The organism is Photobacterium panuliri, from assembly GCF_059920555.1.
Window position 1 is genome coordinate 1,955,051 of sequence record NZ_CP197192.1, and the last position, 57,671, is coordinate 2,012,721.

Annotated in this window: 52 protein-coding genes, 1 tRNA gene and 1 pseudogene (1 of these 54 cut by a window edge); 28 read left to right on the top strand and 26 right to left on the bottom strand. The window is 45.4% G+C overall.

All coding sequences use genetic code 11. The features are described from left to right. The first annotated feature begins 328 nt into the window (after positions 1–328). The 3 genes from ACSF8X_RS09065 to ACSF8X_RS09075 are packed head-to-tail and all read left to right on the top strand — an operon-like array spanning position 329 to position 6,378. A complete protein-coding gene (locus tag ACSF8X_RS09065) occupies positions 329–1,723 on the top strand; it encodes a hypothetical protein (protein ID WP_500849718.1) in 1,395 nt (464 codons plus the stop codon). Next, positions 1,716–3,722: a hypothetical protein gene (locus ACSF8X_RS09070; protein ID WP_500849719.1), complete on the top strand. Its 2,007-nt coding sequence runs from the start codon at positions 1,716–1,718 to the stop codon at positions 3,720–3,722. The genes ACSF8X_RS09065 and ACSF8X_RS09070 overlap by 8 nt, the downstream gene beginning before the upstream one ends. Then, positions 3,709–6,378 carry a DEAD/DEAH box helicase gene (locus ACSF8X_RS09075; RefSeq protein ID WP_500849720.1) on the top strand — a complete coding sequence of 890 codons (2,670 nt, stop codon included), beginning with the start codon at positions 3,709–3,711 and terminating at the stop codon, positions 6,376–6,378. The genes ACSF8X_RS09070 and ACSF8X_RS09075 overlap by 14 nt, the downstream gene beginning before the upstream one ends. A 233-nt stretch (positions 6,379–6,611) precedes the next feature. Here ACSF8X_RS09075 and ACSF8X_RS09080 read toward each other — a convergent pair whose 3' ends face one another. Beyond that, the gene (locus tag ACSF8X_RS09080; RefSeq protein WP_500849721.1) at positions 6,612–8,018 is read right to left on the bottom strand and encodes an ankyrin repeat domain-containing protein; all 1,407 of its coding nucleotides are present in this window, start codon (positions 8,016–8,018) and stop codon (positions 6,612–6,614) included. 370 nt (positions 8,019–8,388) lie between these two features. Here ACSF8X_RS09080 and ACSF8X_RS09085 point away from each other — a divergent pair, with 370 nt between their 5' ends. After that, on the top strand, positions 8,389–9,984 hold the full coding sequence (locus tag ACSF8X_RS09085; protein WP_047878018.1) for an ABC-F family ATPase: 1,596 nt from the start codon (positions 8,389–8,391) through the stop codon (positions 9,982–9,984). A gap of 81 nt (positions 9,985–10,065) precedes the next feature. After that, the gene (locus ACSF8X_RS09090) at positions 10,066–10,521 is read left to right on the top strand and encodes a YaiI/YqxD family protein (RefSeq protein ID WP_047878019.1); all 456 of its coding nucleotides are present in this window, start codon (positions 10,066–10,068) and stop codon (positions 10,519–10,521) included. A gap of 48 nt (positions 10,522–10,569) precedes the next feature. Here ACSF8X_RS09090 and prfH read toward each other — a convergent pair whose 3' ends face one another. The 3 genes from prfH to ACSF8X_RS09105 all read right to left on the bottom strand — a co-directional run bounded on the left by prfH (position 10,570) and on the right by ACSF8X_RS09105 (position 14,291). Beyond that, on the bottom strand, positions 10,570–11,202 hold the full coding sequence (prfH, locus tag ACSF8X_RS09095; RefSeq protein WP_500849722.1) for a peptide chain release factor H: 633 nt from the start codon (positions 11,200–11,202) through the stop codon (positions 10,570–10,572). Then, a complete protein-coding gene (locus tag ACSF8X_RS09100) occupies positions 11,199–12,374 on the bottom strand; it encodes an RNA ligase RtcB family protein (RefSeq protein WP_500849723.1) in 1,176 nt (391 codons plus the stop codon). The genes prfH and ACSF8X_RS09100 overlap by 4 nt, the downstream gene beginning before the upstream one ends. 378 nt (positions 12,375–12,752) lie before the next feature. Then, entirely contained in the window at positions 12,753–14,291 is a 1,539-nt protein-coding gene (locus tag ACSF8X_RS09105) for a hypothetical protein (RefSeq protein ID WP_500849724.1), read from the bottom strand. A gap of 280 nt (positions 14,292–14,571) precedes the next feature. Here ACSF8X_RS09105 and ACSF8X_RS09110 point away from each other — a divergent pair, with 280 nt between their 5' ends. Next, entirely contained in the window at positions 14,572–14,952 is a 381-nt protein-coding gene (locus ACSF8X_RS09110; RefSeq protein ID WP_047878023.1) for a YgiW/YdeI family stress tolerance OB fold protein, read from the top strand. Between the two features lie 145 nt (positions 14,953–15,097). On the opposite strand, the gene ACSF8X_RS09115 is transcribed toward ACSF8X_RS09110, so the two are convergent. The 3 genes from ACSF8X_RS09115 to ACSF8X_RS09125 all read right to left on the bottom strand — a co-directional run bounded on the left by ACSF8X_RS09115 (position 15,098) and on the right by ACSF8X_RS09125 (position 17,612). Then, on the bottom strand, positions 15,098–16,168 hold the full coding sequence (locus ACSF8X_RS09115; protein ID WP_500849725.1) for a ParB/Srx family N-terminal domain-containing protein: 1,071 nt from the start codon (positions 16,166–16,168) through the stop codon (positions 15,098–15,100). A 158-nt stretch (positions 16,169–16,326) separates the two neighbouring features. Continuing rightward, on the bottom strand, positions 16,327–17,004 hold the full coding sequence (locus ACSF8X_RS09120; RefSeq protein WP_500849726.1) for a DUF3334 family protein: 678 nt from the start codon (positions 17,002–17,004) through the stop codon (positions 16,327–16,329). 242 nt (positions 17,005–17,246) lie between these two features. Beyond that, complete coding sequence (locus ACSF8X_RS09125) at positions 17,247–17,612, bottom strand: glutathione S-transferase N-terminal domain-containing protein (RefSeq protein WP_500849727.1); 366 nt, start codon at positions 17,610–17,612, stop codon at positions 17,247–17,249. Between the two features lie 372 nt (positions 17,613–17,984). Here ACSF8X_RS09125 and ACSF8X_RS09130 point away from each other — a divergent pair, with 372 nt between their 5' ends. The 7 genes from ACSF8X_RS09130 (at position 17,985) to ACSF8X_RS09160 (ending at position 25,493) form a co-directional block, all read left to right on the top strand. Further along, the gene (locus ACSF8X_RS09130) at positions 17,985–19,016 is read left to right on the top strand and encodes a response regulator (protein WP_500849728.1); all 1,032 of its coding nucleotides are present in this window, start codon (positions 17,985–17,987) and stop codon (positions 19,014–19,016) included. Further along, positions 19,013–19,999, top strand: coding sequence for a GGDEF domain-containing protein (locus tag ACSF8X_RS09135; protein ID WP_500849729.1), 987 nt, complete (start codon positions 19,013–19,015; stop codon positions 19,997–19,999). Before ACSF8X_RS09130 ends, ACSF8X_RS09135 begins: the two co-directional genes overlap by 4 nt. 214 nt (positions 20,000–20,213) lie before the next feature. Continuing rightward, on the top strand, positions 20,214–20,561 hold the full coding sequence (locus ACSF8X_RS09140) for a DUF3802 family protein (RefSeq protein ID WP_047878028.1): 348 nt from the start codon (positions 20,214–20,216) through the stop codon (positions 20,559–20,561). Between the two features lie 196 nt (positions 20,562–20,757). Beyond that, on the top strand, positions 20,758–21,477 hold the full coding sequence (locus tag ACSF8X_RS09145; protein WP_500849730.1) for a tRNA-uridine aminocarboxypropyltransferase: 720 nt from the start codon (positions 20,758–20,760) through the stop codon (positions 21,475–21,477). A gap of 238 nt (positions 21,478–21,715) precedes the next feature. Then, positions 21,716–22,624 (top strand): N-acetylglucosamine kinase, encoded by a 909-nt coding sequence (gene nagK, locus ACSF8X_RS09150; RefSeq protein ID WP_500849731.1) that lies wholly within the window; start codon positions 21,716–21,718, stop codon positions 22,622–22,624. A gap of 169 nt (positions 22,625–22,793) precedes the next feature. After that, entirely contained in the window at positions 22,794–24,041 is a 1,248-nt protein-coding gene (locus tag ACSF8X_RS09155; protein WP_047878030.1) for a DEAD/DEAH box helicase, read from the top strand. A 144-nt stretch (positions 24,042–24,185) separates the two neighbouring features. Further along, positions 24,186–25,493, top strand: coding sequence for a GGDEF domain-containing protein (locus ACSF8X_RS09160; RefSeq protein ID WP_500849732.1), 1,308 nt, complete (start codon positions 24,186–24,188; stop codon positions 25,491–25,493). Between the two features lie 60 nt (positions 25,494–25,553). On the opposite strand, the gene ACSF8X_RS09165 is transcribed toward ACSF8X_RS09160, so the two are convergent. From ACSF8X_RS09165 to ACSF8X_RS09180, 4 genes are all read right to left on the bottom strand, one after another. After that, positions 25,554–26,924 (bottom strand): SLC13 family permease, encoded by a 1,371-nt coding sequence (locus ACSF8X_RS09165; protein WP_500849733.1) that lies wholly within the window; start codon positions 26,922–26,924, stop codon positions 25,554–25,556. 261 nt (positions 26,925–27,185) lie between these two features. Further along, the gene (locus ACSF8X_RS09170; RefSeq protein ID WP_500851170.1) at positions 27,186–27,869 is read right to left on the bottom strand and encodes a SanA/YdcF family protein; all 684 of its coding nucleotides are present in this window, start codon (positions 27,867–27,869) and stop codon (positions 27,186–27,188) included. Positions 27,870–28,029: 160 nt separating this feature from the next. Then, positions 28,030–28,106, bottom strand: a tRNA-Pro gene (locus ACSF8X_RS09175). Positions 28,107–28,358: 252 nt separating this feature from the next. Next, positions 28,359–29,390, bottom strand: coding sequence for a ribonuclease T2 family protein (locus tag ACSF8X_RS09180; protein ID WP_053062395.1), 1,032 nt, complete (start codon positions 29,388–29,390; stop codon positions 28,359–28,361). A gap of 436 nt (positions 29,391–29,826) precedes the next feature. Here ACSF8X_RS09180 and ACSF8X_RS09185 point away from each other — a divergent pair, with 436 nt between their 5' ends. From ACSF8X_RS09185 to ACSF8X_RS09195, 3 genes are all read left to right on the top strand, one after another. After that, positions 29,827–30,165: a hypothetical protein gene (locus ACSF8X_RS09185; protein WP_047878033.1), complete on the top strand. Its 339-nt coding sequence runs from the start codon at positions 29,827–29,829 to the stop codon at positions 30,163–30,165. 531 nt (positions 30,166–30,696) lie between these two features. Further along, positions 30,697–31,551: an ABC transporter ATP-binding protein gene (locus tag ACSF8X_RS09190; RefSeq protein ID WP_500849734.1), complete on the top strand. Its 855-nt coding sequence runs from the start codon at positions 30,697–30,699 to the stop codon at positions 31,549–31,551. Next, on the top strand, positions 31,548–32,393 hold the full coding sequence (locus ACSF8X_RS09195; RefSeq protein WP_500849735.1) for an ABC transporter: 846 nt from the start codon (positions 31,548–31,550) through the stop codon (positions 32,391–32,393). Before ACSF8X_RS09190 ends, ACSF8X_RS09195 begins: the two co-directional genes overlap by 4 nt. An 83-nt stretch (positions 32,394–32,476) precedes the next feature. Here ACSF8X_RS09195 and ACSF8X_RS09200 read toward each other — a convergent pair whose 3' ends face one another. From ACSF8X_RS09200 to ACSF8X_RS09220, 5 genes are all read right to left on the bottom strand, one after another. After that, on the bottom strand, positions 32,477–32,680 hold the full coding sequence (locus tag ACSF8X_RS09200) for a hypothetical protein (protein WP_047878036.1): 204 nt from the start codon (positions 32,678–32,680) through the stop codon (positions 32,477–32,479). A gap of 97 nt (positions 32,681–32,777) precedes the next feature. Continuing rightward, positions 32,778–35,606 carry an Hsp70 family protein gene (locus tag ACSF8X_RS09205; RefSeq protein ID WP_500849736.1) on the bottom strand — a complete coding sequence of 943 codons (2,829 nt, stop codon included), beginning with the start codon at positions 35,604–35,606 and terminating at the stop codon, positions 32,778–32,780. 155 nt (positions 35,607–35,761) lie between these two features. Continuing rightward, on the bottom strand, positions 35,762–37,597 hold the full coding sequence (locus ACSF8X_RS09210; RefSeq protein ID WP_500849737.1) for an Hsp70 family protein: 1,836 nt from the start codon (positions 37,595–37,597) through the stop codon (positions 35,762–35,764). After that, positions 37,597–38,241, bottom strand: a complete 645-nt coding sequence (locus ACSF8X_RS09215) for a DUF2760 domain-containing protein (protein ID WP_157037792.1) — start codon at positions 38,239–38,241, stop codon at positions 37,597–37,599. Before ACSF8X_RS09215 ends, ACSF8X_RS09210 begins: the two co-directional genes overlap by 1 nt. Before the next feature lie 430 nt (positions 38,242–38,671). Beyond that, a complete protein-coding gene (locus ACSF8X_RS09220; RefSeq protein ID WP_500849738.1) occupies positions 38,672–38,896 on the bottom strand; it encodes a helix-turn-helix domain-containing protein in 225 nt (74 codons plus the stop codon). A gap of 207 nt (positions 38,897–39,103) precedes the next feature. Between ACSF8X_RS09220 and napA the strand changes: the two genes are divergently transcribed. The 5 genes from napA (at position 39,104) to lpxL (ending at position 45,124) form a co-directional block, all read left to right on the top strand. Next, positions 39,104–41,596 carry a nitrate reductase catalytic subunit NapA gene (gene napA, locus ACSF8X_RS09225; RefSeq protein ID WP_500849739.1) on the top strand — a complete coding sequence of 831 codons (2,493 nt, stop codon included), beginning with the start codon at positions 39,104–39,106 and terminating at the stop codon, positions 41,594–41,596. 15 nt (positions 41,597–41,611) lie between these two features. Beyond that, entirely contained in the window at positions 41,612–42,079 is a 468-nt protein-coding gene (locus ACSF8X_RS09230) for a nitrate reductase cytochrome c-type subunit (RefSeq protein WP_500849740.1), read from the top strand. 12 nt (positions 42,080–42,091) lie between these two features. Further along, positions 42,092–42,673 carry a NapC/NirT family cytochrome c gene (locus tag ACSF8X_RS09235; protein WP_047878043.1) on the top strand — a complete coding sequence of 194 codons (582 nt, stop codon included), beginning with the start codon at positions 42,092–42,094 and terminating at the stop codon, positions 42,671–42,673. Between the two features lie 291 nt (positions 42,674–42,964). Next, positions 42,965–43,927 (top strand): LpxL/LpxP family Kdo(2)-lipid IV(A) lauroyl/palmitoleoyl acyltransferase, encoded by a 963-nt coding sequence (locus ACSF8X_RS09240; RefSeq protein ID WP_500849741.1) that lies wholly within the window; start codon positions 42,965–42,967, stop codon positions 43,925–43,927. Positions 43,928–44,194: 267 nt separating this feature from the next. Continuing rightward, on the top strand, positions 44,195–45,124 hold the full coding sequence (lpxL, locus tag ACSF8X_RS09245) for an LpxL/LpxP family Kdo(2)-lipid IV(A) lauroyl/palmitoleoyl acyltransferase (protein ID WP_500849742.1): 930 nt from the start codon (positions 44,195–44,197) through the stop codon (positions 45,122–45,124). A 62-nt stretch (positions 45,125–45,186) separates the two neighbouring features. Here lpxL and ACSF8X_RS09250 read toward each other — a convergent pair whose 3' ends face one another. Then, a complete protein-coding gene (locus tag ACSF8X_RS09250; protein ID WP_500849743.1) occupies positions 45,187–46,044 on the bottom strand; it encodes a pirin family protein in 858 nt (285 codons plus the stop codon). Positions 46,045–46,419: 375 nt separating this feature from the next. On the opposite strand from ACSF8X_RS09250, the gene ACSF8X_RS09255 reads away from it, so the two are divergent. Continuing rightward, a complete protein-coding gene (locus tag ACSF8X_RS09255; protein WP_500849744.1) occupies positions 46,420–46,758 on the top strand; it encodes a ribonuclease E inhibitor RraB in 339 nt (112 codons plus the stop codon). Positions 46,759–46,787: 29 nt separating this feature from the next. Here the strand turns inward: ACSF8X_RS09255 and ACSF8X_RS09260 are convergent. Continuing rightward, positions 46,788–46,925: pseudogene (locus ACSF8X_RS09260) on the bottom strand (IS110 family transposase); the annotation flags it as partial. A gap of 81 nt (positions 46,926–47,006) precedes the next feature. Here ACSF8X_RS09260 and ACSF8X_RS09265 point away from each other — a divergent pair. Next, positions 47,007–47,309, top strand: a complete 303-nt coding sequence (locus ACSF8X_RS09265; protein ID WP_500849745.1) for a DUF2004 domain-containing protein — start codon at positions 47,007–47,009, stop codon at positions 47,307–47,309. 169 nt (positions 47,310–47,478) lie between these two features. Further along, the gene (locus tag ACSF8X_RS09270) at positions 47,479–47,802 is read left to right on the top strand and encodes a hypothetical protein (protein WP_500849747.1); all 324 of its coding nucleotides are present in this window, start codon (positions 47,479–47,481) and stop codon (positions 47,800–47,802) included. Between the two features lie 208 nt (positions 47,803–48,010). Here ACSF8X_RS09270 and ACSF8X_RS09275 read toward each other — a convergent pair whose 3' ends face one another. After that, positions 48,011–48,181, bottom strand: coding sequence for a hypothetical protein (locus ACSF8X_RS09275; RefSeq protein WP_500849748.1), 171 nt, complete (start codon positions 48,179–48,181; stop codon positions 48,011–48,013). 95 nt (positions 48,182–48,276) lie between these two features. On the opposite strand from ACSF8X_RS09275, the gene ACSF8X_RS09280 reads away from it, so the two are divergent. From ACSF8X_RS09280 to ACSF8X_RS09290, 3 genes are all read left to right on the top strand, one after another. Further along, positions 48,277–48,564: a hypothetical protein gene (locus ACSF8X_RS09280; RefSeq protein WP_047878049.1), complete on the top strand. Its 288-nt coding sequence runs from the start codon at positions 48,277–48,279 to the stop codon at positions 48,562–48,564. 201 nt (positions 48,565–48,765) lie between these two features. Then, positions 48,766–49,197 carry a GNAT family N-acetyltransferase gene (locus ACSF8X_RS09285; protein WP_047878050.1) on the top strand — a complete coding sequence of 144 codons (432 nt, stop codon included), beginning with the start codon at positions 48,766–48,768 and terminating at the stop codon, positions 49,195–49,197. Between the two features lie 208 nt (positions 49,198–49,405). Next, entirely contained in the window at positions 49,406–50,065 is a 660-nt protein-coding gene (locus ACSF8X_RS09290) for a CatB-related O-acetyltransferase (protein ID WP_500849749.1), read from the top strand. A 156-nt stretch (positions 50,066–50,221) separates the two neighbouring features. Here ACSF8X_RS09290 and ACSF8X_RS09295 read toward each other — a convergent pair whose 3' ends face one another. The 6 genes from ACSF8X_RS09295 to ACSF8X_RS09320 all read right to left on the bottom strand — a co-directional run bounded on the left by ACSF8X_RS09295 (position 50,222) and on the right by ACSF8X_RS09320 (position 55,638). Continuing rightward, positions 50,222–50,560: a hypothetical protein gene (locus tag ACSF8X_RS09295; RefSeq protein ID WP_047878051.1), complete on the bottom strand. Its 339-nt coding sequence runs from the start codon at positions 50,558–50,560 to the stop codon at positions 50,222–50,224. 199 nt (positions 50,561–50,759) lie between these two features. Then, a complete protein-coding gene (locus ACSF8X_RS09300; RefSeq protein ID WP_500849750.1) occupies positions 50,760–51,326 on the bottom strand; it encodes a sugar O-acetyltransferase in 567 nt (188 codons plus the stop codon). 110 nt (positions 51,327–51,436) lie between these two features. Continuing rightward, positions 51,437–52,102, bottom strand: a complete 666-nt coding sequence (locus ACSF8X_RS09305) for a DNA-J related domain-containing protein (protein ID WP_500849751.1) — start codon at positions 52,100–52,102, stop codon at positions 51,437–51,439. A 51-nt stretch (positions 52,103–52,153) separates the two neighbouring features. Further along, positions 52,154–53,446 (bottom strand): serine/threonine transporter, encoded by a 1,293-nt coding sequence (locus tag ACSF8X_RS09310; protein ID WP_047878054.1) that lies wholly within the window; start codon positions 53,444–53,446, stop codon positions 52,154–52,156. 589 nt (positions 53,447–54,035) lie between these two features. Further along, complete coding sequence (locus ACSF8X_RS09315) at positions 54,036–54,518, bottom strand: YajQ family cyclic di-GMP-binding protein (protein WP_047878055.1); 483 nt, start codon at positions 54,516–54,518, stop codon at positions 54,036–54,038. Positions 54,519–54,576: 58 nt separating this feature from the next. After that, positions 54,577–55,638: a 3-deoxy-7-phosphoheptulonate synthase gene (locus tag ACSF8X_RS09320; protein WP_047878056.1), complete on the bottom strand. Its 1,062-nt coding sequence runs from the start codon at positions 55,636–55,638 to the stop codon at positions 54,577–54,579. Positions 55,639–56,191: 553 nt separating this feature from the next. On the opposite strand from ACSF8X_RS09320, the gene ACSF8X_RS09325 reads away from it, so the two are divergent. Further along, entirely contained in the window at positions 56,192–57,019 is an 828-nt protein-coding gene (locus tag ACSF8X_RS09325; protein WP_500849752.1) for a putative PEP-binding protein, read from the top strand. Between the two features lie 111 nt (positions 57,020–57,130). Here ACSF8X_RS09325 and ACSF8X_RS09330 read toward each other — a convergent pair whose 3' ends face one another. Continuing rightward, positions 57,131–57,671, bottom strand: the 3' portion of a protein-coding gene (locus ACSF8X_RS09330; protein WP_500849753.1) for an acyltransferase. 485 nt of this gene lie beyond the right edge of the window; only the last 541 of its 1,026 coding nucleotides appear in the window; its start codon lies off the right edge, out of view; it ends in the stop codon at positions 57,131–57,133.

A 57,671-nucleotide genomic window follows, 5' to 3' on the forward strand; every position in this document is an offset into this window, starting at 1 on the left:
ATACAGTGATATTATTAATTGTGAATTTAAAGCAGTGATCAAATGTTAACCAATCTAACGTTTAATATTATGTGATTATTAACGTTACAAAGTAAAGATAATGTTCAGATGCCGAACTAGGTATCTTCATGTTAATGCTATATTGTGATTATGGTGATAATTTTATTGCATATGGGGCAGTATTGACAGAAACTATGCTAAGTAAAATTTAAATGCCAGATCATTTTTCGATAGTGAGTAAATCTATCCACTTCTCTATCATAGCGTAGTGCCTTAAATGGAAATGCTATTTCTGTGTTTATGAATCATCCAATATAAAGTTAGCTAAATGTTTATAAAACAATTTTTCACTGAGTTCGACGATACACTCACACAATCCTTGAATATTGACCCATTAGGTATGACGATGATTTGGTCTCGTTTAGGTCAGGATATCTTTCATAATCGTGTGAGCTCTATTTCTAATGATGTGCGAAATTACACGCTAAACCTTTTACATCACTACGTGATTAAGCGGGTGGTAGAAGCTCAAACGGATCTCAGTCGCAGTTTACAGGCGGTCTATGGTCATACCGATACATTAGCGTTTAAACAAGCATGTTTGATCTATCTAGAGAACCTGTTTGTTTTTTCTATGCTTGAGGCTGAAGAGCAGCAGCAAGTTAGCGTGCAAACCCAAGGAATATTAGGCACTTCAAAAGCACGATTACTCATTAGCTCAGGTACGCTAACCAAACCGTTGAAATTTACCAGAGAACAGTCAGGCCAATTGTTAGTAAGACAACTGACTTTGGGGGTGAGCGGCCGTTATAAAACGCCTTTCACGGAAATGCTGTTTTTTGATAAAGAGTACCGTTACCATCAGTCTCAAAGCGCAGTTCTTTGGGAAAAAGCCACGAACTTCTTTGAACAAAACGAAGAGCTTAATGGCTTGGCAAATGCATTGTTTGAACATTTACAGGAAGTGATCAAACAAGATGCTAAGGTGCCAGAAATATTGTGGCAAGACGTTTCCAAGTCTATCAAACAAGCTTATGCACAGCAGTTTGCGACACCGGCCGTTGTAGGTAAACAAAGTAAAGCGTTTTGGTTAAACGTTACCGAGCTTGACCAAAATGCGGCAGGTTCACTGTATGAAATCATTAATACTCGGACGGATGAAACAGGGTCTGCGCAGCCGTTCTTTGAACAAGCGATTGAAAATGAAAATAACGCGTTTGAAAAACAAAAGTTGGTTGATATCTGCCACGTTGAGCCATTGCTTGCTGAATGCGAGCTGTTGTTTAGCGTATTAATGAGCCAACGCGTACAGACAGAAGAGGAAGTGTATCAGCGGTATCTAGGGTTAGAGCGTAACGTCAATTCGATTATTCACCTTGCACGTGATCTGCAACACAATATTGACATTAAGTCCAAGTTTTCTGGCGTCGCCAAAAAGCGTTATGAAGCGCTACTTGCATTGGCACAACTCGATAATACGGATTCACAAGCCAATATGACGTTACTGGTGGACGCATTACTGAAATACCATCGTGCGATCATGAATCAACGAGGCCAAAGCCCTTGGGTTGAGCGTGATAGCCAAGGTGATTATCGCTGTCATATTAAATTACGGACGCTTCCAACAGCAGCACAAAGGCCATACAAAACATGGTTCAATCGTTATTATCTCGATCAGTTTAGCCAGCTTATTCGTGGTCTAGAGGGAAAATCCAATGACTAAATCATTTAAACTGGCTGAAGAGCTCGCGAAACAGCTGCAATCGTTAGGCCATATCAAACATGCTTGGTTCACGACATTCAATCTCAATATGGATTTTTTTGAGCGGCACGTTTTGTCGACGCTATTGCAGATGGATAAACCACGTAGTCGCATTGACTTTGAGCTAATGCAGCAAAAGTTAAATGGCGGTATCAAAGAAGGGCGTAAAGGCAACGCAAATATTATCGCCAGCATGGATGTCAAAGTGTTCGCCGATCAGCGTATGTATGATGCGAGTGATCTAAAACGCACCGCGATTGAAGTGTATGGTGTGAACCCAGCTTTACTGGATGGTGGGCGCAAGAAAGTATTGAATAACAGTACACTCTTTCATCCTAAAGTCATCTTTCTTCAAGATGAAGATGGGCAGGCCATACTGGGAGCTGGTAGCGCTAACCTGACACTCAGTGGTTGGTCAACGAATCAAGAAGTCTTCACCTTTCAGCGTGTTGAGTGCCAGTACCAAGTAGAAGCCATTCGAGCTTTTTTTAAGCCTTTGTTTGAAGTCAATCAAGTTGAAACAAAGATCAGCTTTCCACGCAACTTGCGTTCTGAAATTACTCCCTCAGACTGGTGTTTTGTTCATACGTTCATCAAAAATAGCAGTGATGGAAAGCATAAGACGCTGTTAAGTCATTTATTGGGGCATTCAGATGAGGCAGCACGAGACTTAGTGGTTTGGTCTCCCTATTTTCCATCGGATTTGGCGGGTTTCATTCAACGTCTAAAAAGTGTCGCATTACCCCATCAACTGAAACTGCATCTTGTGCCTGATTTGGTTGAAAATCAGCGCATGCGAACACAGTGGTCAGAAGATTTATTACCGTTGTTTTCTGATGAATCTATGCGTTTTTATCGTAGTCCGATAGCAAAAGACGAAAGAAGTGAGTTGTGCCATGCCAAGGTCTGGATGACAAACGATAAGCTTGCTATTGGTTCTTGGAACTTTACAACACCGGGCTCAAATCTCGATTTAGACAGTAAAGGGGCTGGGCAGGTGAATATTGAAGCGGGCATCATTCTGGCCAACCAGCAGCCTTTACAGACTGTACTGACACAGTTACTTAGTATCACCGAAGATAACTTCATGCAGAGTAAAGAGTTAAGTCAGCATGTACTTGAAGTGGCCGAGCTGATGCCGGTGGAAACTCGAGTCGTATTTGATTGGCAAACGCTGACTTATCACATCGAACTTCTCAAAATAGACGACGACTTAGCATGGCAAAGTGTGGAGTTACACCTTCCAGATCTTGACGAGCCGTTGTATGTAGTAAAAACGGCGAGCGAAACTGTCTACGCAACAACACATAAGTTATCTCAAGAGCCACAAGCGTTGTTGGTGAACCATGCTTATGAGTTGGTTTTAACGAATGGCTTGCGTTATAGAGGCTTTATTGTTGAGCACAACAGTATGATGCGTCGTGTTGAAGAGTTTGAGTCTCTGGACGACATCTTTAATAGCCTCATTGAAGGGCGTTCATTAGAGAGCAACCCAAATGCATCGTTGCGTAGCGCAATACTCGGTAACGATCATGATTGGTTGGACGAACAAGAGGCGGGCTCGCTATCCGAACCACAGCCATCACCAACGTTAAGTTATTTTAGGATGTTTCAGGCAATGGACAGCTTTGAGCAACGTATTCAAACACTGAAGTCGGATCGCATGATTGAGCAATACGCTTTTGTTGTTCCTGGCTGTTTGGTTGAGATGGGGTTAAAAATACGCCATGAACTGACAGAAAATGCCAATGTATTTAACTGGTATATGAAGCAAGAGTTTAATCTTCTGGTCGATCAAGTGAAGAAAAATGCCAATGATCCCGACCTAAAAGCACGTTTAAGTGATTTGCGTTTCAAAAGCAACGATAGTGTGATTCGCGCGAAAGAGCTGCAAAACAGTATTGGTAGTGGCCAATATCGTAGCCTTATCAAAGGTAAGTGTAATTATGTTTCTATCTGATTGGGCGACAATAACGCCAGAAGCCGTGTCACAGCAGATGAGCTTTGACGAAGGTAATAAAGAGTGGCGCTACCAAGCAGGCCTAAGCACCTCAATGGCCGCGAAGCAAGCGGAAGGTGTTGCCTATCTTTGTCGTTTGCTGCAACAGCATCACCTTGCTCTGCTGGCGGATGAGGTTGGTATGGGCAAAACCTTTCAAGCGATAGGGGTGATCCGTTTACTGCAACAGCTGAAACCCGATGCAAAAATATTGGTGATTGCACCCAATAGAAATATTTGCTCTCAATGGAAAGGGGAATTTGGTGCGTTTGAGAAAGATCATTGGCATGGTGAGTCGCGTAAGCCATTGGAGGTAGCAGAGCCTGAGTCCAAATTAGAAGCCATGATTGAACGTGTTGGTAAGGGAGATCACCATGTGTACTTCACAACTATTCATGCCTTGAGTGGATTAACGAAAGAATCTGACGGTACAGATAAGGCTGGATTAGCGCGTGAAAAAGCACTTGAGCTAAAGGCGCGTGTTATGAATTACCTTGATCACAAAGGGTTCGACCTTTTAGTGGTCGATGAAGCGCACTACTTACGCACGCGTGAAGGTGGCTCTCAAAAAGTGGCTGCAGCGAAAGCTTTTTTCGGCGAAGGCGAGTGCCCATTAGCAAAACGCGTATTACTGATGACAGCCACGCCGACGCATTCATCCGTAAATGATGTCGCGAATATATTGCGTTATTTTGCTGCGGAAGATGACTTGATAAATAGCGTGACACAGAATGATTTTGATGCGGCTCATTTACTCTCGAAGTATGGTTTACGACGTCTGCGCCTCTTACAAGGACAAAATGGGGTGCATTATGCCAAGCAGCATTATCGTAAAGAGATTGCTCATCCTGTTTCGTTTGCGGAAAACCAAAATGCAGAACTGTTTTTTGGGCTCTATCAGCGCCAGTTGGTGAAACAGTTTCAAGCAAAAGCATCTAACCGACAGTTTCTTTACGGTTATCTTGAAGGATTTGAGTCCTTTGGTGAGCATGATCGACAAGCGATTAAACAGGATGCTGAACAGCAAACAAATGAACATGGAAAAGACGCATTTAGCAAAGCGCCTGATACCGAGCTTCTGCATCAATTGAGCCAAGAGTATTACGGCTGTTTCAATGAGTTCCCTGAACATCCGAAGTACAAAGCGCTGGTGGATAGCTTCGTGCCTAAAAAATTTACGCCACACTGCCTCGATGATATCAAACATTTGGTTTTTGTGCGCCGTATCCCCTCAGTACGAGAACTGACAAAGCGAGTGAATACTCGATACGATAACGTGTTGGGTCATCAAATAGCGCAAGCCCTTGAGCTTAATGAAAGCGAATTAAAAGTGTGGCAGCAAAGTCACTGGAGTCGCGTTTGGTTAAACCGTTATTTTAACCATGCCGAAGAGTTTGAAGAGCCTTTGCCAGAAGATGATGAAGATACGAGTGAGCTAAGTGCCGATGACAATCAACTGCGTTCGCGTATCACCGAGTTGTTTGTGGTGAAGAAGCGTGATCTTAACGCGTTGGAAGATACGCGAAACACCGAATGTACCAATGTCGGCTTGCGTTTTCGTAAGCCTGAAAGTATTTTTTCGCTCTTTTTAGAACCCTCATTGGATTATGAAAAAGAAGCGTACGGCTATCATTTTGAGCAACAAAGTGGTGATCGTAAACGTGCGACGTATTCAACGGCCGCGATGTATCAAAGAGCGCAGCGACATCAGTTGAATAACGTTGCTGTTAATGAAGAGACACAAATTAGCGAAAATCTGCCAACCATTTGGCAGCACCTGTTTGAACAGTTGAGTGATACTGAGAAAGTGCGGTTCCGTAAATGGAACGCTGCAACAAAAGAGAACTTTGCTAACTATTTCAAGGCGGGTGTTTTGTTTGCAAGTCCCGTGATGGTGGAACTGTTCTGTTGGTTCTATCAATTTGATAAAAACAATCGTTTATACAAAAGCGGTGAGAGCGCGCATACACGTTACATAGACTTTATTCAACATACAGCGCCAAAGTTATCAGAGTCTATGTTGTTGTGGTATTTCAAAGCCGCACTAGAAACCTTTGAAGATGTGTGTAAAAAGATCGCTCGTGTGGGCCTTGATGAATACGATAACGACTGGCGAGCCCTCAAAGGGCATACATCACCAGCAGCGTTTGCAAGCGGTGAGACCTCAAACCGAGATAGCCTACAGTTGAGCTTTAATTCGCCGTTTTATCCTAATGTTTTGGTGGCAACGTCTGTTTTTCAAGAAGGTGTCAACTTGCATCTGCAGTGTAATCAGGTTCATCACTACGGTATAGCTGGGAATCCTGGCGATCATGAACAACGTGTTGGGAGACTAGACCGGCTATTTAGCAAGGTTAACCGGCAGTTTAAAAACGGTCCACAAGGTGAGTTGAGGATAAGTTTTCCCTATTTGGAACACTCATTTGATGAAGATCAGCTGGCCTCTTTTTTGGAACGAAAGGCTCGTGCTGAAAGTAAACTAGATAAATGTTTACTGGATGATCATGATGCGCACGTAGGAACAGGAAAATCACAGCATTGGCAGCGTTATTTAAAACAACCTGAGTCAGGAGATGAGTCTAGAGTAGCGGATCCTTATCCAGCTAGATTCAAGTAAGTAAATGCTTTATTTTAGCAGTTTGAGTTTTTATGAAATTGAAGCATCACTATTTCTATCAGAAGCTTAGATCTGTTACATTCGTCAATCTTGCAAAAGTTCTTATTGAATTATTTTGCTTATATGAATGGATAATCAGGGTGTTTAGTTAGTATCAACCCTGATTATCGTTTTGTACAACCATTACAAAAGTAAGATTAAATTTTCCTATTTACCTTACCATCGGTAAATAATTAAGTATTTGGGGCTGCTGTATTGGCATTATTAGTATTATTATGGATCACTCGTAGGCTTTCTTCTAACCATATATTCATCGATTCTCTGTTATATTTTGTCACGACTTTATTTAAAACAGCATGTAAGTTTTCGCCGTTATAGTTTTTTTGATACCAATTAATATCATTTCTTCGCTCGAATAGTAATCTTGATTGTTCTTCAAATGTGTCGTCATCATGATATTTGAAGAAATTCATTATTGCCGTGTTTCCTTCTCTATCTTGCAGATTTAAATTAAGCTCTTTACGTGTTAGTAATAATTTAACCAGTCCAACATTATTACTGCCAAGAGCGAAATGGAGTGGTGTCCGGCCTTCTGTGGAAATATTTACATCTGCACCATGTTGAATTATCGTCATTGCCAATTTTGTGCGTAAGGCATTATTGGATTCTACATCTGCACCATGATAACGATTGTTAATATCTGCTAAAATAGTGAGCAATGTGTATTGATCATCGGATAGAAAGTTTGGATCTGCGCCAAGAACAAAAGATTTTAATAAATAATTATTGAGAAGTTCAAAATAACTTAGGTCTGAATTAAAACCTATTTCTAAAAAAATACCATGTAGTTCCCAATTTTCGTTGTTATTATAAGGGTAGATGAGATTGCGGTTTTTAGCTTCAATCATCTCCTTTATTTCTTTCATGGTATTTAAACGTTGATGAGGTTCATTGCTGCAATTACAAGGGTTGATATGTACACTGTCAATTGCCTCATTTATTGATTGAAGTATCGTGACATGTTCACCATCTTGCCAGTTAAAGATAATGTTATCTCTTTTTAATAGAGTTGAAGCAATTTCTTTTGTTCTTGTTAAATTATTTGTTTTATTTAATATGTCAATATCGAAGATGTCATTATAGCTAAATAGTTGCATTAATGGTGAACGTCGATAGTAATAATCACGAATATTCGGATTAAAGCTTGGCTGGGAAATGAGAATGTCTAGAAATTCTATCGGGTGTATAAAAGGTCGATTATCCAAATTAGGGTCATAAGGGATGACTTCGTACATTAATCTGATTGCGTAATGTGCAGCTGTATATCCCATATCATCCTGTAAATTAGGATCTATGCAGCCATTTTTAAAACCTTCTGACAATAAAGCACGTTTTTCATCAAAACTTTTTTCGGTCCAGGCTGTACCGTTGTAAATTTTATGAAGAAGTGTTTGCCCATAACTATCTTGGTCATTCCAGTCACACTTTGTCGTATTAGCTGGTCGTTTGTTACTTGGTGTGCTAATGACAGTTTGTGGTTGAGTTTCTATTGTATTGGATGCACTCGCGGTTGAACTTTGATGGTCACACGCCACCAAAAAAGGAAGGGCACAAGCCATGACTAACCATCTGTTTTTCATTCAGTATTCCTTTTGTTTAATGCGTACATTTTACGCAAAACAAACGTTGATTCTAAGCAATTAATACCCCCAATAACTCAGGTAGGCCAGAATATCGACATGTAGGGTTAAATTACGACATATTGTCAAAATCAAAACGCCTGCCTGTATCAGTGCTTTAGTGTCGATGGTTTTTTGTGGTTTTGGTGTGAGTACATTGGTCAGTTAAGCAGAGTGGTTTTTTTATGGGGGATAGCGGCTTAGCGGGTGTAGGGCAAACTAAAGGTGATGAAGTTCACATAAGCTGTTATACTGGCCGCACAACGCGAAAAGGTCGTCGTCACTGACGGCTTTTTTATTGCTTGATAGACATCATTATTGGAACAGTACATTGATTTCAACAGCTAATATCACAATGCAGTTTGGCGACAAGCCACTGTTTGAGAATATCTCCGTTAAATTTGGTGAAGGTAACCGTTACGGCCTGATTGGTGCGAACGGTTGTGGTAAGTCGACGTTCATGAAGATCTTGGGCGGCGAGCTTGAGCCGTCAGCCGGTACTGTTTCAAAAGATCCGAATGAGCGTATGGCTAAACTGGGTCAGGATCAGTTTGCGTTCGAAGAGTACACCGTTGTTGATACCGTTATCATGGGTCACAAAGAGCTGTGGAAAGTTAAAGAAGAACGTGACCGTATTTACGCGATGCCAGATATGTCTGAAGAAGACGGCATGCGTGTTGCTGATCTAGAAGTAGAATTCGCAGAAATGGACGGCTACTCAGCGGAAGCTCGTGCAGGTGAATTGCTACTTGGTCTAGGTATTCCTGAAGATCTGCACTTTGGCCTGATGAGTGCGGTTGCACCGGGTCTGAAGGTACGTGTGCTTCTGGCACAGGTTCTGTTTGCTGATCCAGACATCATGTTGCTTGACGAACCGACGAACAACCTGGACATCCATACTATTTCATGGCTTGAGCGCGTTCTTCTTGAGCGTAACTGCACCATGATCATCATCTCGCACGACCGTCACTTCCTGAACAGCGTATGTACTCACATGGCTGATTTGGATTACGGTGCGATGCGTATGTTCCCTGGTAACTACGACGAATACATGGTTGCAGCAACTCAGGCTCGCGAGCGTCTATTGGCCGATAACGCCAAGAAGAAAGCGCAGATTGCCGAGTTGAATACCTTCGTTAGCCGTTTCTCTGCTAACGCATCGAAAGCGAAGCAAGCGACATCTCGCCAGAAGCAGATCGACAAGATCCAGCTGGAAGAAGTGAAAGCGTCTAGCCGTCAGAACCCATTCATCCGTTTCGAGCAGGATAAAGAACTGTTCCGTAATGCGCTGGAAGTTGAAGGTCTGAAGCAAGGCTACGGCGACAACATTCTGATCAACGGTGTGAAGCTGTTGGTTGAAGTGGGTGAGCGTATTGCAATCATCGGTGCTAACGGTATCGGTAAGTCGACATTCCTGAATACATTGGCCGGTGCGATGGATCCAATGGAAGGTATGATTAAGTGGTCTGAGAACTCGAACATTGGTTTCTATGCTCAGGATCACTCAGATGATTTCGATTCAGACATGAACCTGCTTGACTGGATGTCTCAGTGGAAGCGCGAAGGTGACGACGAGCAAGCGGTACGCGGTATTCTTGGTCGTATGCTGTTCTCACAAAGCGACATTAAGAAGTCTGTACGTGTGATTTCTGGTGGTGAGCAAGGCCGTATGTTGTTTGGTAAGCTTATCATGCAACGTCCAAATATCCTGCTGATGGATGAGCCAACCAACCACATGGATATGGAATCGATTGAATCATTGAACTTGGCGTTGGAAAACTACAAGGGTACATTGATGTTCGTTTCTCACGACCGTCAGTTTGTATCGTCAATCGCAACCCGTATTATTGAAATTACCAAAGACGGTGTTGAAGATTTCCACGGTACTTACGACGAGTACCTAGCGAAGAAAGGCCTAGAAGGCTAATATCCTTCAGCCAGACTGTATTTTAAAAGCCGCCGTCAGGGCGGCTTTTTTCTAGGATACGTTTTCTATAAGAGAGGAAGCATGAAAATTTGGGTTGATGCCGATGCTTGTCCCAATGTTATCAAGGAAATTTTGTTCCGAGTCGCTAATCGTGTAGGCGTTCAGGTAACGCTGGTGGCCAACCAGTATATTCGTGTACCACCGTCACCGTATATTCGCTCGACGCAGGTTGAGTCAGGATTTGATGTGGCGGACAACTATATTGTCCAGCAGGCAGAAGCCGGGGATCTCGTGATCACAGCTGATATTCCATTGGCTGATGAAGTCATCACCAAAGGCGCACATGCATTGAACCCTCGCGGTGAGATGTACAGCAAAGAGACGATCAAACAGCGCCTGCAAATGCGTGACTTTATGGATACTTTGCGCAGTTCGGGTATTCAAACTGGTGGCCCAGCACCTATGGGGCAGGCAGAGCGCCAGCAGTTTGCCAATAAGCTAGATACGTTTATTGCCCGTTATCATCGTAAAGGGTGATAAGTAACAGAGTAAAACAGGCCAGCGAATGCTGGCCTGTTTTTTTGATTATAATTGGTGAATGAATTTGAATTCTTTACCTTTAAATGCCTTTATCGGGTTACCTCGTTCCAGCTCCCAATGCTGTTGCCAACGGGTTTGATCATCATGTTTATCTCGTTGCTGTTTTTCTTCGTTTAGCTTTTTAAAGATCAACGCCGTGGCCAGCCGCTTATTGGCATGCTGGCTGCGTTCGCAGTCGACTCGTACGGTTATGCCCGTAACGGTGTGTGTCGCCCGAATGGCGGAGTTGGTCGTATTGACATGCTGGCCACCAGCACCTGATGATTTGCAGGACTGAAATGTTATGTGATGAGTTAATTTAGTTTGTTCTAGGTTAAAGACGTGTCCGCTGATGAACCAGTTTTTGCGTTTGTGCCTCGGACGATAAGGGCTAGGGCTGATCCACAGTATGCTCCCTTGCCATGACTTGGCAAAAGTTAAGGCATTACCGGTACTTTTAGCGCTTAGTTGCACGGTAACTGACTTGAATTCGCCTTTATTGCCTGTTGGCATTTGCTCAATGATATCGATGTTGATGCCGTTATCATGACACTGTTTGGAAAGATATTTAAGGGTATACCCAACAGCCAGACAACATTCTGCCGGGCCTTGTCCTGATGATAGTTGCAATAAAATCATGACAAGTTTCCCCCATGCGTTTTGAAGGTGAGTACGGGTCGTAATTTTGCCACTAGCGTGATCAGCCCTGCATCGAGAAGGTCTTCAATAATCGTTTCACACTTTTTATATGCTTGAGGTGCTTCATCATAAAGCAGCTCTTTGTTGCCGCAAATTACCCGGCTGCCAAGGGCTGTCTTGTATAGATCTTCGCGTTTGTACTTATGGCTAAGGCGGCCATGACAATCGCCGCGCTTCCATTTTCTGCCTGCACCGTGGGCGAGCGAGAACAAACTGGCAATATGGCCGTCTTCGCTTGTAGGGACATCAGTTGTAGGCTTTACCAAGTAGCTATAGTCACCGCGAGACCCCGGAATAATCACATAGCCTTGGTCGCTGGGGGTTGCCCCTTTGCGGTGTACCCAGCCAGTCGTATTATCAATCACTGTTGGGGTAACAGCGTTGTGGGTCACGTCCAGTGCGCAACGGCCATCGGCTTTGATGGCGGCGATAAAGCGCTTGGCGATGAGTTCACGGTTGAGTGCCGCCCAGCATACGGCGGTATTGTGACGGGTCATATAATGCTGGAAACCCTCACTGCCAACGCTGATACCATTGTGGCTATATTCTGTTATGTGCTCCATCAGGATAGATTGCCCTAGGCCTCTTGATCCCGAATGAACAAGTAACTGTAACTGTTTTTTATCAAGCCCTAATACCTCAAGGGATTGTTGGTCGAAAACCTCCTCGATGGCTTGGAACTCCGCAAAGTGGTTGCCTCCGCCGATAGTACCCAGTGCATGGTCGTAGCGATTGTCTTCAATGCCTTTGCCTTGCTTGCCATCGTTAATGATTGAATCCCAACTATCATCAAGAGGAGACTCGATGTTTTCTAACTGTTTGGCGAGTTTGTCTATTTTAATTTTGGATATTTTTGCGGAGGTTTGCCAAAGGGCCATACCGCAGCCAATATCGTTACCGACTAAGGCAGGGTATATTTTATCTGTTGAGAAAAAAGCCGCACCGATAGGGTAGCCTTTGCCGGGGTGTAAGTCAGGCATACCAGCTGCGCGTATAATGCTTTCTAGCTCTGATGTTTTTTGAAGTTGCTGTATAGCTAGCCCTTCAATCCAAGTATTTTTGGATGCAATAAGGCTGACGTTGTTTGAAATCTTTTGGACGGATTTGCCCATAATACCAATTCCTTGCTAAAAGGATTTAACAAAAGTCTATTGGCAGGCCTGTGGACCGGGCGAGAAGTATCTAAGGAAGGATTTGTTCCTGATGACTTAGCGGGAAAGGCCTGCAGAAAATAATGTTGTCGTTGTCATGATGATTACTCCTTTCTTGTTGTGGTTGAAAATAAATAATCCGATCGGATTGTGCGAAATAATAGATGAAAATTACTGCGATAACAAGAAAATCAAAATTAATTGAAATGCTTGTACGCAGAACGATGTCTATCGAAATTAAGACAGAGCAGTAGAATGCGCATCATACATCGCGTGATATACCCAAATGACATTTAGCTTGATGGCTGGGATATCACTTGGGTATTCGACGATTGATAATTACATCGGTGTCGCTAAATAGAGTTTGTCTTTGTCTCGATCGGCATATATCACATAAGGGACATTGCCAACACGAAATCCATAGGGTTCAACGGCGGCTTCTATCGGAATAACTCGTTCGATTTTACGGTTGAGTAAATCAACCCGCCAGATGCAGGCATAGGCTGATGAGTTATCAAAATAGATTTCATAACTATCGCCCCCCCAAGAAAGGTTGTTGATCACCCAGTTTTCGTAATGATCATTAATCAGAATGCTTTTATGGTAGGGGCTTTCAACGAGTAATTGGCCATCATCGCTGTTTATTTGACTTTGTTGGTCGGCTGATACTAGCGGTACGGACGAATAGCGTCCTTTGTGCGGAGGTGGCGCATAAGGAACCTGTACCAGAGAGGGAGCTGCCGCAGAGAGAGCTAGCTCGAAATAATCATCCTGTTTGTTTTTTATATACAGCAGAGATTCTTCGATACTATGGACATAGACCGGTTCAGGTGCTGTGAATACGGTCTTTTTGTTGCCCGTTAGCAAATCAAGCGTCTTAATATCATTACCAAGATTATAAACTAGCTCAATATGGCCCTTATATTGAGCGACAAGGAAGTTTTCCTGACTAGCCATTTCATTGATGTCGATGAGCGCTTTGTGTCCCCACCAGTTGTATGGATCGACGGTAAAATCTGTCGTTATTGTTTTTTCTAGCTCAGCAAGGTATTCCGGTGAGTAATCGTTGTCGCTTTTGCTCTGTACCATACCGGTATTGAGTTGTGCGACTTGCTGCTGGGTTGTTTCGTTGGTTTGATAAGCGCGTAATGAATAGTATTCGGTACGTTTGTTAGCAGCTTGGGGTTGCAGGGAGCCTTCGGTGTTAAAGACATTGGCAACCATCATAGGGCGTTCGTCGCCAAGGAAGAGAAGACGGGTCTTGCCGTCGTTGGGTATAACACCGTCGAAGGGAATGCGAATTGCTTTAGTGTCGGTGCCCGCCTTTAGTAAGGTTAGCGATGTCCCTTTGGTTAATGTTTTGGGGCCAATACATTCTATCGACTCATGATTTGCGACGTTGCCTTGCCAAGATGCCGGCACGGCAAGGAAATTTTTGTCAAGAGCACAACTTGAGCGAGTAAGCCGCGTATCAATCCGTGACTCGGTTTGCTTGAGTGAACATAGGCCAAGGTTGGTTTGTATTGCTTGGGCGATACGGGGATGTTGCTGTAACGTATCGGCCTTAATAAGGGAAGCTATGTCGTCACATGCTTTTTGATTATCAGTCCGTGATGCCGCGAGAGAATAGTCGCTAAGCAGCCATAGTGTTTCTGCTGACGGTGAATGCGCCGAAAACAAGGCCGGGCAACTATCAGCATAAAGATAAGCTGCGTAGTAGGCGGCAGTGTAATCTTTTTTCTGATAATGCTTTAAAAATAGTGCTCGGGTTTTAGCAGTGGTTGTATCGTTGCACGCACTGTTTTCCGTATTGGCTTGAAGCGCAGTGGGAAGTGCAAAAAATCCAACCATGACAAGCGGTAAGATAATTTTTCTCATTAACTGATGTTATTGTTATTTATGGTACCGGCACTATAACAGAAAATAATGGCAAGGCCGTGATGTTAAGTCAGCGAAACAGAGCCAGCGAAAGAGTTAAGCGGTTCTATTCTGGTTTGTTGCCGGTATGGACAGTGCGAAGGATCAAAAAAATTGTCGCTCATAGCCAGCCAATGGGCTGCTTGCCATCTGCTAATATATGTCCAGCAGGGATGGTTTGTTCATTCTCGATTCATCTTTGTCGTCACATACTTAGGTCAAACCAGAAAAGGAGCAAAAAATGAAAAAACAACTAATTGTCACTCTTGGTGCGCTACTGCTTTCCAGTTCTGTTTTGGCTGCCGATAACTCTTCGTCGGGCGGTGGTTTTCAGGGGCCTAGCGCCAACGACAATCTCAATACGGTTGAAGATGTTATGAATGCAAGCTGGCTGACCGATGGTACGCCTGTGACGCTTGTTGGCCACCTGACTCATTCATTGGGTAACGAGCGTTATCTTTTTGCTGATGATACCGGAAATATGCCAGTAAAGATTGATGACGATGAATGGAATGGCCAGACAATTACGCCAAAAAGCAAAATTCAGATTAATGGCGTTATTGAGAAAGACGATAGCATCAATGCGGTTGATGCCAATACGGTTCAGATCCTGAATAACTGATCGGCTGTGTGAGGGCGCTTAGCCCGTGATAAACAAGAGGAGCATCTGAGTGCTCCTTTTGTTTTGTCTGCGCTTCTTGTTGCGTTATACGTGGTTATTAATTCTTGATGTTAGTCGTGCGGTACAGTACACGGCGAGTTAATGATCATTCACTTTTGGGGTTGTCGTTAGAGGATGGTGGGTTTTCCCCGTTGTCTTTGTCTTTGGCCGCTTGTTTTTCTTGTTTCTCTTCATCAAGGATAGCTTTAGGTGTTGATTTCTCTTTTTTGTCTAGGCGGTAGGCGATAGCAAGGCCAAAGCGTGATTTTTTATCTGTGACAAGAGCCTCTAATGCTTGGCTGTCGACGGTATCGAATTTTCCCATTTCTTTTGCTGTGCGCTTTGAATTTCCAATAACCGTATCATCCGTGAGATCGACCATGATGGTTGCCGCCTCGGTAAGTGCAGTGGCGTACTCTTCAGGATCATTGAGATCATAATCAGAGATATTCATGTGCTTGCGAATTTCCAAAGCCCAGTTCAATGCAAGAAAAGGAATCGTTGTGGTGTTATTGTCTTTTCCATCAGGCTTAGGAGGGCGATAGCTTATCCCTTCGAGGAAATTGACAACCGATAGGTACTTGTCGTTTTTGAGTTGTTTCATACCAATGTATTCAGGCAAATCATCCGGTTTTATTTTTTCGCCTTTGCGGTTGAATAACCAAACTTCATGGTCATTATTCATTTCAGCCCAGAAGTCATCACCAGAATCGAGAAGGTTATGTGCCACTTTAACTGTAATGGGGACGCTTGTTCCGCCGTTCGGCATATCCCAAAAGGTTGAGAGTGCTGTCAGTTTATCCGTTAAGTACAGCACACCTTCTTCAGGGCCTATCACCACAGTGCTGAGTGCGGTTTTGTGCTTTGTGGTTTTGTCTTTGCATTGATAACTTGCAGAGTCGGTAGGGGTTGAGTCTTCAGACCATTTTTTTACCCCTGATCGACCATTTAAACGGCAGAGGTCATTAAATATATTTTTTTTGTCGGTTTTGTATCTCTGCAGGTTGGCATAGATAGCATCGTAATCAAGCACGGCTTGAGTGGGCAACAGTTGATCTAGTGTGACTGAAATCGTATCGCCGTTTTCCAGCTCATTATAGGTGATTTTTTCTGCATAGCACACTCCAGCAAGGCATACTTGGGCTGCTATTAGGGTTAGGTAACACCGCCAGTGCATAACGTTCTCTCATACCGTGTGTTTTGAGAAGTTTAGCAAAGCATGGATGAAGCGATGTTTCATCCTTGAGGGGGGAAGACGTCACAGAGGACGTTACCGCGCTGTCTTCCTCTATCCGTGAATGGGGGAAGACAGCGAATAGTGATGCTTCGAGGTGTTTACAGGCCTAGTTCATCAAGTAAATCCAAGTCAACATCGGGTTGCTTCGCCTCAGATTTGCTAGGTTGCTGGGAACGCTGTGTTTGTTCGATGATGCTGTCAGGATCATCATGGCTTTGCTGGTCAAACTCTTCGAGTTGAATAAACTCAGTTTTATCCATAGCTAGCTCAAGGTAGAAAATATTATTGTTTTCAGTCGTGAAACTTACGCGGCGTGCTTGCGGGCGATCAAGGTTAGTATCAACAGATAGTAAAATTTGTTTGTTGAGTGCCAGCATCTTTGGCTGGTTCTGGGTGATAGAAACCTGAAGCTCGCGGCGGATTTTGCCAGTGAAGTCACCCACAACTTGGTTCATGAGCTCGCCCAATACGTCTGATACCTCATCTGACGTATGGTGAATTGCGAGCTCGTCTTCCATCATGCCCATTTTTAACATGTAATTTTTGTACAGTTCGAGTGCAGCTTGTTGTGAAAAATTGCTCACAACAAGACCGGTAAAGCCACCGTCAAACAGAACAAAACAGCCGATATCAGGCTTGAGGCTGGTTTTGTTGATTTTTTGTACCATTGCCGAGTAGGAAATGTCACTGTCGGTTGCTGTAGACAATACCGTTGAAAATGACTGGCAGAGCTTGAGCAAGATGTCGTCAGTGGTAATGATTTTGGTTTTTTTCATTAGGATATACATCGCAAATTGGGGGCACTAACTCACTATATCGACCGTTTGGTGCAAAAATGAAGGACTCGAGAGCGGAAATTTCTGTTTATGGGGGGCGGTGTCGTAACTATTTTTGTTGTAGATAATGATAGGGCAAGCTACCTCAAGACTACTCGACCACTAGGCTCAATGTCTGGAGGCAGCTAGATAGCGCCGAAATGGTTAGGATGACTAGCCATTTGCGGTTGTCAAAACAGTAATCACGCAGCGTTGAAGCGGTTCTCTAGGTATTCAATGATGTCGTTTGATTCATACATCCAAGTAACGTTGCCGTTATCTTCTTCGATACGAAGGCAAGGCACTTTACGTTTCCCCCCTCCGGCAATGAGCTCTTTCTCATGTTCAGGCTGTTTTGCATCACGCGTTTCCAGCGGTAGGCTTAGTCGTTTGGCAGTGCGGCGTACTTTTACGCAAAACGGGCAGGCATCGAATTGATAAAGTTTAAGTTGGGCAACTGCTTTGTTTACCTTGTCTTGTTGTTCTTCATCTCGTTTTAGCGACCGAGGCGAAAATACGGCATTGAAGAGCAGGATGAGTTGTCCGAGCACCAGACGAATGACTTTCATATGAAGGATTCCTTTATAGTAATGTTTATACCCAATTTACCTCAAAATGAAGAATTAAAGCGGTTCCAGCATAGTCACGAGTTGTAAAATAAGCGAAAAGTAGCGTGCCATTCATCAACTTATATTGTCTGTTTTTAATATGCTGAAATAACCATTTTGACGTCATTGGAGTATAACCATCATACCTTGAGTTTATAAATAAGCCAAAGAGTCAATAGCACGATAAAAGCAATGAAAATTAAACTATTTCACATTAATTGTATGGAAAAGCCGATCAGTATCACTTAGTGCAAAAATACCGTGCTTATATAAACCATGAGTTGCATATTTACATTATCATTTTCACATTCGATAAAAATATAGGTGTGAGTTGTGCTGTCCCCCAAACGTATTTTGATATGTGATGATTCACCGGTGGTACACCGGAGCCTGTCGAAATACCTTCAAGAGTTTGAAGGTGTCAGTGTGATATTTGCTAGCGACGGACAAGAAGCGCTGAATTGTATGGCAAATGAACGCATTGATATTTTGTTTCTGGATTTAACCATGCCAGTTATGGACGGCTTTGAGGTATTGGAAGAATTAGCGGATCAGCGGTCAGAGCTGTCGATTATTGTGCTGTCAGCGGATATACAGCAACAGGCAAAAGAGCGCTGTAGTCGTCTTGGTGCCGCTCATTTTCTTGCCAAACCATTTCAAAAGCAGATGCTTTTGAAAGTACTTTCCGAGGTCGGTGTTGATGGCGCTTTGCCCTCTAACGACACTCAGCATCTCGCCAGCACGAAGATTCGCCACATATCGGTTGAGCCGTCACCTGCGTTTATTACTGGGGGGAACGACGCTTGCCTGACAGCCTTTCGGGAAATAGCCAACATTGCTTTGGGGCGAGGGGGGGCAATTATTTCGGATCACCTTGGGGAATTTATCAAGATGCCGCAGCCCAATGTCGCCATGCTGTGTCCGGCTGATCTTTTAATGACGATCCACGATATTAAGCACCAGCCTGATTCAACCGCAATTTCGCAGCGGTTTGTAGGCGGTGGTATACATGGAGAGGCATTAATCTGTTTGCATGGGCGTGACATACTTCATTTTGGTGAAAGACTAGGCTTTAGTCAGGTTGATGAAAACAAACATGAAATTGTCGTAAATATTGCAAATTTAATGGTGTCGTCATTTTTGGTCGCCCTCTCAGAGCAAATGAATATTCCATTTTCGGTCCGCCAGCCTTTGGTGATGGAGGACTATATGGCCTGGGGAGATAATGTGAGCAACCAGCAGTCGCTGTTTACTGTTGAATATTGCTATAAAGCTGAACGGTATGATGTGGAATGTGCGGTACTGTTTATGATGGATTGCCATTCAATTCCAGTCATTAGACAAATTATGGAGACATTGCATTGAATGAAAAAAGCCACCTTGCCGATTTTCACCTTATTTTGCAGGTTATAGACAATATTGATGCAGGTGTGGTGATCCTTGACAGGGAACACCGAGTTGTCGCTTGGAATAGCTTTATGCAGGCTTACAGCGGAGTCTGTGTTGATCGAATCATGGGCTATGACCTATTTGATGTGATTGATGATTTACCTAAAACATGGCTGATAAATAAAATAAACTCCACATTCAAGCTGCGTACACGCACATTCAGCTGTTGGGAAGATCGTCCGTTCATCTTTAATTTTAGTAATTTCAGCCCCGTGGTGGGGGGATCGTCAGTGATGTACCAAAATATGACGTTGACGCCGTTGAAGTCGTTGACCGGGGAATATCACCATATCTGCCTTACCATTACAGATGTTTCGGATATTGCGCGCAATAAGATGCACCTTCATGAGTCTAATGCGCAACTTACCCATCTCAGTATGACAGATCGGCTCACCCAGCTTTATAACCGCGGCCATTGGGAAACGTGCTTGGCCGAAGAGTTTGATCGTTGTGTCCAGTTGCAATCGTCATCAACCTTGGTGATGTTTGATATCGACCATTTTAAAAAGGTCAATGACACTTATGGTCATGTCGCCGGAGATGCTGTCATTAAGCAAATTTCGACAATTTTGCAGAAAACCAAACGTCAGAGTGATTTGGCGGGGCGTTATGGCGGCGAGGAGTTTGGGATTATCCTACCGGGAACAAGTGCCGACATGGCGATGTATTTTGCCGAACGGCTGCGGTCGCGAATAGAGAAGGCGGTCGTCAAGGTAGACATTCGCGAGATCATCACCACCGTGAGTTTGGGGATGGCAGAGTGGACTCCGGCAATGGCAAATTACAATCAATGGCTAGAATGTGCAGACCGTGCGTTATATCACTCCAAGCAGAATGGCCGTAATCAGTCTACAATCTTTGCCGTCAGTGAGAAAACTGCCCAAAAACAAAGCATGTGAATGTAAAAACTTAATTTATATCATTGTAATTAATCTTATATTTTTTAGAATGCTACTGTGTACCCAAACAGCAAGACGCGATTTGGGCATAGAGCTAACTTGAGTTATGGTCTTGATTTAGTTCGCTGGGAATATGAGAAGGGCTCGGCAGGAACGCGATAGACGTTGTCTATCTATGCGGCCCATAGGAATCGTAAACGAGAAATCGGAAGTTATGGTTGTAGAATCTGAAGGCTATCACGCGCTCATCGAATATTTTACTGAGCATCTCTCGCTATTTGAAAAGTCAGACGCTGAAGGCTGTGCTGAAACAGTCGAGGATGTTGTGACGGATATGATAGCAACGAATTTGATGGCTGTATTTGCCCAAAATCCTGATTTGGCAAAAGACTTCCGTTTTAAGTTGATGCAAGAAGCTGATGCGGTTGTTGAAGACCTCAATGAAGTCTTGGCTGGAGTATGGACTCGTTGCCCAACGAACGAGCAGGTCGTATTTTTGGAAGACTATATTGGTCTGGTCAAAAACCTGTTTGATTCGGCAATTAGCCAATACGCCCAGTAACAATCTGCGTTTCGTTAATGACGATGCACAGCGAAAATCGGCTGCTCATATTGAGTGGCCGTTTTTGATCATGGCACTCTCGTTCATCTCACTGGAATATCGTATGAACCTCAAATTGTGATCTAGGTTCACAATGATTGCAACTTGCCGAGACAGCAGTACAATGCAGGCGTTTTATATTGTTTGGTAGGTTGTTATGCGAATTCACGCTGTCCATAAGCTTTACGATGAGCGCCTTGCTCGTTCGACAAAACCATTTTTGGCCAGAGGCGGCAAGTTAGAGCGTTGTGGCTTTTGTATGCTGCGGGCGACGATGTGCATTTGCGCGAGCAAGCCGGTAATCAATTCCAATGCGGCTTTTTTGCTGGTGATGTACGATGATGAAGTGCTGAAGCCAAGCAATACAGGCCGGCTTATCGCCGATTTGTTCCACGATACCTACGCTTACATCTGGTCTCGTACCGAGCCTAACCCTGACATGTTGTCACTGCTTGCTGATCCGCAATGGCAGCCTTATGTGGTCTTCCCCGCTGAATATGCCGAACCTGGCAGGGTCGCCGAGCAAGTTGAGCTTGCCCCTGGTAAGCGTCCTTTGTTTGTTATGCTGGATGGCAGTTGGGCTGAAGCGAAAAAAATGTTTCGTAAGAGTCCGTATTTGAATAGTTTTCCTGTGCTGTCGATCAATCCGGAAAAACCATCGCGCTATCAGGTGAGGGAAGCGTCCAAGGCCAATCAGTTGGGAACGGCAGAAGTCGCTGCTCGAATTATAGATTTGTACGGCGAAAGTAAAAATGCCGAAGTTCTGGATTTATGGTTTGATGTGTTCCGAGAAAGTTATATGGCAGGAAAGATGAACCGAATGTTGCCGGAGCACAATGCCAAAATTGATCTCGCGTTATGTATGACTGAATATTAATTTAACCATCATAGGGGAGACGGGATAGTTATTCCGAGCCACCTAAGAAAATGGAAAATACAGGTAATTAAGTAACATCAAGACGTTACTTTGTGAAACAGTTTGGTGTTTCTTTCAACATTCGCGACTTATCGCAGAATTGCAGCCTGCTAAATTCGTGTCTCGTCACAGTCTGTAGGTGTAGTTATGTGGATAATTTTTTCAGTTTTGTTTTTTAATGACTTTCGGAGTGTGCAGGATGTACTACGGCTTTGATGTAGGCGGTACTAAAATTGAGTTTGGCGCCTTTAACGAGAAGCTTGAGCGTGTGGCAACAGAGCGTGTGCCAACACCCGGTGATGATTACGACAAGCTGTTAGATACCTTGGTTGGTCTAATCGAGAAAGCCGATCGGGAGTTTGGCTGCGAGGGCTTGGTAGGTATTGGCATCCCAGGTATGGAAGATGCGGAAGATGGTGCATTGCTGACGTCTAACGTACCCGCTGCTACAGGCCGCACTCTACGAAAAGATTTAGAGCAACGTATTGGTCGTAAGGTTGCAATTGACAACGATGCTAACTGTTTTGCACTTTCTGAAGCGTGGGATGAAGCACTTCAGGGTGAAAAGTCAGTTCTGGGTCTGATTCTAGGAACCGGTTTTGGTGGTGGTATCGTGTTTGATGGTCAGGTATTCTCAGGCAAGAACCATGTTGCCGGTGAGCTTGGTCATACACGTATGCCGATTGATGCTTGGTTCCATCTCGGCGAAAAAGCCCCGCTGTTCGATTGTGGTTGCAAGAACAAGGGTTGTATTGATAATTACTTGTCAGGCCGTGGATTTGAGCAACTTTACGCGCACTATTACGGTGAGCAGCTTAAAGCCATTGAAATCATCAAGCGTCATGGCGAAGGTGACGAGAAAGCCCTTGAGCATGTAGATCGCTTCATGGAATTGCTTGCCATCTGTTTGGCAAACTTGTTCACGGGTCTTGACCCACATGTTGTTGTACTTGGCGGTGGCCTGTCCAATTTTGAATTGATTTATGAAGAGATGCCGAAGCGACTTCCTAAGCATCTTTTATCAGTAGCCCGTGTTCCAAAAATCGTCAAAGCCAAGCATGGTGATGCTGGTGGTGTACGTGGGGCCGCTTTCCTGAATATCAAATAGTTTCTCTATAGTGTCACTGTTAAAGCACCGGTAATACGGTGCTTTTTTTTGTCCTGAAGTTCGCGAAGCTGCTGAGGGAAGGAAATATTCCCCCTAAAACACAACTTGTCATTGCCTAGGGGGGGCAGTTTGCTAGAATCGCTGCTCTTTGTAATTAGCAGGAAATGTTATGTCTTTTCACTCTTTGGGGCTGAATAGCCAATTGGTTAATAATGTTCAGGCGCTTGGCTTTGAGCAGCCGACTTCCGTGCAGGTGCAGGCGATCCCCGAGGTGATGGCTGGGCATGATGTCTTGGCTGGCGCTCAAACGGGTACGGGTAAAACGGCGGCATTTGGTTTGCCGCTGCTTGATAAGTTGATGGCATCGGGTGACCGACCTGCAGAAAAACAGGCGAGATCTTTGATTTTGACACCAACCCGTGAATTGGCGCAGCAGGTATTTGATAGCTTAACAAGCTATAGCAAGGATACCGGTCTGAAGGTGGCGGTTGCTTACGGTGGCACCAGTATCAAAATGCAGGTTCAAGCATTGGCTGGTGGTGTTGATATTTTAGTGGCGACACCTGGACGTCTTCTTGATCACGCTTATGTGGGGACGGTTGATCTTAGCTTGGTGAATACGCTGGTTTTAGATGAGGCCGATCGTATGCTGGATATGGGCTTTATTGATGATATCAAGCGCATTATGAAGCGCCTTGGCAGAGAGCGTCAGACGTTGTTTTTCTCGGCGACTTTCGGTAAAGCGGTGAAAAAGCTGGCCTATGATATTTTGACAGACCCTAAACTGATCGAAGTAACGCCTGCTAACTCGACGGCAGTTACCGTTGAGCAGATGGTGTACCCAGTTGACAAACATCGTAAGCAAGAGCTGTTGTCTTATTTGATTGGCTCTCGCAATTGGCAGCAGGTCTTGGTGTTTACCAAAACGAAACAAGGCTCAGACGAGCTAGCCAAAGAGTTAGGCAAGGATGGGATTAAGGCAGCCTCTATTAATGGTGATAAAAGCCAAGGCGCTCGCCAACGTGCACTCAATGATTTCAAAGAGGGTAAGGTGCGCGTGCTGGTTGCGACAGACGTAGCTGCCCGTGGTCTGGATATTGAGCAGTTAGAGTACGTTGTTAATTTTGATATGCCATTCAAAGCGGAAGACTACGTTCACCGCATTGGCCGAACAGGTCGTGCTGGAATGAAAGGGCACGCGATTTCACTGATGAGCTTAGACGAAGAGTGGGCACTCCGTGCGATTGAAGAGCTGCTAGATAGCCGATTGCCACAGGAATGGCTTGAGGGGTATGAGCCAGATCCTTTCGCGGTTGTACCGAATGACAAACGCCCATCCCGCTCAAAAGATAAGCGCAGAGCTAAAGCCAAGTCGCAAATTCATAAAAATCGAGGGCGTCACCAGAAAAGAGGTTGATATTTGAGTGAAATGTGCGCATTATCAGTAGGCTAGGAAGTTAATTCGTGACAAGAATTAGTAATTTTAACAGAGGTTTACCTCTGTTTTTTCCTTGTTGCGGTTCAATGAAAATGATAATGCGTACATTGAGTAGGTGAAAGCGTGGACAGGCTCAGACTACGGCTACGATATACAGCATATATATTGTTGTCGTTCTCATTTTTTTCTTATCTTTTCTATATGCTTGGCGGCTTTAACAAGGAATTTGTTGTCAGTGCTAAAAACGCCGCCTTTTCCAGTATTGATGACACGACGCAAGGTGGCGACACTCAAACGTATCTTGATATAGATGGCGAGTCGATAGTCCTCAATTGTGAACTGGGCAAAGCCGGGCAATGGCCATTTTGTGAAATCGCTATTAATTTTACCAATATTGCCCGTGGTATCGACTTATCTACTTATCATTCTGTGGGCATTGATGTTGATTATTTTAGCCCCGTGGATGACGAGAGAATCCGTGTTTACCTCCGCAATTACGACCCATCTTATTCCAGCGAAAATGATCCCATTTCACTTAAGTTCAACGCGATAGAGTATGCGCCCGGGGCCGGTAACGGACTGTTAGTGATCCCGATGGATTCCTTTCAGGTACTCTCTTGGTGGATCGCTGAATATGCCATACCGATTGAAAAAGCAGGCCCCGAATTCTCACAAATCCAAACCATAGAAATTGCAACGGGCAGTTTTGTTAAACCGACGAATTACACGATCCGACTCAATAAGCTGGTTTTTTACGGGCAATGGATATCTGAATCGACGCTATTGCGGATAAACATGATGTTGTGGATTAGTGCCGCAGTTGTTTTTCTCTATTTTGAACGTCGGCGGTTAAATTTTCAGTTACAGCAAGTAGTGGCAAAGGCGGACTTTCTTAAAGATGCCAACAAAAATTTGTATCAGAAGTCGATGAAATTTGAGGAGCTTGCCTTTACCGATAATCTGACAGGCACTCAGAACCGTCACGCCGTTGACTCTTGGCTTAGCGAAATCTTGGATTTTTCTCGACTTAATTGCCATTCATTTTCAATTATTTATATCGATATTGATCATTTTAAACGTATCAACGATCAGTTTGGCCACCATTGCGGGGATGAAGTTCTCAAGGAATTTGGTCGAGTATTGAATTTGCGCGCCAGAAAAACGGATGTGGTTGTTCGCTGGGGAGGGGAAGAGTTTATTATTTTTTGCCCGGCGACAAATTTGCGTAGCGCGCAGGAATTTGCCGAGCAACTTCGGAATATTGTTGAGCATTATCATTGGAGTCTAGGTACAGCCATAACTTGCAGCCTAGGGGTTGCCGAGTACCGTATTGATGAGTCGGTAGATGAGTTTATCAGCCGTGCCGATAGTGCGTTGTATCTGGCGAAAGAGCAGGGACGAAATAGGGTGGAAATTTCACCGGTATCTTGAGATAGATGAAAACAACAAGGCCAGCAGATGCTGGCCTTGTTGCATTTTAGAGGGCGGTGCTTACCAGAACAAGTAGGCAAAGATTGATAGGGCACCAATACAAGCAATGTTAAGGTATATACCTGCTCGCATCATCTCTGATTGTTTGATATGACCAGAACCAAATACGATGGCATTAGGCGGTGTCGCGACTGGCAACATGAAGGCACACGAGGCCGATACCGCGATTAATGCCGACAGGACGACAGGTGACACCCCGAGCGCTTCGGCAACGGTTGCAAATACAGGCACAAGCAAGGCGGCACTCGCGGTATTGCTGGCAAATTCCGTAAGGAAAACAACAAAACCAGCTATAACGAGGATAGTGAAAAATAGCCCTGCCTGATCGAGGAATGCACTAAGGCTGTGTGCCAAGAAGATGCTAGTACCCGTTGCCTTGAGGATGTTACTCAGACAGATGCCACCGCCAAACAGTAGCAGTACGCCCCAGTCAGTCGACTTCTCAACATCTTTCCACTTAACAACCCGTGATGCACCAAGAAGAACAATAGCCCCTAGTGCAACCAAGGTGTCAAATTTACTAAAACCGCCAAGGAACGCATTGATGGGCTTGCTGAAAACCCAGAAGGTAACAGTTAAAAGGAAGATGGCCAAAGTAATAAGCTTGCCGTTGCTCCATGCCACAGGTTGGTGATCAAGCTCGAAAGTGTGGTTTAGGTTCGGTTTGATCAGGAAGTACAATATGGCGATGGTGATTGGCAGCAAGATAATGGAAATTGGCAAACCGAAGGCCATCCATTCTGAGAAACTCAAGCCTACCTCTGCTGCAGCAATGGCGTTGGGTGGGCTGCCCACGACCGTCGCGATACCGCCAATACTGGCGCAATAAGCGATCCCCAGCAAAACGAAGACATAAGTGCTACGCTCGCTCTTGGCGTTAACTTTGTTGAGAATCCCCAAGACAAGCGGCAGCATCATTGCCGTGGTTGCGGTATTTGAGATCCACATTGATAGCGCAGCCGTGACACCAAATAGCATAAAAACGGCCACCGACATTTTGCCTTTGGCCACTAGTAGCACCTTGTCGGCAATGGCTTTGTCTAGCTCTTGTTTGTGAAGCGCCGCGGCAAGCGCAAAGCCCCCTAAAAAGAGAAATATAATGGGGTTGGCAAAGTTGCTAAGGGCTTGCGGTGTTTTGAAAATACCAAAGCCAATAGCCAGCAGCGGTACAAGAATGGCTGTAATACTGACGTGCAAGGCTTCAGTTAGCCATAGTACGGCGATAAAAGTCAGAATACTGATACCTACAACAATGTCATGTTCGAAAGGCAATGTATTGAGCATAACGACAAACAATGCGATATCGGCCAGTAGGATGAGGCTGTTTCGGTCAAACAGCCAGTTTCTTAGAGTCATGGCTAAGGCTGTCATAATTTTTCCTTGTGCTGATTATAGTAATAGGATGGCCAAGATTCCCTGTCACATCCGCTACGACAAATGTTACCAATTGTTTTTGCTTTGTTAAGTCGTGGTTGATCGATAATTAACCTAACTGTAATCGCATTGTTGTTTTTGTGAGTCTGTGACCGTGGAATGTGTAGATTTCTACCCATTAGGAGCGGCAGTTTTTTGAGGCGGAGGCTGTCTGGTTTCGTTGAAACAAAAAAAGAGCCACTGATGTGGCTCTTCAGATTAGTGTGGCTTGGGAGGCGGGGGGCCTTCGAGAGTATTGTCACTCTGCTTAATGGGCTCTGGCGGGCCAGGAAATTTTGGTTGTACGTTTAATACATACAAGTCAATTACCGCTTTGATACGCGCGAGCACTTCCCGTATATGAATTCTCAGACCGGCTAACCCCTTAGGCTCAGGAACCGCAAGACAAATAGCATCGATATTATTACGTTCGGCAATAAACAAGGCTCGCTCACAGTGGAAACGCTGCGTGATAATGACAAAATGATCGGCTTCGAAGACATTCTTAGCTCTCACCACAGAGTCCAGTGTTCTAAATCCAGCATAATCCAGAACAATGTCTTGATCTGGAATACCGGCTCTGAGCAAGTCGCGTTTCATCGTCCATGGTTCATTGTATGAACGATGGGCATTATCGCCGCTAAGCAGCAAGACATTAATTTTTTCTTTCTTGTATAACGCTTTAGCCGCATCGATTCGGTATTTGTAGTAGGGGTTGAGGGACTTGGCGATATATTTGCTGGTACCTAGGACGAGGCCGATGGAGCGAGCAGGGATTGCATCTGCGGTATCAAAGATACGCGCTTGTGTTTGGGTTGAAAACCATCTATCCAGTAGTAAAGCTGATGCAATCAGCATAATCAGCAATAACACGCTGATTCTGAGAAGGTTTAGCAGCTTCATCATTATAATTTATGTACCTTAGGAATCATACGCTCAGTTGCGGGCATTAAATAAAACAGTATAAGTATACTATCTTAATTTATTGATAAATTTATGTAAAATATTGGTCGGACTAGATAGGGGATGATAAATGGCTCGTATTGATGCGGGGAAAGCCTTTTGGTCGGACATACTGGATTTGAACCAGCGACCCCTACTCCCCCAGAGTAGTGCGCTACCAAACTGCGCTAATGTCCGCCAAAAGGCTTTATATTCATCGCCTTAACAGGCAACGAAAATCATTCTACCTAACAAGGGTGATAAAGCAAGGGATTGAATTTCAGAATTCATGCAAAGCTCTCATTTCTTGTTGTTGAATATGATTGTGTGGCGATAAAAACATCATGTTCGGTGATGTTTAAACGGTTACCTCAAGGTAGCGCGATGCCGTTTATGAGAATAGATAACGGTGTCGTTTAAATGAATACCTTGAGGTAACCCAAAGGGGTGTTAGTCTTCAATGACGATTGTGGCGCTACAATTTCCTCTGAAATTTTTCATGGGCTTCGCTTGGCCAAGCATCGTTTCGAGAGATGAATTGTTTTCAATATCCAAAGGGAGTGAGATCCTGACTTCTTGAAGATAGCGCTTTTTCAAGCATGACAATTGGATCCTGCGGACAGTATCTTGGCCTAGTTGACGTTGTAGTTCTGTTTGCATCTTCTTTACTGAGATTCGCTCTCCTGCATTGTGCTTAATATATTGACCGATTGCAGAAGCATCAACGCGTTTTACGAGATCAGCAGCAAGAAGGAAATAGCTATCATCATCAAGGGCTTGGCATGCTCCGTGCTTTTTCCATTGGTATGCGCCAAAGTCTTGTTGATACAAAAAATTCGGCATCCACGGGGCAATGGCATCAATCGTCGATGGTTTGAGTGATAGCTTATTGTTTGGGTCACAATACCCGTACTTTATTCCGCAGGAAGCACGGTTGGGCCATAAACCGTGCAAGGTGAGATGATCAATACTCAACGTGTTATTGTTCAGTGCCTTGCATTCAGGTTTATTGTTGGCCGCATTGCTGTGTTCGCAGAATCCACGTTGCCAGCTTACTGCAAGAACATAGGAGTCATGTTGGTTTGCGACATCGCATTGTTTATTGTTGTGGTTTGTTGTTTTAGTGGAGACGTTAGCTGGAGGGCTAGAGATCGAGCCTAATTGGCCGCAAGAACGATTAACCCAACGAAGTGGCGGGGTAGCGTCATTGAATTTAAGCTGTACCCAGTCACCATCGGGTTTATTAAGTAGATATGCCTGATAGCGTGTACCTGTTTGGGTATGGATATTATTTGGGTTGCTCTGTTTGCGAAACGACTGATAGGCAGGGCAGGCCTGTGTCGCTTGGAAGTGGGTATCGATTTTTACCGAGGCTAAGCCTGTTGAGGGTAGGGCTAAGCCACTGATAAGTATACAAGCTGCGTATCGAGCCTGTGTTGAGCTAAGCCTTGTCCACGAGAACACCGAAAGTAAAGGATGCATAGATTGCCGTCTGTTGGGTGAGTAATGGTGAGACTCAAATTATGTCCGACTATTGCCAAATAGAAAAGTGTGAACCAAACTTAAAAAACAAGCTGATAGTTTTAAAAATGCGTCAGTTTTTGTCAGTATGGTTTGACGGTAGACCTTTCCCTAAACTGAATTGTTGTGAATTTTATTAGATTTGTGTTCACAAGGGTTCAAACTAGAGGTATTATCTGCCTATCTACCATTTTGGTCGCACTAGATCGATCCTGTTTAGTGTCTTATCCTTTCACGATAATGTTCAGGTGACATTTTTTGCGAATTACTACACATCTGTTGATGTAACTATTCATTGTATATTTCGATTATCATGCTCGGAGTACTTCCACAATTTCATGTCGATAAAATCGATTTAATTGCTCCCAACGTGATTTCGATTTTAGAGGTATAATTCATGGATAATTTTGCGGCTGCCGAAAAGGCGCTTGCGGCGATGCTGAAAGGTGTTGAACAAAAGAATGGTTCAGTATCTGTTGATACTAAAACCGGTGTTGTGAAGGAAGAGCGAGTTGATTATCGCCAAGTCCTAATTGATTTCGCAGACGAAGTACCAGGTCGTCAAAAAGCGGTAATCAAGCGTATGCCAATTCAGAAAATCAATAATTTGATTGCTGTTCTTCATGAATTTAAAGAAGAAGCGCGTCAGGTACGAATGACTGAAATTCTGGCTCTTATGGAAAAAGACGGCGTTCATCCAGAAGAGTTATTTGCCGAACAGGACGAAGCCTTATAATACCTGTTTCATATTGTTGGTCTTTCAGCAGTATTGCGATTTAATTCGCAAATAATAACGACCCAGTAAATGAGTAGAAATATAGCGTCTAGCTAGGGTGTTCTTCGCCTAAATTATACCTGAGCATTATGACTCGGTGTCGATATTTGTGATTGCCTCTTTGCGCACCAAGAGATTGGTGCGCAACCTTCGTTATTCTCTCCTTGTATTCTGTATATCCAGTAGCGGTCTGCATTGCCTACAAATCAATGGCTTAATGTCCTCTTACACATCGGCATGGAGGAGCTTGCTGATGGAGTTTGGGTATAATACTGAATATGAAAAATGTTTGGTAAATTCAGTCAGTGGTATATCTAGTGATTTAAAGATATACGTTATTACATCATGATCGAGGACTTTATCTAAAAGGCATACTTTCTCCTTGCTTTGAAACTAGTATCTTGATTTAGTTTAGGTATATTCAGAATTGGTAATGCACAGAGACAACTGTGCTGATGAATACCTAAGATGGACTACGGTGGAATTAATCGAGTGGAAACCCTGATTCAAGCAAAACAGTTAAGTAAGTCTTATGGCAAGTTTCATGCGCTGAACGATGTGAATTTCGTATTAGAGCCAGGGCAGATACTAGGCTTACTGGGCCATAATGGTGCCGGGAAATCTTCGTTGATTAATGCGATTCTTGGTGTACATGATATTAAAGGCGAGTTGGTTGTACTGGGTTGTGAGCCGAGGAAAGATAGGGTCGAGATTGTTCGGCACCTTGCGTATCTTTCTGATGCGGCAATATTGCCCGGATGGATGAAGGTAAACCAGCTTATTGATTATGTTGCAGGTCTTCATCCTGGATTTAAGCGTAACAAGGTTGAGGAATACCTAAAAGAGACGGATATCGGCGTTAAAATGCAGGTGGCTCGTTTGTCTAAAGGCATGAAGCTCCAGTTACACCTCGCTTTGATTATGGCAACTGATGTCAAAGTGCTGATTTTAGATGAGCCGACGTTGGGGTTAGACCTTATGTATCGGGAACGCTTCTATCAGAATGTTGTTAAATGGTTTCATGCCGGAAAACGCTCGGTGGTTATTGCAAGTCATGATGTGGATGATATTTCGCATTTGCTGACGCACGTTTTAATGCTGAAACGAGGTAGGGTGATAGAAACCGGAGAGTTGCCGGCCGTCGTCTCTCGTTATGCGAAAGTGAGTTGTCCGCGTGAAAAGCGTAGCCAATTATTGGCGGCAGAGCCATTGCACATTAAAGAAGGAACCGAGACATTACAGGGTATTTTTAGGTTAGAGGACAAAGAGCAACTGGCTCAGATCGGCAGTGTAAGCTCAGTATCCTTGGTTGAATTGTTTGTTGCGTTACAGCAGGAGCAAGAATGAAACAGCTCTTCCCATTAATAAAAAAAGAACTGCTTGAGTATTCGATTGTCTGGAAGTTGCCGCTTTTTCTTGCGTTGCTCTCTGTGGTCAATTTTGTTTTTGTTGTTTACGGCAATAACTTTTCGATGTCTTGGGAGACCTCAGGCGATAGCACTATAAGCTTATCAGCGACGACGGGGATGTTTGCCGGGTTTATCGGAAAACTTAACGAGGTTGTCGCCGGCATTATATATTTTGTGTTGTTTTTGATTTATACCCCCAAAACGCTGCAAAAGGAGAAGCAAGAGGGCAGTTTGTTTTTCTGGCGTTCGATGCCCGTTGCAGATTCAATGATGCTGGGCGCCAAGTTAGTTTTTATTCTTGTGCTTGTTCCGCTGATCACATCACTGCTCTTGCTGTTTGCCGATGCCATTGTCTTGATTCTTGCAACCTGGTGGCTGCCTACGGATATGATGGCTACATATCATATTACGTTGACGGGGTTGATGCTGCACTGGGTTGAATTTATTGGCCGCATGGCGATGGTTAGCGTATCGCTACTTCCGTTTGCCTGTGGTTTGTTTGCATTGTCACAGTTGACAAGGCATCCCATTTTAGTGGTATGCGTCGTTGTAGTGGTGTTGAAAATTGTATTCTACCAACTGAGTGGCTCGGGTGAATGGGGGCAGTATTTGTCTGATATTTACTGGCAGCCTTTTCAGGTTCTGACGGGGGAACATCCTGTGGCATCGTATCTTGCCAACGGCATAATGACTAATATATTGATGCTGTTCGCCGGGGCTGTATTATTTGCGGGGAGTTGTTACCTGCGCGGTACTGATGATGCTCTGAGAATGGGTTAGTCAGCTTTAAGCAATTGTGAATAAGCCATTGTGAAAAAGGAGAGCACAGGCTCTCCTTTTTAGTCAGTGAGTATAAACGCACTTCAAGCAGTTGCAATGTTCTGTAGATATTCAACTTCGCGTTTGTATTTACGAACATTACGCGATAGGGTGCCTTTAGGGACATCAAATCGCTTCTCGGCTTCGTAGCTTGAGATACCGTCAAAGACAACGGCTGCAACTGCGACACGTTGATTCTCTGACTTGAAGATTCGCTGGGCGATAATTTGGTATTGTGAACGGTTCATGGTTGTACTCGCTAGGCAAAATGGTGTTAGCCAATCAAAATAAAAGCATTTGTTATTTGTTATCCTTCGAGATTACCATTCGAACCCTAACAGAACCTTAATCGAGCAAGCGTAATCCTGTTGGTAGCGCGTCACCAAATACTCGCTTAGTTTCACTTTCCGTCAAGATCTTCACCGTCGACACCATCTCTATCCAACTTTCCGGTACTTTGCTTGCTTTTAGCTTCTCAATTACAGCATTTCGGCTATTTTCATCCACATCCAAGGTGCGGTCACCGGTCATTCTGCACATCATTACCGCCGCAAAAGCGATATTGGGATCATCGCGCCAGTCAAACTCCATGAGCTCAGGTAAACAGTATGCAATATGTTGAGGTGTAAGCAAATTATGTGCGCTGCCATAGAAAGGGCTGCGTGTTGCGATACGGCCGATAGCCCACCAGTGTGCTTGGGCAAACTGAGGTTTTTGCAGTCGTCCGAAGATCCATTCAATCAGTTGGAGCTTTTTGTCGAAAGGCAAATGTTCCAATGATGCCGCTAGACGAACCATATCCTCATAGCTGCGCTCTTGCATCTCTTTGGCCAGTTTGCCATTGCGGGTAGCCGCTGGATTAATGTACTTGGCGATGTCTTTGTAGATCACCAGTTGTTGCTCTTGGGTTAGCCCACCTGCGACTCTTCGCCAGAACGTCCACCAGTCGCTCCATGTCTGGGTTTGGTTATCAAACTGGATGCCATGCTGATACAGTGACCATACCTGTTCCATGCGCCATTCATCGGCAGGGTAGCCAAAGCCTGGTCGCATTGTAAAACCAGCCAGTTTTAACCAGTTGCGTTCATGGATATCTGAGCGACGACGACGTTTACGGCTGTCGATCAGTGAATCAGCAAGAGCACGCAGACAAGGTGTATCCCAGTTATCACGCTTACCAAGCATTTTATCCAAACGGCTACGAAGGGTTTTGATTGTCTTGTCATCGACGTTCTTCGTACTACCGCCATATGCTTGTTTGATGAGATCAATTGCCTCATCGATACGATCAGGCAGGGCTGACTGAGCAAGGGTGCTGCCGTCACGGTTAATTTTGGCAAGATCCTTGCGGATGGCAAACTCTACTTTCCAACGTTTGGTTTCGTCTAGGGTACTAACGCACTCTAGTTGTAGGGTGCCGACTTCGGTTAACTGGCAGGCGAGGGTGACTTCTTCGCGATCCTTTTGGTTGGCCGCAAGTTCGGCACGATCGCGTTCACTGTCCAGTGTGGCGATAAATGGTGGCAGTGAAATGAAACTTTCATGATCAATCGTATGGATCTCACCAGCCTGGGTATGGGCGTCATCGGTGGATGAGACAAGGTTAAAGCGTACCGGTTCGCCGAGGGTTAGCGCAAACTTGCGGTTTTTGAGCCGGATCTCGGTGCCTTCATCCAATCCCTTGGGCAGGATACACAAACCTTGTTTGGATTTTTTCTTGTCTTCAAGCACTAGGAAGAACGAACGTGCCGAGCCACCACCAATTTTGAGCTGAGCACCATGACGTGCTTTGGCATAAGCGACGGCGCCATAGGCGACGGCAAGATCGGGGTGAGGGTTGCACAACTGGGTGACGTTGTCACCTCTCCATGCGCTAAAGGTGCTCAGAACCCGCTCTGCCAACAATGGGCTGTTGAATACGCCACCGTTTAACAATACGGCGACAGGGATGGCAGGCTGTCCGTCTTCAATTACGACTCCGCCTTCGGCAAGAGAGTGACGACAAACGTTATCATGCAAGGCGATGAATTGGGCTAGGTGTTTGCTAATTGCGGGATCCGCAGCGTAAGGCAGCCCGAATTCAACCACGGCGGCTTGGCGCTGGCTTGGCTGATCATCGAATGCGGTAAGTGGGAAAAAGCCATCAAGAGCAATTTGGTGGACTTCATCTTTTGTGATATCGATGCTCTTACTGCCGCCGATAAGACGCGAACCACTGCCTAACATGGTTACTTTGGCTGTATCTGGCGCGTTGCCCGATAGGAGCGATTCTTTCACCTTCCGAGTCTGCTGGATTAGTTTGGATAGTCCAGATGCACTGAGTTTTTTAGCACCGCCATGAAGGCGCTGTTCAGCAAGGTGGGCAATGGCAAGGTCGATATTGTCACCACCTAGCATGAGGTGGTCGCCGACCCCGATACGGTCTAGGGTCAGGTTGCCGTCTTTGCTACCAACTTGGATTAGGCTAAGGTCGGTCGTACCGCCGCCGACATCGCACACCATAAGAAGGGGGATATCCTGCAGTAGGGTATCAGCTTGATGCTTGTTGCTGGCATACCAGTCATAGCAGACGGCTTGTGGCTCTTCGAGCAAGACAATATTGGGCAGTCCGGCTAGTGCGGCTGCTTCCAAAGTGAGCGCCCGGGCGGCTTCGTCAAAAGATGCAGGAACGGTAACCACGACATCTTGTTCGGATAATTTGTCACTTGGGTGATGGTAGTCCCACGCTTGTCGGACATGATTCAGATAGCTTGCGCTGGCAACGACAGGCGACACTTTGGTGACGCCTTGAGTCGACGACCAAGGAAGAATGGCTTCGCTTCGGTCGACGCCGGTATGTGACAGCCAGCTCTTGGCACTGACAATCTGCCGGCCTTCTACCTTGGCTCCTAGCTCACGGGCCAACTCGCCGATCACTGCGTGGTGAATATCACCGGCAACGGGTTGGTGATCCCACGGGAGTACCATTTGGCTTGGATCGATTTCACCTTCAGCCGGATGGTAGCGGAAAGAGGGGAGTAGGGGCTTACGGGCGACTTCGCCGGGGGCAATTAACTGGTCGATGTCAAAGATCTGGATCGGGCTTGATTCAAGATTGTCTGAGATAGGGGCATAGGCAACAACCGTATGGGTGGTTCCTAGGTCAATGCCGACAAGATAACGCGGGGAAGACATTCATTACTCCAAGAGTAAGTTACATTATTGAACGTTCGATTATATACGCAAGCCGGTGTCAATTGCTTGTTTTAGGTATAAATATTGGTTATTCGCGAACAATAACATGACATGGGAAGGATAAAGAAACGGCACCCGAAGGTGCCGTTATGTGCTTATTTTTCGCGGACTTCAAATTCCACTTGCCATTTCTGGTCATTGTCAGTGGCGATGGCCTCTAGGCATAGCGTGCCTAGCTCGGTGACGCGAGACGCCAAACGAACCGGAACAACCTGTCCTGCAGTGCGGCCTTCAGAGACAGGCAGGGTAACCTGAATCGCTGGCAATTCTTCAAGCTCTTCTGGCTGCCACCAGTCAAGGTGCGTACCAGCTGGATCTTCGCGGCGAACCGTCGAACCGAAGAATTTGAACTGTACCGGCTGGCCGATAACAAGACCGAATTCGCGGCTTGGAACATCTGCTTGCGTGCCTTCTTCCATACCGAATGGCGCAACACACAGTGCTTCAACAGGTGGCTCCATGCCCGGAATTGCCGGCATGGCGCTTTCGATGCCAACATAGTAGCTGCTTGCAATACCACCACGGATACGAACACCTTTGCCCTTGCGAACAGAACCGTAGTACGACGCACCGCTCGCAACCGCTAGGTCGAGATCTAAGCCTTGTAGGCGTTTTGCTTCTGGGCTATTGGCGTTTGTTAGCCAGCTGTTAATGATAGACAGCAGGCGATCTGCCAGTAGATCAGATTTCAGCACACCACCGTTGAACAGAATCGCGGTAGGGCGGATGAAGCCTTCGTGAAGCTGCTCGTATTTTTCGAATAGCTCGTCAACGGCAGATGACTGGCGGCTAAGGAAACCAGCAACATGACGTGATACTGCGGCATCTTGTGCGTAAGGCAGACCCATCTGGGTCAGTGCGCCGCGCTGCATTTCTACAGGGTGTTCTTCAATGCTGTTGCGAGGGAAGAAACCTTCAACCAGTGTCTGCTGAACTTCTTCTTGGGTCAGTTCAGTTTGCAGCGTACCGCCAAGTAGCTTGGAGCCGCGGCTTGGTACGACGATTGGCACAGCTTTAACGTCTGCATCGCTTAGCAGGGCTTCTTTGGCATCGCGGCAGGCATGGGTAATAGCCTGAATCTGCCAAGGTTGCAGCTGCTTGCCTTCTTGCGCCAGCTTCATTTTCAGGCGGTAGGCAAGGGCAAGATCCATGTTGTCGCCGCCCAGCAGGATATGATCGCCGACGGCAACGCGGTTAAGCATCAGGTTGCCATCTTCTTCGGTCACGGCAACTAGCGAAAGGTCGGTGGTACCACCGCCGATATCGACGACCAAAATCACATCGCCGACAGACACTTGGTCACGCCAGTTGTCTTCGTTGTTTTTCAGCCAGCTGTATACGGCTGCCTGTGGCTCTTCTAGCAGGGTCATGTGCTTGAAGCCCACTTCGCGCGCAGCTTCCGCTGTTAGTTCGCGGGCGGCTGGGTCAAATGATGCCGGTACCGTGATGGTGACATCTTGATCAAACAGCGGTGTGTCAGGATGGTTGAAGTTCCAAGCATCGGCAAGGTGTGCCAAGTAGTTGCGGGTTGCTTCAAGCGGTGACACCTTGATGACTTCTTCCGGGCTGTTGAGTGGCATGAATGCGTCACGGCGGTTGATACCACCGTGGCATAGCCAGCTTTTCGCACTCGCAATCAGGCGGATAGGTGTTTTGCTACCAAGGTTGCGTGCCATTGCACCGACAATCGCGGTTGGCTCGGTATTCCAAGGCAGGGCTGTATCGCCCTCAGCAAGCTCAGATTCATGAGGCTGGTACTGGAATGATGGTAGCTGGTTTTTATCTTCGACGTTACCCGGTGTTGTTAGCTGGGCAATCGGCATAACATTGACAGACGCATTCTCGTCTTGCAGGTCAACGTATGATAGTACGCAGTGTGTAGTACCTAGGTCGATACCTACACTGTAACGGTGTTCTTGTGTTTCTTGCATTACAGTTCTACCTCAGCGGCGGCAACGATGTGTGCGTCATGGCCTTCAGCCAGTTTAGGCAGTTTGACGTCAGTAACCTTCCAACCGCGGTGGATGAGTGTTCCGGTAAATGGTGCTTCGCCAACAACGTGACCCGTCAGGCGAACTTCAGATGCGTTGAAGCCTTTCGGTAGAGTGATACGTGTTTCTTCCTCTTCATCACGTACAGGTGCAAAGCTGAAGTATTCGTTCAGTACTTTCTGGCCGCCTTCATGGATAACTCGGGCCGCTGCACCGATTTCTGCATCGGCAAAACCTTTCAGATCTTCCTGCATAAAATCAATAAAGCGTGCTTCTTGCTGAAGCAGAGACAGAAGCTGAAGTGCCGAATCAGGCGTTGTCGTTTTGAGCTTAGGCTCTACTTCAACGATCTTTTCGACAATTTTCTCAACTTCAACAACTTTTTCGACTTCGACAATCTTCTCGACAGGCTTTTCAACCTCGACAATTTTCTCGACTTCTTTTTCTACTTCGACAATTTTCTCAATTTCGACCGGCTTGCCCTTTTTGGCAATATAAAGGATGACCATGACAACCAGCAGGCCAGCGAGCCATGCGTGGCCCATGTCAATTGTTGTAGGCATTGCCGATAAGTCGACAGTCAAATTTGAAAAATCAAAAGCCATATTTTGTGTTCTCTCTACCGATGAGATTTCATTCATAAATTGGGTCGAATAGTATCATAAACAAGCTTGTTTACACCTTACAGGCCAGAAATTTTGGTCATTTTAAAGGATTTAGTGAAGGGGGCGTTTAAAATACCATCACCAAAACCTGACATTGTGCTGTCATATCGCCCTCATCTGCATGTTATTCTGATAAATCCATTCTAACTAGATAGTTATATTTCCTATCTGCGGTTTGTCTCTACCTTATCGATTGTGTGTTGCGACCTGTTTATCTTGCAGAATAAACGACCAGCTTAGGTATATCGCCTTAATTATAGGCAGAGCGGCAAAGATTGCCTTAAGGGTAGTTAAGTATTGCTTTGATTTCGCTAAGGTTGTCTATGATCCATCGCTTATTTATCGCACCCTAGTCAATAATTTCATAACGCCCGGTTCGGTTTCGGGCCCCTTCGGTCTGCTGGAATTCGCAGATAATACCAAGGTCGGCCAGACTTTTAATGGTGTCTTGGGCTGTTCGCCGTGGCATGCCTGTGACGTTGATGATATCGGGAACAGTTGCCACTCCTTGGTCAATAAGATGGGCGATGTAGAGTCGTCGGTAGAAGCTGCTTTGGGTTTTGTTCGTTGTCATTCCGTTATTTCGCTATTCCGTCTTTCATCAAATGCCAGTGCTGCGCTATTACAGCTTGCTAAGGTCGTTAGATCCTATACCCAAGGTACATTAAGTTGGATATTGCCGCGAGTCATTCCATTGCCTGGGTAAAAGCAATTTTGACGCAAATTCTCAGAAGCTAACTAGATTTAAACAATAAATGACGAGAAGCAAAGTGAGGCAGTGATGAAGTGTTCTCGGCGTCAATGGCTTAAGGCTCAAGCTGCGACGACAGCGGCAGCCGCTGCAGGGATCTCGATTCCTGTTATTGCCAGCAATGTTGTAACGGATGCAAGTAAGACACAAATAACATGGCAGAAGGCGCCATGCCGTTTTTGTGGTGTAGGGTGCTCGGTCAATGTGGGGGTGAAGGATGACAAGGTTGTCGCGACCCACGGTGATATTAAGTCGCCAGTAAACAGGGGGCTTAATTGTGTTAAGGGCTATTTCCTTTCGAAGATCATGTACGGTGATGATCGCCTGACCCAGCCGATGCTGAGGATGAAGGAGGGGAAGTATGACAAAGAAGGTGATTTTACTCCGATAAGTTGGGATCAAGCTTTCGATATTATGGCGGAAAAATGGAAAGCGACCTTGAAGGAAAAAGGGCCGGAAGCCATCGGTATGTTTGGCTCTGGCCAATGGACAATATATGAAGGCTATGCGGCATCGAAGTTAATGAAAGCGGGATTCCGTTCGAACAATATCGAACCCAATGCCCGTCACTGTATGGCTTCGGCGGTGGTGGGGTTTATCCGCACTTTCGGTATTGATGAACCGATGGGGTGTTACGACGATATAGAAGCGGCGGATGCCTTTGTGCTTTGGGGATCCAATATGGCCGAGATGCATCCTATTCTCTGGACGCGCGTTACGGATCGCCGTCTGTCGAATCCAAAGGTTAAGGTTGCCGTGCTATCGACTTACGAGCACCGAAGTTTCGAGCTGGCCGATATTCCGATGATCTTTACCCCCCAAACTGATCTTGCCATCCTCAATTACATTGCCAATTACATCATCACTAACGACAGGGTTAATAAAGAGTTTGTTGATAAGCACGTTAACTTTCGACGCGGAGCGGCTGATATAGGTTATGGTCTGCGGCCGGAAAATGCACTTCAGAAACAGGCCAAGAACCCTGATAGCGGTGATTCAGAGCCCATGACCTTTGACGAATTCAAGCAATTTGTCTCGGAGTATACTGCAGAGAAAGTCGCGAAAATGTCCGGAGTGCCAGAGAGCCGCTTGGTTGAGTTGGCGGAGCTCTATGCTGATCCCAAGACCAAAGTTACCTCGTTTTGGACGATGGGGTTCAACCAGCATACGCGCGGTGTGTGGTGTAACAACATGGTCTACAACATTCATTTGCTGACAGGGAAAATTTCGACACCCGGCAATAGCCCGTTTTCATTAACCGGCCAGCCTTCAGCCTGTGGTACGGCGCGTGAGGTAGGGACATTTGCCCACCGTTTGCCTGCTGATTTGTTGGTGGCTAACCCCGAGCATCGTAAGACGGCCGAGAGAATCTGGAATTTACCTGAAGGGGTTGTTCCCGGCAAGGTTGGGGCGCATGCGGTGCTGCAAAGCCGGATGCTCAAGGATGGCAAGATCAATGTGTACTGGATTCAGGTAAACAACAATTTACAGGCAGGTGCCAATATCAATGAAGAAACCTTACCGGGCTATCGTAATCCCGAGAATTTCATTGTGGTATCGGACGCCTACCCGACAGTGACAGCGCAGGCGGCAGATTTGATCCTACCGGCGGCAATGTGGGTAGAAAAAGAAGGTGGGTTTGGTAATGCCGAGCGCCGAACCCAGTTGTGGCATCAAATGGTGGATGCCCCGGGTGAGGCGAAGTCTGATCTGTGGCAATTGATGGAGTTCTCGAAACGGTTTACCACCGATGAAGTGTGGCCGAAGGCGATCCTTGATGCCAATCCCGATTATAAGGGCAAGACGCTGTTTGATGTGCTCTACCTTAACGGCAACGTGAACAAATTTCCGTTGGAGCAGATTGCGGAAGGACAAAGCAACGATGAATCAACAGATTATGGCTTTTATGTTCAAAAAGGCTTGTTTGAAGAGTATGCCCAGTTTGGCCGAGGGCATGGCCATGATCTCGCACCTTTTGAAATGTACCATCAAACACGAGGCTTGCGCTGGCCAGTTGTGGACGGTAAGGAGACATTGTGGCGTTACCGAGAAGGTTCGGATCCTTATGTAAAGCCGGGCAGTGGCTTTGATTTTTATGGCAAGCCGGATGGGCGGGCTGTGATCTATGCCTTGCCCTATGAGCCTGCCGCCGAAAGCCCTGATGAAGAATATGACTTATGGCTCTCGACAGGGCGGATACTCGAGCACTGGCATTCAGGCTCGATGACCCGACGTGTTCCCGAGTTATTCAAGGCTTTTCCGGATGCGGTGGTGTTTATGCATCCCGAAGACGCCAAAGCAAGAGGGGTTCGTCGTGGCGATGCGGTCAAGGTCGTGTCGAGGCGCGGTGAGATAATTACCCGAGTTGAAACACGGGGACGTAATAAACCGCCACAAGGCTTGGTCTTTGTGCCTTGGTTTGATGCCAGCCAGTTGATCAACAAAGTCACGTTAGATGCCACCGATCCGCTCTCGAAGCAGACCGACTTTAAAAAATGTGCGGTGAAAGTGATGAAAGCCTAGGGTAAGGAGCTGACGATGAAACATCTACTCACGCTTGTGCTGGTTTTATTCTTACCCATAGCCGTGGTGACGGCTATTGCGGCGAGCGACACCGTTGTTCCGGGGGATGATTTGGCGACATTGCGTCATTTTGCCCTGAACGGTGAACCTGAGCCGCCAGTAATGAGTAAAACATTAAATACAGATCGGATCCCCAAGCGGAATTATCCGATGCAGCCGCCGGTGATCCCACACAAAATCGATAACTATCAGGTTGACCTAAAGGTTAACAAATGCATGTCATGCCATGCGCGTAGCCGTGTGGAAGATACGCAGGCGAGAATGATCAGTGTCACTCACTATATGGACAGAGACGGTAACTTCTTAGCCGAACTGTCACCAAGGCGTTATTTCTGCGAGCAATGCCATGTTGTGCAGACAGATGCCAAAGTGCTGGTTGGCTCAACGTTTACCGATCTCAATACGCTGCTCGATGCGAAGTAAGGGGGGAGGCGTATGTGGCAATGGTTGAAAAAATGGTGGAAGGTCATTAGTTCGCCGGCTAAATATTTGAGCCTTGGTTTGTTAACTCTGGGGGGATTTATTGCTGGGGTGATCTTCTGGGGGGCGTTCAATACAGGTATGGAGTTTACCAATACGGAAACATTCTGTGTGAGCTGCCATGAAGATAATGTCTATCAGGAAATACAGGGGACGATACATTTTACTAACCGAACCGGGGTAAGAGCAATTTGCTCTGATTGCCATGTTCCCCATAACTGGACGGACAAAATGGCTCGTAAAATGCAGGCATCCAAGGAAGTGTGGGCCTGGCTTACTGGATCTATATCAACACCGGAGAAATTTGAGGCTCGTCGGTTGCACATGGCACAGCGAGAATGGAATAGGATGAAGGTCAATGATTCGTTGGAGTGCCGTAATTGTCATGAGTTCAGTTATATGGACTTTACCCAGCAGTCACAGCGGGCTATGACTCAGCACTCAAGCTCACTGGCGGATGGCAGTAAAACGTGTATTGATTGCCATAAGGGGATCGCCCACCAATTGCCGGATATGAAGGGGGTTGAGGGTTTTTAATGTCAATTCGGCGTCAATATAGTTGCAAAGCATAGAAAAATGGCAAAATACGCAGAGTGAAAAAGCGTCAATTTTGTCATTTTTTTATTGTTTTACTGCCAAATATTTTAAATATTCATAAGGTTATTTGAAATTTTACGAAGAAGATAACATATCAGAAATAAAATGTGTTATAAGCGTGAATGTACTGTCTTTTCCATGTATGTAAGCGTATTATCTTGCCTCTTAATTTCTGGTTTTGTACAGCATGAATACTGTACTGCTGGCAACCAACTGACGATATTCCCAACTATGAGCAAATCTATTGCCCCTGAGTTTTCCTGGACCTTTTTTTTACCTCGATACTGGCCGACATGGCTGCTGCTTTTCGTTATGTACGCATTGAGCTGGCTGCCGTATCGAGTGCAGCGCTGGTTGGGGAAGGGGATCGGTCGTTTAGCCATTGGGCTGATGAAAAAACGCCGTTTCACGATAGAGCGTAATCTGGAGCTTTGCTTTCCCGAACTCAGTGAAAGCGAACGCCAAGCGATGATGAAGCGCAATATCGATAACACCGGTTTGGCGCTTTTTGAAACTGGTATGGCTTGGTTTTGGTCTGATGCTCGAGTAAATCGCCATGTGCGTATTGAAGGGCTGGAGCATATTGAGCAACTCGAAAAAGAAGGCAAGGGTGCAGTGTTTATCGCGGTGCATTCGATGAATTTGGAGTTGGGTGCCCGTGCGTTCGGTATTCATAAATCGGGGACTGGGGTTTATCGTCCGAACAATAACCCATTGTTTGATTATGTTCAGTATTTTGGTCGTTCAAGATCGAACCGCACGCTTATTGACCGCAAAGACGTCAAAGGAATGCTGAATGCGTTGCGAGACGGCCACCGGGTTTGGTATGCGCCAGATCATGATTATGGTTTGCGTCGCTCAACGTTTGCTCCGCTGTTTGCGGTGGATAAGGCTTGTACCACTACCGGCACCAGTTTGCTGGTGGACAGTAGTGGCAGTGAAGTGGCTTCTTTTGTTATGGTTCGTGAATCGGATTCTGGGCAATATGTCATTAAAATCAATCCGCCATTTGAAGACTTCCCCCGTAATGATCCAGAGAATGCGGCTATTTTTGTTAACAAAGTCGTAGAGCAATCCATTATGGAAGCGCCTGATCAATATATGTGGTTACACCGCCGCTTCAAAACTCGGCCTGAAGGTGAACCATGCCTTTACAGTAAGGCTGAGCCTGAACTAAAGGAGCGAACGGCGTAAACAGCCTATCTGATTGATATTTCAGAAAGCATAGAAACGGCAGCAACTGAAAGGTTGCTGCCGTTTTTTTGTGTGGTTTTTAGCCGCTAGCTTAATGCAAGCTGAAAAATTAAACGTCATAAGTTCAGTGTCTTGCATCGATATTTAGGGCGCAATAGAATGCAGTGACATAAAATATAAAATACCGCAAGAGTATTCATCTACGCTATTGGCCAATAAGGCTAAACTAGTATGCGGAATAATAATTATAACGGGATATTGAATCTTATGAGTAAGTTCACTGCACCGACATTTAGCAGGTCACTATTGCACCCAAGATATTGGGGGGCTCTTGCACTGGTAAGCATGATGTATTTGCTTAGTTGGTTGCCATACTTTATACAGTTCCGGCTTGGGCAGGGGCTTGGTCGATTGGCAATGCATTTTATGAAAAAGCGCAAAGCCGTTATCGAGCGAAACCTTGAATTGTGTTTCCCTGACTTGTCACCCGATAAGCGTGCCGAGATGGTGAAAAAGAATATCGACAACACGGGCTTGGCCGTTTTTGAAACGGCGATGGCATGGTTTTGGCCTGATATTCGTGTCCAGCGTCATGTGACAGTTGAGGGCATCGAGCATATCCATAAACTCCAAGTTCAGGGGAAAGGGGTGCTCTTGGTCGCTATCCATTCGATGAACCTTGAACTTGGCGCTCGTGCTTTCGGCATGCGCACTCCGGGAGTGGGGGTCTATCGCCCGAATACCAATCCATGCTACGACTATTTCCAGTTTAAAGGACGGGTGCGCTCCAACAAATACATGGTGGACCGTAAAGACGTTAAAGGCATGCTTCACGCCTTGCGTCATGGTGAATTGCTATGGTACGCACCTGATCACGATTATGGCTTGCGCCGTTCTTCATTTGCGCCTCTGTTTGCCGTCGAAAAAGCCTGCACGACAACGGGAACGAGTTTGCTGGTGGATGCGTCTGATTGCGCAGTGGTGCCGTTTGCCATGGTTCGCCAGTCTGACTCTGGGAAATACACCTTGAAGGTCTATCCGCCGTTAGACGCGTTTCCGCATCATGATCCCGACGCGGCGGCAGCTTATGTCAACAAGGCTATCGAGCGTTCTATTATGGAGGCTCCCGAGCAGTACATGTGGTTGCATCGCCGCTTTAAAACCCGCCCGGAAGGCGAAGCGTCACTGTACGATTAATCTTGTACTTAAAAGCAAAGCGCCCCAAAGTATTTTCTTTGGGGCGTTTTGCTATTTACCGATCACGGGTTGGCATTGCTGACCAACATTCCTTGCTGGTAATCCTCAATAGCCTGCTCAATTTCTTCCATACTGTTCATCACAAACGGCCCGTAATGCACCACAGGTTCATTGATTGGGATCCCCGAGAGCAATAGCACGCCGCTGTCCTCGGTGCTTGTGATAGCTAGCACCTCACCGTGTTCGAGTAATGCTAGCTGCCCGGTTTTCACGGCTTGTCCTTCCACGTCAATTGTCCCTTTGTAGACATAGAGCATCGCTTGGAAGTCGGGGTTGAGACAACTGGTAAATTTCGCCCCTTTGACACCATGCCAGTCTGCGATTGTGGTAGGCACGCCCGTTTGCTGCAATGGTCCTTTAATTGCATCGCCTTGAATGGTGAGATCGCCTGAAATTAACCGAACCAAGCCGTTTTGGCCTAATGTCTTTTCAGTAATCATCTCTGGCTGAAAATCCGTGTATTGGGCAGGCTGCATTTTCTTGGCCGCAGGCAAATTGATCCAGATCTGGAAGCCGTGTAGCGAGCTGTCTGTTATCATCGGCATTTCACTGTGGATGACACCTTTTCCCGCAGACATCCATTGCGCGCCGCCATCTCGTAATTCCCCGATGTTTCCCATATGGTCTTTATGTTGGAAATGGCCATTGAGCATATATGTAAGTGTTTCGATACCGCGATGAGGGTGGGGCGGAAACCCGCCGATATAGTCATCAGGGCTGATTGATTTCAATTCATCGATCATTAAGAACGGTGAAAAGCTGGGGTTATTAAAGCCATGTACGCGTTGGATTTTTACGCCATTGCCATCAGATGATGGATGGGATTGAATGATTTGTTTGATACGCCGGATTGCCATCATTGCCTCCAAAATAGGGTCTTTTCTGTAGTGTAGAAAGCAACGTGCGATGCAAACAGGGGGCAAAAACGAACAGCTTGTTTGAAAAAGTTGAACAACCATCAAGTAGGAGATGGTGAGGTGGTTGAAAGTATGAAGGCTTATCAATCAAAGTCCTGTACGCGCAAACGCAATACTTCCTTTGCTCGAGATATTGTTTTGTGGATCAGGGTGTTGCCATTGGCATCCTCGCCGTGGATACTGAAGGAATGTTTGGCTAAATCAATGCCATAGAAAGTTACATGGCAGCCTCCGAACGTTTTCTTACTCAGACTTACCAAGTGTGGCAGAGTCTGGGGGAGGGGGGCATGTTATTCGTTATGCGTAATGGGGTATTTGATGATTTTTCCAAATGATGTAGATGGTGATGTCATGCGCCGACTTGCAGAGAATGGCTTTAATTTTGAGGATAAAGTTCGAGTAGATTTTAATATTGATTTTAATCATTGGCCCCTGAGTAGTAATGAAAAGGAAGCTATAGAAAATTTATATCCGAACTGTGAGTTTTATGACCCTGATGAGGAAGATATTGAGAATGGTGATTTTAATGGTTACGTTCAATTTTCAGTCTTCAGTAAAGTTGAACATGAATTTATTGCAAGTACTCAAAAAAATGTAAGCAATAAAATGAAGCAATTCGGTGGTTGGTGTGATTCATGGGGTGTCTACCTTGAGTAACGCATAACAAACGACTATGGCGTCAATAGCTAATTTGGGTCTATGTTTTCATCCCGCATGACGCCATCTCGAAGCATCATATTTAGGATCACAACCATCTTCCTAACACACGCAATAATGGCAACTTTTTGGTTTCCCAGGATTGACATGGCAGCTATCAAACGTTGTCTTACTCAGCCTCACTAAGAGTGGCAGAGTCTGGTTGAGTGGGAGTTCATGTCATTTGTTATGTATAAAAGGAGATTGGTTTGAGTAACGAGAAAAAGGCGTTAGAAGCCATAAAAAATGCATCGGGCACAGAATTAGGTGAATGCAGTATTGATGAATTTGTATCCCACCATCTAGAACAACTTCCAAGCCATTATTGGGAAAAATATTTAGATTCAGCAACCCCATCGTCAGAGAAAGTTATAGGTTTACTTATTTTACGTCGTAAGTGGGATGACGAAGAGGTGTATGATTTTACTCTTCCGGATGAGGTTACGGATTACGTTGTTAGTGTTTCATTTGACGAAAATGGCAACGTAGAAGATATAACAATGGAAAGCTAGGTTTTACACATAACAATTAGATTAAGATTATGTCATAGATAGAAGGTGACATGGCAGCCTTCAAACGTTTTCTTACTCAAGCTCACCAAGTGTGGAAAATCTGGATGAAGGGGAGTCCATGTAATTCGTTATGCCCCTAAGAGTCCAAATCGACACGAGATTGTATTGAATGGCAAAAATAGTAGATGTAGACAACTTTAAGTGTAAGGTTTTTGAGCCAGAAACAGCAGAGCTTTCACTCCGAGAACTTAAGGTTATGCTGAAACAGCTTTACGCATATTACCCGCACATCAAATCTTCCGATGGTAATAGAAAGCCTTATGACGCGGGAAGTGACTATTCAAAGCAGTGGTTTCAGTGTTATGACCACCTGCTTATGTTGATTGATATGCGAAAGCAACAGAGGAAATTTAATATCTCAATCTGGATGTCAATCATAGCTTTGGTAGTATCAATTGTGGGGATTATTCTTCGTTTTTCTGAAAATGGTTGAACGGGCATAACACATATGAGCTATCGGGTTGTCAAGGGGTAAATCTCTTAGCAGCCAATATAATCGAACAACAAAGTTGTCTAATTCGCTCGGTCGATTATCGTCGTTTACGACAAGCACATATAGAGGGTCTCTTACTGCGGTCTTGCCACTGCCTGCTAGTTTTATTCAGGGCCAGACTGGGTGCCCCCCCCTAGTCATACATCGGTTAACCCGTGCAGGTTTCCATTCCGACAATGGTAGGCAGCAAGTTGGCAAAGAATGTGAGTACTTTTGCTCGAGATATTGTTTTGTGAATCAGGGTGTTGCCATTGGCGTCTTCGCCGTGGATACTGAATGAATGTTTGGCTAAATCAATGCCATAGATTGAAAGTGACATGGTGGCCTCCGAACGTTTTCTTACTCAGGATCACCAAGAGTGGAAACTGGATGAGGGAGAGTCCATGTCATTCGTTACATGCCTAAGGAAATATTATGACTTGGAGTTTTGACCAAGATAAAAACGTAGCAGCATTGATAACGAAGCAAGTAGTAGATCAAGGATTCCCCATTTTACATGTGATCCATTATTCGGATGATCACTCTTGGGCTTTCATGTGTGGTACTACTAGTAATCCTTCAGATACGCTTGTTGTAAGTATGGAACAAGCTGTTTCCTTTGATACTTCTCTTTACGAGATAGCTACTATGCCTCCAGGTTGTATAGCTAGTCGAAATAGCGTAGAAGAAGACTGGTTGTGCGAAAGAGTAGACGGTATTTAACAATCGCTTCAACCTGACTGCCAACCTGTGGCATTTTGAGCTCACTTTGACTTTGGTGATTACGGTGGTCTGTTGGTGTCTTGCGTAGTTGGCAGCAAGTTAATCGAGCGGTATGCGATTTGTGGACAATACGTATATCTTGGGGCTAGAATGCTCGCTCGCGGCTGCACATGAATTTCAGTCAACTTTAGAGAAAATCCGATGATTGTAGAAAATGTGCTTCCTGAAAATTACGCAGAAATGCTTAATGTTTGGGAAAATTCAGTCCGAGCAACTCATGACTTCATAACAGAAGAAGATATTGAGTTTTTTAAACCCATTATCATTGAGCAGGCTTTTCCTGCTGTCACGTTAAGATGTGTAAAAAATGAAAGTGGTTCAATTTTAGGTTTCGTGGGTATTCACGACTCAAAAGTTGAAATGCTGTTCATCTTAAGCGAGGCAAGAGGGCAGGGTGTTGGTAAGATGCTACTGCAATACGCAATAAAGCAGTTAGGCGCAACCAAAGTCGATGTTAACGAACAAAATCCGCAAGCAGTAGGTTTCTACGAGCATATGGGTTTTAAAGTTTTTGCTCGCTCACCTCTTGATGATATGGGAAAACCTTTTCCAATTCTGCATATGACACTTTAAAGCTCGGTTTGTCGTAACCAGTTTGCTAGAAGAAACGCCCAAAGCTAATAACTTTGGGCGTTTCCGTTTGTTACGCAAAACAAATAATCAAGACATATATGTCATGGTTATGCCTTGTTTGTCATTTTGTTTACGTGGTTGTCGTTACAATAATGATTGTTTCGCTGAATGTGGGATAATTAAAACAAATCATACTGAGTGTAAAGTTATGGATAAGAACAACATGTTTCCCATTAAAGGTTTTAAAAACACTGTCTTATTGAAGCCACTTGTTGCTGAAAGCGACGTTACCAATGTACATGTCGGAGAGTATAGCTATTACAGTGATTTTGAAGACCCGACAAGTTTTTTAACGAAGAATGTTTTGTACAACTTTGGTATTTCAGGTAACTCACTTTATATCGGAAAATTTTGTGCATTTGCTAACGGCGTTCAGTTCATAATGCCTGACGCTAATCATGCCACTTCGGGTATTACTACCTATCCATTTGCTGTTTTTGGTGGTAAATGGGCAGAAGCTTTGCCGCTGTCAGACTACCCATTTAAAAAGTACAAAGATACTGTTATAGGAAATGATGTTTGGTTAGGTTATGACGTTACTGTTATGCCCGGAGTGTCCATCGGCCATGGTTCAATTATTGGTTCTAAATCAGTAGTATCAACAGATATCCCACCATTTAGCATAGCGGTTGGCAATCCTGCAAAGGTAGTTAAGACTAGGTTTAATGATGTTGACCAAGAAATACTACTGAGGCTTGCATGGTGGGATTGGGATGTTGAAACGATTGAACAAGCAATGCCAATTTTGGTAAAAGGTGACATACCTAGTTTGCTGGAATTTGCTATCCAAAATGGATTGGCAGAATAGGTGCTAAGTATCATGAAATCGTGAATGTTGTACGTCGTGGCATTAAAAGCCATCTACCGATTCGATGAAATTTCAGCTGTGCGTTTCAATATACTAATGGGTGTGTTGTTTGTGGTGGTAGATACAATTCGTCGATTTCAACCTACCAAATAATTTTCAGTCCATTCGGGTAATAAAGGTTTGCTCGTCATCGACAAAAGCCACAAAACCGCCGTGATAGATAAATACCCGACCACGCCCCTCAACTAGACAGGCAAGCTGTGGGTTCAAATCTTCTTCGTTATCCTGGCTTTGAAAAGTACCGGTATCGGTGATTACGCCGCTGAGCGTAGGTAAATACCCATAAGTGCGCTTGGCTTGGTCAATCAGGCTCAATTCGCTGGCGGTAGAGAAGCAAGAGGGAATCGCACCCGCATCTTCGATAAATAGCGTTTTCAGTTCTTCAAAAGCTGTAATCACCAGCCAGTCGATGCCGTTAACATGATGGATAAACATAGAGTTTCTCAGTAATTCTGGTGCAGAGATTTTATCACTATCAGGGGGCAACGTAGTAGGGATTTAGTTGATAAAGGCGGTAATTCCGTGCTACTGCCGACCATTCACTAGGCTACTTGAAACTTGCTTCTGTCCCGCGAGATGTTATCGATAAAGAGAAGAGCGCCCAAAGTGACTGACCTTTGGGCGTTTCTGCATTTTAGGCGTCGGCTGAATTTTCATGAATAACGCGGATCAACTTCGCGGGAGTGCCACCGTAAAGAGAGTCGGGCGGCACATCGGAATTGACCACTGAGTTAGCCGCAATCACTGACCGCGCGCCGATAGTTACGCCTTGATTGATAACAACATTGCCGCCAATCCACACATCATCTTCGATGGTTATCGGTGCACAGCTGGTTTCCCAGTTGCGACGTCTGCGATAGTCAAGAGGGTGGCTGGCGCAGTAGAATTGGGTGTTTGGTCCGATTAACACATTGTTTCCGATAGTGATTTTCGCGCCATCCAACATCGTGACATTCATGTTGATGAAGGTTTTGTCGCCAATAAAAATAGTCTTACCGAATTCACAGTAGAACGGGGAGCGGATAATGCTAGAAGCAGAAATGTTGCCCATTAATTGTTCGAGTAGTTCGCCCCGTTTAGATTCATCAATGGTTTGATTAATGGTCATCAACAGGTTGGCTGCATTGTCGCGAATGTGGTTGATGCCTTGATCTCCGCCATCGAAGTCTTCGCCTGCGAGCATCTTTTCGAATTCGGTCATTTTTTCTAATTTGTCCGTTATTGAGAATGCATCAGCATAATATTATTCGGCCTGATATTCATCAGTTGATTGAAACCTCTGCTTACTCTGGTACGCATGGCTTTGATCGTTTAGGCGGTTTGCCTCAAGTGCTGCCATGCGGCACACAGTTGGCGGAACCGGTCACTGTCGCCATTGGGGCGGTCAGGATGCCAGCGCAGGGCCAAGCGGCGCCATTGGCGGCGTATGGTCTCGGATGATGCATCGGGCTCTAGGTCGAGCAAGGCCAGATCGGCATTGCGCGCGTCGACAGAGTAACAGCTCGTTATGTTGCCTGAGCCATCAATATGGTGCTGGTAACGTTGCCAGAAGTGATCCAGTAGCTTATCTATCTCATGGTTATCGGTGTCGTAATGCGTCCAGTTGAGATAATAATCGGCGAGTGGGTCGTCGATAGCAGGTAATGGGCCATCTGCGGTGGGGGAGAGCTCAATCTGCATGGATGAAATAGAGAGCCACTGTTGGGGAAGCAATAGTTCCCTAAGCTGAAATAGGGCATTCATGATCAAGAAGTTGGCTTTGAATAGGTCTTGCAGCGGATCGTCGTCAAGGGAACCGAGAAGATCTTTTTCGCGCAATGCGGTAGCCAGAGTATGGATTTTCCACCCCTGTGGTTGCTGCTGTAACAGGCTCATAAGAGGCCAGGTGAGCGGATTGTCTGTTTGATGGGGCTGAGTCATAGGAAGTGGCAGTAAGCGATAAGAGAGAGGCAGACTAACAAAAAGAAAAAAGGCCATCAAATGATGGCCTTATTAATCAGTACTTTTGTTCAGTCTCTACACAATGACTTATTGTGCCAGTGAGTAGAAGATTGCTGAAATAGAAATCAGACCGATAATCACAACAAATACGTTGCTGATTGCACCAGAGTACTGGCGCATAGACGGTACTTTCTTGATTGCGTACATTGGCATGATGAATAGCAGCATGGCGATAACTGGGCCGCCTAGGCTTTCGATCATACCCAAGATGCTTGGGTTGATAGTGGCAACAGCCCAAGTTGTCAGTAGCATGAATACAGCGGTGATAGTGTTCAGCGTTTTAGAGCTAACTTCTTTACCGTTGCTGCGAGCAACTTTCAGCATCAAACCATTCAGACCTTCACTTGCGCCAAGGTAGTGGCCAAGGAATGACTTAGTGATAGCAATGATAGCAACGATAGGTGCTGCATAAGCAATCATAGGTGTCTGGAAGTGGTTAGACAGGTAAGTCAGGATAGATACGTTCTGTGCTTTGGCTTCTGCAAGGTTAGCAGGAGACAGGCTCAGCACACAGCTGAACACGAAGAACATGACAGTTACGACCATCATTACGTGGCTGCGAGCCAGAATGCGTGAACACTGTTTTTCTGCATCCGCACCGTACTCTTTTTGCTTGGCAACAGCAAAAGAAGAGATCACTGGTGAGTGGTTGAATGAGAAAACCATAACAGGAAGGATTAGCCAAACTGCCATGAAAATGGTAGTTACACCGCCATCAGCTGGGATGATGTTGTCGAAGATAGCACCGTTCCAGTAAGGAACTAGGTATAGTGCTAGCATAACCAAAACCGCAACAAACGGGAAAACCAGCACGCTCATTGCTTTTACGATTAGCTGCTCACCTAGACGAACAATTGCCATTAGGCCAACAATTAGCATCAGCGCCAACCAGATACGGGCTGGTGGTTCGATACCTAGTTGGTACTGCATGAAGCTTTCTACAGTGTTGGTCAGTGCAACGCTGTATACCAGCAAAATTGGGTAAATCGCAAAAAAGTAAAGCAAAGTGATGACTTTACCCATGCCAGCACCAAAGTGTTCTTCAACAACTTCAGTAATGTCAGCGCCCGGGTTAGAGCTAGATAGCACGAAACGAGTCATACCACGGTGTGCGAAGTATGTCATTGGCAGTGCTAGAATCGCCATAACCAGTAGTGGGATCAAACCACCCACACCCGCGTTGATTGGCAGGAATAGCGTACCGGCACCTACAGCCGTACCGTATAGGCCAAGAACCCATACTGTATCGCTTTTACTCCAGCCAAGTTTGGCTTTTGATGTTGTTTGTGATTGAACAGTATTGTTTTTCACAGTGTCCATTATGGACATCTCCTTTTAAGGTATGTGTATATATAGCCCTCAAAGGGTTCTCGCTGTGTTTCTTCCTTGCTTTGTCGCTAATTTGCAATAGACGACAAAGGAATATGAGCAGAAAGCTGAACCGGCTTCAGCCAGTCAGATGGAACGGTAAGAAGCAATATGAGAGGGAATGATCTGGAAAATCATTCATGACGTCCTAATTCGATTGGTGCTCTATCCATGCAGTTCAAAGCTACTTATTATTTTCCTGCCCGATATCTCTAAATATTTAACCTTTAAATCTACAAATGGAACCCTAGATAGGACGGCGGCAAGTATAGGGGATTATCCGTACTTCAACTATGGAATTTATCTCTTGGCAGGTCTGTTTGCGCAAATAACATGCATATGTGTTGAACCCTAATCATTAGTGCTAACGGCAAATATAATCAAAAATAACGGTTTGTTAAGCACTTCGCGGGATTGTGAAGATTTAACTAAAAATGCGCCAAAAAACAAGTTGGCCGTAAAAAGGGCTTAAAGCGGGGATAAAGATAAGAAAACGGGAGGCGAATGCCTCCCGTTAGATTGAGATCGTGTCACTCTGCGGTTAGTCGCGGAAGTTTTCGAACTGGAATGGCTGGCCCATATCTGCTTCGCGTAGCAGAGCCATAACCGCTTGCAGGTCGTCGCGCTTCTTGCCTGTTGCACGCACTTTGTCGCCTTGGATGGCTGCCTGAACTTTGATTTTGCTGTCTTTGATTAGCTTAACCACTTTCTTGGCGGTCAGGCTGTCGATACCTTGCTTGAACTGAACTTCCTGGTAGAACGTCTTGCCAGAGTGAACAATGTCTTTAAGTTCCATTGCTCGGGCATCAACACCACGCTTGGAGAGGTTGTTGCGCAAGATATCCATCATCTGGTTGATTTGGAAGTCTGACTCGGCACTCACTTTAACGAGTTCTTTGTTGATGCTGAATTCGGCATCAACATTACGGAAATCAAAACGGGTTGCCAGTTCGCGGTTGGAGTTATCAACGGCGTTTTTTAGTTCGACGGTATTTACTTCAGAAACAATGTCAAAAGATGGCATTGGAAAATCCTAGTTCGTTAGAGAAAAGCCCAGTCATTAGCCACTGGGCAAATAGTCATTATTGATTATTGGCGCGTTTTACCGCGCTGGCTAGCATATCCAGCATGGTGACGGTATCTGCCCAGTGGATACAAGGGTCTGTAATAGACTGGCCATAGGTTAGCTGGTCAAGCTGGGTTGGATCAACTGCCTGATTGCCTTCTTCGATGAAGCTCTCGGCCATGATGCCGGCAATATAGCGGCTGCCGCTTTCAAGCTGCTGGCAGATATCGGCGGCAACGTCCAACTGGCGCTTGTGCTGTTTCTGGCAGTTACCGTGGCTAAAGTCGACGATCAGTCGTTCAGGTAAGCCAAACTCGCCGATAGTCGTACAGGCTGTTTCAACATCACTTGCATGGTAGTTCGGCATCTTGCCGCCGCGTAGGATAACGTGCCCATAAGGGTTGCCGGATGTACGGTAGATAGTCATCTCACCATTTTTAGACGGCGAGCAAAAGATATGTGGTTCGCGTGTTGCCCGAATTGCATCAACGGCGATTTTGATATTGCCGTCTGTGCCGTTTTTGAACCCGACAGGGCAGGAAAGTGCCGAAGCCATTTCACGGTGGATTTGAGATTCGGTGGTGCGTGCGCCAATAGCGCCCCATGAAATAAGGTCGGCGATGTACTGACCGGTGATCATATCCAGAAATTCGGTAGCAGTGGGCATGCCAAGTTGGTTGATATCCACCAATAGCTTACGGGCGGTATGCAGGCCTTTGACCAGATCTAGGCTGCCGTCGAGGTTAGGGTCGGAAACCAGTCCTTTCCAGCCAACTACCGTACGCGGCTTTTCGAAATAGGTACGCATGACGATAAAAAGCTCGTCATTGTATTTCTTTTGCATATCAAGCAGGCGCTTGGCGTAATCTAGGGCGGCGTCTGGATCGTGCACCGAACAAGGGCCAACGATCACCAGAAGACGCGAGTCATTCCCGGTTAAAATCGCTTCAACTTGGCGACGGGCGCTGGCAATATGCTGCGCTATTTCATCGGTTGTAGGGTAAGCGGCTTCAACCTCTGCAGGCGTTGGCATTGGGCCAAGGCTGACCGTGCGGAGTTCATCTGTTTTCATTGGCATATTCGTTGCCTATCTCGGTGTTACAAAATTAATGACGCGTAAAGATAGCCCAATTGTCGGCAGGAATAAACCAAACTTGTGATTTAGCTTAATTTTTTATTTGGTTTTATGCAGCCAACACACTGATTTTAGCAAGCAAGTTCATGATTCGATGCTTTTTTAGACGTTTAATGAGTGGTTGCATGCATTTTCTTGCGATATAGATGCAAAACAAATGCATAAGCATTGTTTTGTCTCCGAGGCAACTTGCACCAAATGCTATGTCTAGGTATGTTGAGGTTGCCGCTGTTTTGCATGAATCTCCTGTCGGATAGCAATACAGCAAACATGGAAGTGTTACAGCTCGTGCGCAAGGATCATTGCCTGTATTGCGATTGTTGGTGAGCATATGCGGTGATTGGCGCGGCAATGCCCCCTTGCCAGATATAACCTCTTCCTGATTAGCCCTGTCCTTAAGCCTGCCTTTGTGCAGCCTTTACTGAAGTAGTAGCGGTGCGTTATGACAAACAGTGTTCAGTCAGATATACATTTAAAAAAAGTAGTGTGTTCAACAGTGCAACTGGGGAAGGAAAACTATCCGGTAGGAATGCTCTCGCTGGATGGATTGGTTCAAGAGGTGGGTATGCATCCTTATGCGATAGCATATCCCGAACAATTGCCCGGTTCTACCCAGCAACAGCTATTGGCGCAAACCGAGAATAGCCCTGCGGAGTATTGGGTAGAGGCAATAGCCCAGAAAATTATCCGCACGGCAGAGCTGCATGGTGAAGAACCGTTGCTGGTCTGTCTGAGCGGCGCAGACTCCCACCAGCGCAAAGGATTGCTGGGAGCCGAAATGGAAGAGTTAGAGATTAACCCGCTGATTGGTCTGCGTGGTGTTTCTCGCTTTGCTGAGCAAAGTCGACGTAAGGCCTTTGAACTGGAATGCGAAGCGGTTAAACGGGCCCAATCCAAGCTGGGGAGTACCGGTATACAGTTGGTGCTACCTTTTGTTCGTACCTTTAGCGAAGCGGCGACAGTCTGTGATTTATTGGCAGAGCAAGGATTAGCACGCGGAGTGGGCGGGTTGAAAATACATTTGTGTGCCCAGTTACCAGCCAATGCGTTGCTGGTGGAAACGTTCTTGCAATATTTTGATGGTGTAGTGGTTGATATTGACCAATTGGCCCAGTTTGCGCTGGGGCTTGATGAATCACATCCCAAACTCGACTACTTATATGATGATCGCAATGAGGCCATTTTACTTTTGGTTAGGCTGTTATTATTGGCGACTCACGCTGTAAATAAACCGTGTTCCATTGTAAGTCGCCACATCACAACATCGGCACATTTGCAGTCATGGCTGAAAGATCATGGTGTTTCATCGGTAATGACACCTTAGTGATGTTTGGGCAGCTGCGGTAAGTGGCGAAGATAACCCCTGAATGAGAAAAACCGGCAGTAGCCGGTTTTTATTTGTATTGGATCATGCGGGATCATTGATGATCCTGCTTTATCTGAGCAGAAGTTTTTTGAGTGCTGTTTTGTCGATCAGGCTGACGACACCGTAACTGATAATGCAGGCGAGTACCCAGCGTGCTATCTCATTGGTATAGCCGCTGACCCCGAGCATGGGCAGCAGGTTCATCAAATAGATAATGATGAGTATGTGGCAAAGGTAAACGCCCAATACCTGTTGGCTTAAATAAGGGAGTGCTGGAAATGATCCAAATTGAGGGCGGCTAAGTAGCATTAGAAATAGCCCGGTTGCCCAAATTGGTGTGCCAAATAAAAAATCGTGTTCGTTGAATGGCATATCAAAGCGGAGAAGGAACATAGCCTCGCCGAAATGAAGCAGGACTCCAATTAAGGTAATTGTCGCCGCAACGGCCAAACGGCAGCGGGTATTGTTGATCCTTAGCCATATGCCGATACCCAGCATCAAGGTACTCATAAAAGGACCATTCCGGGTGAAAATCGGTGGGTCAATATGGAAAACTGCGGTATAGCTGCCCCCCATTAGCCCGTATAGGTAAATAATGACGGCAATTGCA

Bases quoted from the DNA above. Each gene is read 5' to 3' on its own strand.
- ACSF8X_RS09320 (WP_047878056.1), bottom strand. From the start codon at position 55,638: ATGCCAATGAAAACAGATGAACTCCGCACGGTCAGCCTTGGCCCAATG.
- ACSF8X_RS09165 (WP_500849733.1), bottom strand. From the start codon at position 26,924: ATGACAGCCTTAGCCATGACTCTAAGAAACTGGCTGTTTGACCGAAAC.
- nagK (WP_500849731.1), top strand. From the start codon at position 21,716: ATGTACTACGGCTTTGATGTAGGCGGTACTAAAATTGAGTTTGGCGCC.
- napA (WP_500849739.1), top strand. From the start codon at position 39,104: ATGAAGTGTTCTCGGCGTCAATGGCTTAAGGCTCAAGCTGCGACGACA.
- prfH (WP_500849722.1), bottom strand. From the start codon at position 11,202: ATGATTTTATTGCAACTATCATCAGGACAAGGCCCGGCAGAATGTTGT.
- ACSF8X_RS09280 (WP_047878049.1), top strand. From the start codon at position 48,277: ATGACTTGGAGTTTTGACCAAGATAAAAACGTAGCAGCATTGATAACG.
- ACSF8X_RS09125 (WP_500849727.1), bottom strand. From the start codon at position 17,612: ATGAAAGTCATTCGTCTGGTGCTCGGACAACTCATCCTGCTCTTCAAT.
- ACSF8X_RS09205 (WP_500849736.1), bottom strand. From the start codon at position 35,606: ATGTCTTCCCCGCGTTATCTTGTCGGCATTGACCTAGGAACCACCCAT.
- ACSF8X_RS09210 (WP_500849737.1), bottom strand. From the start codon at position 37,597: ATGCAAGAAACACAAGAACACCGTTACAGTGTAGGTATCGACCTAGGT.
- ACSF8X_RS09115 (WP_500849725.1), bottom strand. From the start codon at position 16,168: ATGCACTGGCGGTGTTACCTAACCCTAATAGCAGCCCAAGTATGCCTT.
- ACSF8X_RS09100 (WP_500849723.1), bottom strand. From the start codon at position 12,374: ATGGGCAAATCCGTCCAAAAGATTTCAAACAACGTCAGCCTTATTGCA.
- ACSF8X_RS09105 (WP_500849724.1), bottom strand. From the start codon at position 14,291: ATGAGAAAAATTATCTTACCGCTTGTCATGGTTGGATTTTTTGCACTT.
- ACSF8X_RS09070 (WP_500849719.1), top strand. From the start codon at position 1,716: ATGACTAAATCATTTAAACTGGCTGAAGAGCTCGCGAAACAGCTGCAA.
- ACSF8X_RS09200 (WP_047878036.1), bottom strand. From the start codon at position 32,680: ATGAACCGTTCACAATACCAAATTATCGCCCAGCGAATCTTCAAGTCA.
- ACSF8X_RS09240 (WP_500849741.1), top strand. From the start codon at position 42,965: ATGAGCAAATCTATTGCCCCTGAGTTTTCCTGGACCTTTTTTTTACCT.
- ACSF8X_RS09065 (WP_500849718.1), top strand. From the start codon at position 329: ATGTTTATAAAACAATTTTTCACTGAGTTCGACGATACACTCACACAA.
- ACSF8X_RS09075 (WP_500849720.1), top strand. From the start codon at position 3,709: ATGTTTCTATCTGATTGGGCGACAATAACGCCAGAAGCCGTGTCACAG.
- ACSF8X_RS09185 (WP_047878033.1), top strand. From the start codon at position 29,827: ATGGATAATTTTGCGGCTGCCGAAAAGGCGCTTGCGGCGATGCTGAAA.
- ACSF8X_RS09310 (WP_047878054.1), bottom strand. From the start codon at position 53,446: ATGGACACTGTGAAAAACAATACTGTTCAATCACAAACAACATCAAAA.
- ACSF8X_RS09145 (WP_500849730.1), top strand. From the start codon at position 20,758: ATGCGAATTCACGCTGTCCATAAGCTTTACGATGAGCGCCTTGCTCGT.
- ACSF8X_RS09300 (WP_500849750.1), bottom strand. From the start codon at position 51,326: ATGACCGAATTCGAAAAGATGCTCGCAGGCGAAGACTTCGATGGCGGA.
- ACSF8X_RS09220 (WP_500849738.1), bottom strand. From the start codon at position 38,896: ATGACAACGAACAAAACCCAAAGCAGCTTCTACCGACGACTCTACATC.
- ACSF8X_RS09110 (WP_047878023.1), top strand. From the start codon at position 14,572: ATGAAAAAACAACTAATTGTCACTCTTGGTGCGCTACTGCTTTCCAGT.
- ACSF8X_RS09315 (WP_047878055.1), bottom strand. From the start codon at position 54,518: ATGCCATCTTTTGACATTGTTTCTGAAGTAAATACCGTCGAACTAAAA.
- ACSF8X_RS09250 (WP_500849743.1), bottom strand. From the start codon at position 46,044: ATGATGGCAATCCGGCGTATCAAACAAATCATTCAATCCCATCCATCA.
- lpxL (WP_500849742.1), top strand. From the start codon at position 44,195: ATGAGTAAGTTCACTGCACCGACATTTAGCAGGTCACTATTGCACCCA.
- ACSF8X_RS09195 (WP_500849735.1), top strand. From the start codon at position 31,548: ATGAAACAGCTCTTCCCATTAATAAAAAAAGAACTGCTTGAGTATTCG.
- ACSF8X_RS09120 (WP_500849726.1), bottom strand. From the start codon at position 17,004: ATGAAAAAAACCAAAATCATTACCACTGACGACATCTTGCTCAAGCTC.
- ACSF8X_RS09140 (WP_047878028.1), top strand. From the start codon at position 20,214: ATGGTTGTAGAATCTGAAGGCTATCACGCGCTCATCGAATATTTTACT.
- ACSF8X_RS09270 (WP_500849747.1), top strand. From the start codon at position 47,479: ATGGCAAAAATAGTAGATGTAGACAACTTTAAGTGTAAGGTTTTTGAG.
- ACSF8X_RS09295 (WP_047878051.1), bottom strand. From the start codon at position 50,560: ATGTTTATCCATCATGTTAACGGCATCGACTGGCTGGTGATTACAGCT.
- ACSF8X_RS09285 (WP_047878050.1), top strand. From the start codon at position 48,766: ATGATTGTAGAAAATGTGCTTCCTGAAAATTACGCAGAAATGCTTAAT.
- ACSF8X_RS09180 (WP_053062395.1), bottom strand. From the start codon at position 29,390: ATGCATCCTTTACTTTCGGTGTTCTCGTGGACAAGGCTTAGCTCAACA.
- ACSF8X_RS09290 (WP_500849749.1), top strand. From the start codon at position 49,406: ATGGATAAGAACAACATGTTTCCCATTAAAGGTTTTAAAAACACTGTC.
- ACSF8X_RS09155 (WP_047878030.1), top strand. From the start codon at position 22,794: ATGTCTTTTCACTCTTTGGGGCTGAATAGCCAATTGGTTAATAATGTT.
- ACSF8X_RS09080 (WP_500849721.1), bottom strand. From the start codon at position 8,018: ATGAAAAACAGATGGTTAGTCATGGCTTGTGCCCTTCCTTTTTTGGTG.
- ACSF8X_RS09305 (WP_500849751.1), bottom strand. From the start codon at position 52,102: ATGGCCTTTTTTCTTTTTGTTAGTCTGCCTCTCTCTTATCGCTTACTG.
- ACSF8X_RS09275 (WP_500849748.1), bottom strand. From the start codon at position 48,181: ATGTCACTTTCAATCTATGGCATTGATTTAGCCAAACATTCATTCAGT.
- ACSF8X_RS09230 (WP_500849740.1), top strand. From the start codon at position 41,612: ATGAAACATCTACTCACGCTTGTGCTGGTTTTATTCTTACCCATAGCC.
- ACSF8X_RS09090 (WP_047878019.1), top strand. From the start codon at position 10,066: ATGAAAATTTGGGTTGATGCCGATGCTTGTCCCAATGTTATCAAGGAA.
- ACSF8X_RS09170 (WP_500851170.1), bottom strand. From the start codon at position 27,869: ATGAAGCTGCTAAACCTTCTCAGAATCAGCGTGTTATTGCTGATTATG.
- ACSF8X_RS09255 (WP_500849744.1), top strand. From the start codon at position 46,420: ATGATTTTTCCAAATGATGTAGATGGTGATGTCATGCGCCGACTTGCA.
- ACSF8X_RS09235 (WP_047878043.1), top strand. From the start codon at position 42,092: ATGTGGCAATGGTTGAAAAAATGGTGGAAGGTCATTAGTTCGCCGGCT.